This is a genomic window from Stenotrophomonas sp. YJH_SMC_17 (assembly GCF_059371655.1).
The window spans coordinates 115,344-171,756 of the sequence record NZ_JCAFUU010000001.1; the positions used below are offsets into that span (position 1 = coordinate 115,344).

At 63.6% G+C, this 56,413-nt stretch carries 54 protein-coding genes (2 of these 54 only partly in view); 17 read left to right on the top strand and 37 right to left on the bottom strand.

What is annotated here, in order from left to right; translation table 11 throughout:
• The 3 genes from AC5P8Z_RS00480 to AC5P8Z_RS00490 all read right to left on the bottom strand — a co-directional run.
• Positions 1–5, bottom strand: partial view of a DUF3088 family protein gene (locus AC5P8Z_RS00480; protein ID WP_286071749.1) — the beginning only. It extends 358 nt beyond the left edge of the window; 5 of the gene's 363 nt are visible here — the first part of the coding sequence; the start codon lies at positions 3–5; the stop codon falls past the left edge of the window.
• 157 nt (positions 6–162) lie between these two features.
• The gene (gene msuE / locus AC5P8Z_RS00485) at positions 163–744 is read right to left on the bottom strand and encodes an FMN reductase (protein WP_495227748.1); all 582 of its coding nucleotides are present in this window, start codon (positions 742–744) and stop codon (positions 163–165) included.
• 116 nt (positions 745–860) lie between these two features.
• Positions 861–3,437: a TonB-dependent receptor plug domain-containing protein gene (locus AC5P8Z_RS00490; protein WP_495227750.1), complete on the bottom strand. Its 2,577-nt coding sequence runs from the start codon at positions 3,435–3,437 to the stop codon at positions 861–863.
• A 341-nt stretch (positions 3,438–3,778) separates the two neighbouring features.
• On the opposite strand from AC5P8Z_RS00490, the gene ftrA reads away from it, so the two are divergent.
• From ftrA to AC5P8Z_RS00505, 3 genes are all read left to right on the top strand, one after another.
• Positions 3,779–4,780, top strand: coding sequence for a transcriptional regulator FtrA (gene ftrA, locus AC5P8Z_RS00495; RefSeq protein WP_495227751.1), 1,002 nt, complete (start codon positions 3,779–3,781; stop codon positions 4,778–4,780).
• 95 nt (positions 4,781–4,875) lie between these two features.
• Positions 4,876–5,319 (top strand): BLUF domain-containing protein, encoded by a 444-nt coding sequence (locus tag AC5P8Z_RS00500; RefSeq protein ID WP_495227753.1) that lies wholly within the window; start codon positions 4,876–4,878, stop codon positions 5,317–5,319.
• A 97-nt stretch (positions 5,320–5,416) separates the two neighbouring features.
• Positions 5,417–5,884, top strand: a complete 468-nt coding sequence (locus AC5P8Z_RS00505; RefSeq protein WP_495227754.1) for a chemotaxis protein CheW — start codon at positions 5,417–5,419, stop codon at positions 5,882–5,884.
• Between the two features lie 11 nt (positions 5,885–5,895).
• Here the strand turns inward: AC5P8Z_RS00505 and AC5P8Z_RS00510 are convergent, their stop codons facing one another.
• Both AC5P8Z_RS00510 and AC5P8Z_RS00515 read right to left on the bottom strand, forming a co-directional pair.
• Positions 5,896–6,396 (bottom strand): hypothetical protein, encoded by a 501-nt coding sequence (locus AC5P8Z_RS00510; RefSeq protein ID WP_495227755.1) that lies wholly within the window; start codon positions 6,394–6,396, stop codon positions 5,896–5,898.
• Between the two features lie 92 nt (positions 6,397–6,488).
• Positions 6,489–7,076: a TetR/AcrR family transcriptional regulator gene (locus AC5P8Z_RS00515; RefSeq protein ID WP_423179191.1), complete on the bottom strand. Its 588-nt coding sequence runs from the start codon at positions 7,074–7,076 to the stop codon at positions 6,489–6,491.
• A gap of 233 nt (positions 7,077–7,309) precedes the next feature.
• On the opposite strand from AC5P8Z_RS00515, the gene AC5P8Z_RS00520 reads away from it, so the two are divergent.
• The 6 genes from AC5P8Z_RS00520 to AC5P8Z_RS00545 all read left to right on the top strand — a co-directional run bounded on the left by AC5P8Z_RS00520 (position 7,310) and on the right by AC5P8Z_RS00545 (position 10,333).
• Positions 7,310–7,765 carry an SRPBCC family protein gene (locus AC5P8Z_RS00520; protein ID WP_495227756.1) on the top strand — a complete coding sequence of 152 codons (456 nt, stop codon included), beginning with the start codon at positions 7,310–7,312 and terminating at the stop codon, positions 7,763–7,765.
• An 11-nt stretch (positions 7,766–7,776) separates the two neighbouring features.
• Positions 7,777–8,091, top strand: coding sequence for an ArsR/SmtB family transcription factor (locus tag AC5P8Z_RS00525; RefSeq protein ID WP_286071738.1), 315 nt, complete (start codon positions 7,777–7,779; stop codon positions 8,089–8,091).
• A gap of 2 nt (positions 8,092–8,093) precedes the next feature.
• Positions 8,094–8,552, top strand: coding sequence for an SRPBCC family protein (locus AC5P8Z_RS00530; protein ID WP_495227757.1), 459 nt, complete (start codon positions 8,094–8,096; stop codon positions 8,550–8,552).
• 134 nt (positions 8,553–8,686) lie between these two features.
• A complete protein-coding gene (locus tag AC5P8Z_RS00535) occupies positions 8,687–9,106 on the top strand; it encodes a helix-turn-helix domain-containing protein (RefSeq protein ID WP_058982586.1) in 420 nt (139 codons plus the stop codon).
• Positions 9,103–9,969, top strand: coding sequence for an alpha/beta fold hydrolase (locus tag AC5P8Z_RS00540; protein WP_495227759.1), 867 nt, complete (start codon positions 9,103–9,105; stop codon positions 9,967–9,969). The genes AC5P8Z_RS00535 and AC5P8Z_RS00540 overlap by 4 nt, the downstream gene beginning before the upstream one ends.
• A complete protein-coding gene (locus AC5P8Z_RS00545) occupies positions 9,962–10,333 on the top strand; it encodes a DUF4180 domain-containing protein (protein WP_495227761.1) in 372 nt (123 codons plus the stop codon). Before AC5P8Z_RS00540 ends, AC5P8Z_RS00545 begins: the two co-directional genes overlap by 8 nt.
• Here the strand turns inward: AC5P8Z_RS00545 and AC5P8Z_RS00550 are convergent.
• From AC5P8Z_RS00550 to AC5P8Z_RS00570, 5 genes are all read right to left on the bottom strand, one after another.
• Positions 10,330–11,112 carry a 3-hydroxybutyrate dehydrogenase gene (locus AC5P8Z_RS00550; RefSeq protein ID WP_495227763.1) on the bottom strand — a complete coding sequence of 261 codons (783 nt, stop codon included), beginning with the start codon at positions 11,110–11,112 and terminating at the stop codon, positions 10,330–10,332. The two genes, AC5P8Z_RS00545 and AC5P8Z_RS00550, sit on opposite strands and share 4 nt — an antisense overlap.
• A 501-nt stretch (positions 11,113–11,613) precedes the next feature.
• A complete protein-coding gene (locus AC5P8Z_RS00555; RefSeq protein WP_495227764.1) occupies positions 11,614–12,156 on the bottom strand; it encodes a hypothetical protein in 543 nt (180 codons plus the stop codon).
• 221 nt (positions 12,157–12,377) lie between these two features.
• The gene (locus tag AC5P8Z_RS00560) at positions 12,378–12,857 is read right to left on the bottom strand and encodes a hypothetical protein (protein WP_495227766.1); all 480 of its coding nucleotides are present in this window, start codon (positions 12,855–12,857) and stop codon (positions 12,378–12,380) included.
• An 85-nt stretch (positions 12,858–12,942) separates the two neighbouring features.
• The gene (locus AC5P8Z_RS00565) at positions 12,943–13,674 is read right to left on the bottom strand and encodes a hypothetical protein (RefSeq protein WP_295567899.1); all 732 of its coding nucleotides are present in this window, start codon (positions 13,672–13,674) and stop codon (positions 12,943–12,945) included.
• A gap of 98 nt (positions 13,675–13,772) precedes the next feature.
• Entirely contained in the window at positions 13,773–14,612 is an 840-nt protein-coding gene (locus AC5P8Z_RS00570) for a type 1 glutamine amidotransferase domain-containing protein (protein ID WP_495227768.1), read from the bottom strand.
• Between the two features lie 96 nt (positions 14,613–14,708).
• Between AC5P8Z_RS00570 and AC5P8Z_RS00575 the strand changes: the two genes are divergently transcribed.
• Both AC5P8Z_RS00575 and AC5P8Z_RS00580 read left to right on the top strand, forming a co-directional pair.
• Positions 14,709–15,632, top strand: coding sequence for a LysR family transcriptional regulator (locus AC5P8Z_RS00575; protein WP_495227769.1), 924 nt, complete (start codon positions 14,709–14,711; stop codon positions 15,630–15,632).
• Positions 15,633–16,187: 555 nt separating this feature from the next.
• A complete protein-coding gene (locus tag AC5P8Z_RS00580) occupies positions 16,188–16,544 on the top strand; it encodes a hypothetical protein (protein ID WP_495227770.1) in 357 nt (118 codons plus the stop codon).
• Positions 16,545–16,624: 80 nt separating this feature from the next.
• On the opposite strand, the gene AC5P8Z_RS00585 is transcribed toward AC5P8Z_RS00580, so the two are convergent.
• From AC5P8Z_RS00585 to ndk, 19 genes are all read right to left on the bottom strand, one after another.
• Positions 16,625–17,545, bottom strand: a complete 921-nt coding sequence (locus tag AC5P8Z_RS00585) for a restriction endonuclease (RefSeq protein WP_495227771.1) — start codon at positions 17,543–17,545, stop codon at positions 16,625–16,627.
• A 485-nt stretch (positions 17,546–18,030) separates the two neighbouring features.
• Complete coding sequence (locus AC5P8Z_RS00590) at positions 18,031–19,638, bottom strand: type I restriction-modification system subunit M (RefSeq protein WP_495227772.1); 1,608 nt, start codon at positions 19,636–19,638, stop codon at positions 18,031–18,033.
• Positions 19,635–20,765, bottom strand: a complete 1,131-nt coding sequence (locus AC5P8Z_RS00595; protein ID WP_495227774.1) for an AAA family ATPase — start codon at positions 20,763–20,765, stop codon at positions 19,635–19,637. The genes AC5P8Z_RS00590 and AC5P8Z_RS00595 overlap by 4 nt, the downstream gene beginning before the upstream one ends.
• Positions 20,762–22,060, bottom strand: a complete 1,299-nt coding sequence (locus tag AC5P8Z_RS00600) for a restriction endonuclease subunit S (RefSeq protein ID WP_495227775.1) — start codon at positions 22,058–22,060, stop codon at positions 20,762–20,764. Before AC5P8Z_RS00600 ends, AC5P8Z_RS00595 begins: the two co-directional genes overlap by 4 nt.
• Positions 22,050–25,034: a type I restriction endonuclease subunit R gene (locus tag AC5P8Z_RS00605; RefSeq protein ID WP_495227777.1), complete on the bottom strand. Its 2,985-nt coding sequence runs from the start codon at positions 25,032–25,034 to the stop codon at positions 22,050–22,052. The genes AC5P8Z_RS00600 and AC5P8Z_RS00605 overlap by 11 nt, the downstream gene beginning before the upstream one ends.
• 71 nt (positions 25,035–25,105) lie before the next feature.
• Complete coding sequence (locus AC5P8Z_RS00610; protein ID WP_495227778.1) at positions 25,106–26,008, bottom strand: helix-turn-helix transcriptional regulator; 903 nt, start codon at positions 26,006–26,008, stop codon at positions 25,106–25,108.
• Positions 26,009–26,376: 368 nt separating this feature from the next.
• Positions 26,377–27,942: a glutamine-hydrolyzing GMP synthase gene (guaA, locus tag AC5P8Z_RS00615; RefSeq protein WP_012479957.1), complete on the bottom strand. Its 1,566-nt coding sequence runs from the start codon at positions 27,940–27,942 to the stop codon at positions 26,377–26,379.
• The gene (locus AC5P8Z_RS00620) at positions 27,939–28,418 is read right to left on the bottom strand and encodes a hypothetical protein (RefSeq protein ID WP_495227780.1); all 480 of its coding nucleotides are present in this window, start codon (positions 28,416–28,418) and stop codon (positions 27,939–27,941) included. The genes guaA and AC5P8Z_RS00620 overlap by 4 nt, the downstream gene beginning before the upstream one ends.
• 107 nt (positions 28,419–28,525) lie before the next feature.
• The gene (guaB, locus tag AC5P8Z_RS00625) at positions 28,526–29,983 is read right to left on the bottom strand and encodes an IMP dehydrogenase (protein ID WP_005416248.1); all 1,458 of its coding nucleotides are present in this window, start codon (positions 29,981–29,983) and stop codon (positions 28,526–28,528) included.
• Between the two features lie 233 nt (positions 29,984–30,216).
• Positions 30,217–31,095, bottom strand: a complete 879-nt coding sequence (folD, locus tag AC5P8Z_RS00630; protein WP_069117134.1) for a bifunctional methylenetetrahydrofolate dehydrogenase/methenyltetrahydrofolate cyclohydrolase FolD — start codon at positions 31,093–31,095, stop codon at positions 30,217–30,219.
• A 669-nt stretch (positions 31,096–31,764) separates the two neighbouring features.
• Positions 31,765–33,597: a monovalent cation:proton antiporter-2 (CPA2) family protein gene (locus AC5P8Z_RS00635; protein ID WP_495227782.1), complete on the bottom strand. Its 1,833-nt coding sequence runs from the start codon at positions 33,595–33,597 to the stop codon at positions 31,765–31,767.
• A 324-nt stretch (positions 33,598–33,921) separates the two neighbouring features.
• Positions 33,922–35,058 (bottom strand): molybdopterin-synthase adenylyltransferase MoeB, encoded by a 1,137-nt coding sequence (gene moeB, locus AC5P8Z_RS00640; protein ID WP_295567871.1) that lies wholly within the window; start codon positions 35,056–35,058, stop codon positions 33,922–33,924.
• Positions 35,059–35,240: 182 nt separating this feature from the next.
• The gene (gene der / locus AC5P8Z_RS00645; RefSeq protein WP_012479950.1) at positions 35,241–36,638 is read right to left on the bottom strand and encodes a ribosome biogenesis GTPase Der; all 1,398 of its coding nucleotides are present in this window, start codon (positions 36,636–36,638) and stop codon (positions 35,241–35,243) included.
• 17 nt (positions 36,639–36,655) lie between these two features.
• On the bottom strand, positions 36,656–37,864 hold the full coding sequence (bamB, locus tag AC5P8Z_RS00650; protein WP_295567869.1) for an outer membrane protein assembly factor BamB: 1,209 nt from the start codon (positions 37,862–37,864) through the stop codon (positions 36,656–36,658).
• On the bottom strand, positions 37,864–38,502 hold the full coding sequence (locus AC5P8Z_RS00655) for a YfgM family protein (protein ID WP_294994523.1): 639 nt from the start codon (positions 38,500–38,502) through the stop codon (positions 37,864–37,866). The genes bamB and AC5P8Z_RS00655 overlap by 1 nt, the downstream gene beginning before the upstream one ends.
• Before the next feature lie 65 nt (positions 38,503–38,567).
• Positions 38,568–39,443 (bottom strand): RodZ domain-containing protein, encoded by an 876-nt coding sequence (locus tag AC5P8Z_RS00660; RefSeq protein ID WP_286071719.1) that lies wholly within the window; start codon positions 39,441–39,443, stop codon positions 38,568–38,570.
• Between the two features lie 18 nt (positions 39,444–39,461).
• The gene (locus AC5P8Z_RS00665; RefSeq protein ID WP_495227783.1) at positions 39,462–40,247 is read right to left on the bottom strand and encodes a tetratricopeptide repeat protein; all 786 of its coding nucleotides are present in this window, start codon (positions 40,245–40,247) and stop codon (positions 39,462–39,464) included.
• A complete protein-coding gene (rlmN, locus tag AC5P8Z_RS00670) occupies positions 40,234–41,439 on the bottom strand; it encodes a dual-specificity RNA methyltransferase RlmN (protein WP_286071717.1) in 1,206 nt (401 codons plus the stop codon). The genes AC5P8Z_RS00665 and rlmN overlap by 14 nt, the downstream gene beginning before the upstream one ends.
• A 10-nt stretch (positions 41,440–41,449) precedes the next feature.
• Positions 41,450–41,875, bottom strand: a complete 426-nt coding sequence (ndk, locus tag AC5P8Z_RS00675; RefSeq protein WP_008265389.1) for a nucleoside-diphosphate kinase — start codon at positions 41,873–41,875, stop codon at positions 41,450–41,452.
• A gap of 346 nt (positions 41,876–42,221) precedes the next feature.
• Here ndk and AC5P8Z_RS00680 point away from each other — a divergent pair, with 346 nt between their 5' ends.
• The 3 genes from AC5P8Z_RS00680 (at position 42,222) to AC5P8Z_RS00690 (ending at position 46,593) form a co-directional block, all read left to right on the top strand.
• Complete coding sequence (locus tag AC5P8Z_RS00680; protein ID WP_049427155.1) at positions 42,222–42,875, top strand: TetR/AcrR family transcriptional regulator; 654 nt, start codon at positions 42,222–42,224, stop codon at positions 42,873–42,875.
• A 39-nt stretch (positions 42,876–42,914) separates the two neighbouring features.
• Positions 42,915–45,287 carry a 3-hydroxyacyl-CoA dehydrogenase/enoyl-CoA hydratase family protein gene (locus AC5P8Z_RS00685; protein ID WP_286071716.1) on the top strand — a complete coding sequence of 791 codons (2,373 nt, stop codon included), beginning with the start codon at positions 42,915–42,917 and terminating at the stop codon, positions 45,285–45,287.
• 97 nt (positions 45,288–45,384) lie between these two features.
• Positions 45,385–46,593 (top strand): acetyl-CoA C-acyltransferase, encoded by a 1,209-nt coding sequence (locus AC5P8Z_RS00690; RefSeq protein WP_005409292.1) that lies wholly within the window; start codon positions 45,385–45,387, stop codon positions 46,591–46,593.
• A gap of 547 nt (positions 46,594–47,140) precedes the next feature.
• Here AC5P8Z_RS00690 and galU read toward each other — a convergent pair.
• The 8 genes from galU to cmk all read right to left on the bottom strand — a co-directional run bounded on the left by galU (position 47,141) and on the right by cmk (position 55,424).
• Positions 47,141–48,019 (bottom strand): UTP--glucose-1-phosphate uridylyltransferase GalU, encoded by an 879-nt coding sequence (galU, locus tag AC5P8Z_RS00695; RefSeq protein WP_021204148.1) that lies wholly within the window; start codon positions 48,017–48,019, stop codon positions 47,141–47,143.
• On the bottom strand, positions 48,016–49,929 hold the full coding sequence (locus AC5P8Z_RS00700; protein WP_495227786.1) for a polysaccharide biosynthesis protein: 1,914 nt from the start codon (positions 49,927–49,929) through the stop codon (positions 48,016–48,018). Before AC5P8Z_RS00700 ends, galU begins: the two co-directional genes overlap by 4 nt.
• Positions 49,930–49,932: 3 nt before the next feature.
• Positions 49,933–50,922, bottom strand: coding sequence for an MraY family glycosyltransferase (locus AC5P8Z_RS00705; RefSeq protein ID WP_295567852.1), 990 nt, complete (start codon positions 50,920–50,922; stop codon positions 49,933–49,935).
• 3 nt (positions 50,923–50,925) lie between these two features.
• Entirely contained in the window at positions 50,926–52,104 is a 1,179-nt protein-coding gene (gene lapB / locus AC5P8Z_RS00710) for a lipopolysaccharide assembly protein LapB (RefSeq protein WP_049428020.1), read from the bottom strand.
• 6 nt (positions 52,105–52,110) lie between these two features.
• Positions 52,111–52,392, bottom strand: coding sequence for a LapA family protein (locus tag AC5P8Z_RS00715; protein ID WP_180853498.1), 282 nt, complete (start codon positions 52,390–52,392; stop codon positions 52,111–52,113).
• Between the two features lie 76 nt (positions 52,393–52,468).
• Positions 52,469–52,774, bottom strand: a complete 306-nt coding sequence (locus AC5P8Z_RS00720; protein WP_005409286.1) for an integration host factor subunit beta — start codon at positions 52,772–52,774, stop codon at positions 52,469–52,471.
• 88 nt (positions 52,775–52,862) lie between these two features.
• On the bottom strand, positions 52,863–54,548 hold the full coding sequence (gene rpsA / locus AC5P8Z_RS00725; RefSeq protein ID WP_005409285.1) for a 30S ribosomal protein S1: 1,686 nt from the start codon (positions 54,546–54,548) through the stop codon (positions 52,863–52,865).
• A 198-nt stretch (positions 54,549–54,746) separates the two neighbouring features.
• Complete coding sequence (gene cmk / locus AC5P8Z_RS00730; protein WP_049454773.1) at positions 54,747–55,424, bottom strand: (d)CMP kinase; 678 nt, start codon at positions 55,422–55,424, stop codon at positions 54,747–54,749.
• A 197-nt stretch (positions 55,425–55,621) separates the two neighbouring features.
• Here cmk and ykgO point away from each other — a divergent pair, with 197 nt between their 5' ends.
• From ykgO to AC5P8Z_RS00745, 3 genes are all read left to right on the top strand, one after another.
• Positions 55,622–55,747, top strand: a complete 126-nt coding sequence (gene ykgO / locus AC5P8Z_RS00735) for a type B 50S ribosomal protein L36 (protein ID WP_005409283.1) — start codon at positions 55,622–55,624, stop codon at positions 55,745–55,747.
• A gap of 176 nt (positions 55,748–55,923) precedes the next feature.
• The gene (locus AC5P8Z_RS00740; protein WP_226053522.1) at positions 55,924–56,223 is read left to right on the top strand and encodes a hypothetical protein; all 300 of its coding nucleotides are present in this window, start codon (positions 55,924–55,926) and stop codon (positions 56,221–56,223) included.
• 39 nt (positions 56,224–56,262) lie between these two features.
• A protein-coding gene (locus AC5P8Z_RS00745) for an agmatine deiminase family protein (protein ID WP_495227788.1) crosses the window boundary here: on the top strand, positions 56,263–56,413 show its 5' end (the start). It continues 887 nt past the right edge of the window; 151 of the gene's 1,038 nt are visible here — the first part of the coding sequence; it begins with the start codon at positions 56,263–56,265; its stop codon lies off the right edge, out of view.

Here is a 56,413-nt window from a genome sequence, read left to right on the forward strand (position 1 = left end):
CTCACGGGGTCGTCCTCATCGGGGGGCGGCAATGCGATGCCGCTTCGATATCGATGCTAGAGATGACCGCGACCGCGACAGCGATGCCAGGCGACAATCGACGGTCAGATCCGGCCACGCAGATGCGCCTTGGCCATAAGCAAAGCGCCGCCGGTTATGCCGTCAGGCGATGCGGCGCAGCGGCGCCGGTACCGCCAGCGTCCGTGCGGTCAGATGCGCGGCCGCACGCTCGGTCGCCAGCGCGATCCGCGCCTGCAAGGCCACACTGGTGATGTGCTCGCCCTCGAAGTCGGCCGGCGTGGCGTACACCCCGATTGGCAGCGTGTGCGCCTGCAGGAAACTGAACAATGGCCGCAGCTGGTGGTCGATCACCAGCGCGTGGCGCTCGCTGCCGCCGGTTGCCGCCAGCAGTACCGGCGTATCCACCAGCGCTTCAAGCCCGATGAAGTCGACCAGATGCTTGAACAGCCCCGGATACGATCCCCGATAGACGGGCGCAGCCACTACCAGCAGCCCGGCCGCCTCGATCGTCCGCAGCGCCTGCTCCACGGCGGGCTCCGCTTCATCGCGCGACAACGCCTGCCCCAGCGAGCGCGCGATCGGCGCCAGCTCCACCAGGTCCACACTGGCATGCACCCGCTGCTGCAACGACGCCAGCAGGTGCCGTACCAGCAGCAATGTGCGCGACGTCGCCGAACTGGTCGGCGACCCCACCACTGCAACCACCTTCAATGCAGAAGACATGAAATGCTCCTCGATGATGCCGAACTACCGCCGGCCGCCTTTCGCCTTGTGTAGAGCCGAGCCATGCTCGGCTGCTTTCGCCTTTGCAGAGTCGAGCCATGCTCGACTGCTCCAGATCAGAACCGGTAATTGATCCGCCCGTACCAGAACGCTCCGATCCGGCTCAGCACGTCGCCCGAATCCCACGTCGTCTCGATGCTGGCCACATCGGTGGCACTGCGCGCGTAGTCCGGCACCTTGCGCGTGCGCTTGTCGAACACGTTGTGGATACCCAGTGCCGCACTCCAGCCCGCACCCAGTTCCACCCCACCGGACAGGTTGGTCACCAGTACCGGCGGCTGCCTGTACTCCACGCCATTGTTCAGGCGCTTGATCGGGCCGTAATAGGTGAAATCGACGTTCGAGCGCCAGCGTCCGTTCTGCCAGCCCAGTCCGGCCACCTGCGTGTAGCTGGGCGTGCGGAAGCGCAGCGCGTACTCGCTGCTCCTGGTCAGCAGGTTGATGTTCGGCAACCCCTGCAGCGCCGCCGGAATGTCGCTGACCTTCTGGATGGTGGTGCGGCCCACGTTGGCCGCGTAGCTCCAGCGCAGCTTGCCCCACGCGGTTTCCTGGTTGGCCTCCAGGGTCAACTCGACACCGCGCGTACGCGTGTTGCCCACGTTGGTGAAGTAGCTGGCATAGAAGGCATCACCCGGCAGGATGCTGATACCCGCCGATCCCAGCAGTGCATCGATGGTGTTCTTCTGCGCCGCACTCAGCACCGTGCCGCTGTTGTCGGTGATGCGCGCCGGGTCCTGCGCGTTGTAGCCGATCTGGCTGGACTGGCCGAGCTGGCCACGGATATCGATCTGGTACGCATCCACGGCCAGGTGGAAGGCCGGGCTCGGGTCCCAGGTCACGCCGAGGCTGTAATTGGTGGCTTTCTCAGGCTTCAGCGGCGTGGCACCCAGTGCGATCGCCGCCGGCGACGACACCTGTGCCACCAGCGTGGTGCCGCAGGGGCAGCTGCCGGTGGCCTGGTAGAACTGCGCGCCCAGGCTGGGCGCATGGAAGCCGTTGCTGACCGTGGCCCGCACGCCCAGCGCATCGGTGACGTCGAAGCGCGTGGTCAAGCGCCCGGTGGACACGCTGCCAAAGTCGGAATGGTCTTCCCAGCGCGCGGCGGCATCCAGGTACCAGCGCGAGGTGATGTTGGTGGCGGCGCCCACATAGACCGCCTTGCTGTTGCGGGTGGCCTTCACCGCATCGGCGGTGGAGTAGCCCACGAAGGCGGCCGCGCCGAAGCCGGTATACGACTCCCACTGCCCTGCCCCGCGTTCGTACTGTTCGTGCTGATACTCCGCGCCCGCGCTCACTTCCAACGGCGAGGCAAACGCCGCCACCTCGAAACCACGGCGCAGATCCAGGTTGGCGATGCCCTGCTGGTAGTCCAGCTTGCCGTCGTAGAAGTCAGTGGGCGATCCCGGGTAAGGCAGCGAATAGTTCACCGAGTTGCGGGTGTAGGTGCGCACCGTACTGCGGTTGCCGGTCAGGCTGGCGTCGTAGTCCCATCCCGCGACCTGGCCTTTCACGCCCGCGGTGCCGGTGTACTGCTTCTCCTTGGTTTCCAGCACCGGCAGGAACCCATCGGGAAACACACTCAGCACGCCGGGTGCCTTGTAGGTGGTGAAGATGGTCGCCGGCAGACGGAAGTTCTGGATCGCCTGCGCGGTGCGGTCGCTGGCGGTGGCATTGGCGTAGAACTGTGCGCTCTCGCCCAGGCCATGGCCCACGTTCACCGCAAACGCCTTCAACGCGTACGACGGGGAACTGAGGATCGTGTTGGCCTCTGCATTGCGGCTGGCTTCCGCCGGGTTGGGCGAGGCACCGGCCGGCAACCGGTTGTTCGGGCGCAGCGCAACCAGATTGCCGTTGGCATCCACGGCCGGATAGCTCAGGTAGCCATCGATGTAGCGACGGGTACGGATCGCATGGTGCTGCCGCGTGGTCTCGCCCGAGAGGTTGACGAAGCCATCGGCGCCCCACGGCAGGCCCACGTTGGCCCGCACGCTGGTGCGCGAACCGTCACCGTCGATGCTCTGCCCGCTTTCCACGGCGAACTCGCCACCGTGCGCCTGGGACTTCAGGATCACGTTGACCACACCGGTGATCGCGTCCGAACCATAGATGGCCGATGCACCGTCGCGCAGCACTTCCACATGGTCAATGGCCGAGACCGGAATCAGCGCCAGGTCGGCCCAGGCATGGCCCGGAAAGCCGCCACCGTTTGCGCCACTGACGTAGGCGCTGGCATTGCGGCGCTTGCCGTTCACCAGCACCAGCGTGTAGCCCGGCGACAGGTTGCGCAGCTGGTAACCGCGGATCAGGCTCTCCTGGTCGCTCTGGTAGCCACCGATCTGGCTGAGCGACGGCAGCGCGCGTTGCAGTGCTTCGAGCAGGTTGGCCTGGCCGGTGGCGGTGAGGTCTTCGGCGGAGATCACATCGATCGGCGTGGAGCTGTTCTTCACTGTACGCGTGCTGGTACGCGAGCCCGTCACCACCACCGCATCCAGCGTGGATGCCGTCACATTGGCGGTTGCCGCCGTGGTGGCAGGATCCGCATCGGCTTCAGCGGCATGGCTGGGCGACGGGGCCAGGGTGGCCGCGATCAGGACAGCAAGAGAGCTCAGGACAGGAGTATGGGCGGCAGGCATGGGGGCTCGTGGGGGTGGGCCGGAGACACGCTTCCATTCAAGGGCCTGTTCACCCACCGCGACAGGCGCGATCGCGTCACCCAGGCGTAACATCCGGCCACCCACATGACTGCTGGTAATGAGGTTAGGCAGCCCGCGCCGGTGCACTGCTGTCTATAGAGCCGAGCCCACGCTCGGCTGCTCTTCGCGACGGCGTGCATCCACTTCTGCCAGTTTTGAGCAGAGCGTGGGCTCGGCTCTACAGGAAGGGATCCGCCCCCGGGGCCGCACATGCTCCACAGGCATCACCTCATGCCCGCGCACCTCTCCGCACCGCGCATCACCGCCCGTAGCATCACGCCATGCCCAGCCCACCTGCCGATCCCACCGCCCCGCTCGTCGCCATCGTCGCCTGCCACGGCCAGGGGCTGTTCGAGTTCGGCTGTGCGGTCGGCCTGTTCGCGCCCGTGCGCCCGGAACTCGGCGTGGCCTGGTACCGCACCCAACTGTGTGCGGGCGAACCGGGTGCGATACGCATGCTGGGTGGCACGCAGGTACAACTGCCCTGCGCGCTGGATGCCGTCGACGACGCCGACATCATCGTCATTCCCGGCTGGCGCGAACCCAGCGAGCGTCCGCCGCAGGCGCTGCTCGATACGCTTATCCGCGCGCACGGCCGCGGCGCACGCATCGCTTCGATCTGCTCCGGTGCGTTCGTGCTGGCGTGGGCCGGGCTGCTCGATGGGCGCCAGGCCACCACCCACTGGCGCCTCACCGAAGCGCTGGCACGCGACTTCCCGCGTATCCACGTACGCGAAGATGTGCTGTACGTGGACACCGGCAACATCATTACCTCCGCAGGTTCGGCCACCGGCATGGACATGATGCTGCACATGGTGCGCAAGGATTACGGCGCGCGCGTGGCCAACCTCGTCGCCGAACGGCTGGTGCTGGCGCCGTGGCGCGATGCCGGGCGCAGCCAGCGCGTCAGCCGGGCCATTCCCAATGGCGAGCCCACGCGGTTGGCGAAGTTGATGGAGTGGATGCGCCGCAATCTGCGTGAACCGCACTCGCTCGGTAGTCTCGCTGAGCAGGCTGCACTCAGCCAACGCACCCTGCAACGGCAGTTCCTGGAAGCCACCGGCCTGTCACCCATCGACTGGCTGATCCGCGAGCGCGTCGCATTTGCGCGCGAGCTGCTGGAAACCACGGACCGGCCGCTGCAGTGGATCGCCGAACAGGCCGGCTTCGGCTCGCAGGAGTCGTTCCGCCGCCATTTCCGCAGCCAGGCCGACGCCAGCCCGACCGAGTACCGCAACCAGCATCGCGGCGGTGTCGGCGCGGATCGGTTGCTGGGCTGCTGAGCCAACGCACTGCTTGCCAGCACCACGTGAGGAAAGGCTCACGGCGGGCTGCGGCGCCGCACGTATAGTGATGAGCGTCACAAGAAGCCCCTTCCATGCTCCACGCATTTGCTTACGCCAGCCATATGTCGGCTGGGCTTTCCGATGAATTCCTCCAGCAGATCGTTTACCGATCTGCCGCGTTCAACCGCCGGGTGGACGTGACCGGTGCATTGCTCGTCGATGGGCAGCGGTTTTTCCAGTACGTCGAAGGTCCTCCCGACGGGCTGGAGGCGGTCAAGCGACGCATCCATGACAGCCGAGCACATGCTGCCATCGTGCCGGTCCTGGACATGGCGATCAGCACGCGTGCTGTCCCCTATTGGGCCATGACCCGCATCGAGACCGGGCAGATCATGGTGTCCGGCCTGGTCAATGCGCGATGGGACGAATTTGGCCATTCCGTTCCGGGCATGGATCAGCTCGTCGGCCTGCTGCGTCCGCACTTCCCGCGCATCGGCACCGTCGGCGCTCAACGTGCGTGCGCTGGATACAGCTGAACCACCGCCTTGCGCGCGCGCGCCCGCGCACCCGCGTCTTCCCTGCACGCGTCATCATTCAAGCTGCGCAGTCCATCGTCTTTGCCACCTACACCGCATGCCTGTACCTGCTCAGCCTTCAACGGAAACACGCACCTCGCCCGCCGAGCTGTTCGAGGTCGTCGTCATGCGCGCAGGCACGGCCCTGTTCGCGATCGATGTCCAGACCGCCCTGGAAATACGCGGCCCCGAGACCTTCGGCCCCGCAGATCAGCATGGCAGGCGGAACTTGGAGGTACGTGGGCAGCCATTGCCGGTGGCCGACCTGCGCAGGCTCAGCGGGCAACCGGCATTCGATGGCGGCAGCCCGGCCATGCTGTTGATCAACGCCGGTACTGCAACCTTGGCGCTGGCCGTGGACGAAGTGCTGGAGATTGAGACACCGGACGCGACCACACGCGTCCCCGAGCGTGCCGCAGGCCTATCGTTCGGCTTCTGCAGCCGGCACATTCAACTTGACCCGGCGCGCTCGGCTGCACTGATCGAACCGCTGGCACTGCTGGGCGCACTTGCGACGCGGGGGTGACTGGCGGCGTCTCAGGATCGTCCTGCCAGGGCATGGTTTCGCAGCCTCCAGCACTGCGCGGCAAAGCCGATCACGAATACCACCAGGCAGGCCAGCAGCGTGTGCAGCACCACCGGTGCCATCGGCGCCGCGGCAATCGGGTGCGCAGCCGGCAACCGCGTCAGCGTTTCATTCACGCCTGGCACCAGCGACAGCAGGAAGCTGAAAGACAGTGCAAATGGCGACACGTAGCGCGCTGCGCGACCCAGGCAGCGCAGCCGCGCGGCCAGCACGCCGCCGAACGCCACCAGCAGCACGATCACGCCGAACGCGTGGCCTGGATTAAGGCCACCCGTGCTGGAGACGGTGAATGACGTCGCCACCGACAGCACCAGTCCCGTCAGGTACACCTTGCCCGAGCGTGTGGCAGGGTCGATGGCACGATGGCGAATGAAGGCATACAGACCGCTGAGAACCGGGATCAGGCTGACAACGGTATGGAACACACCAAGCGTGGATAGAGGATGCGACATGAAACATCTCCAGGGAGTGTTTGAACCTACTAGTAGGTAGGTGTCGAGTTCAAAAAAAGGGCCTACGTTGCCGCAGGCCCACCACACGCCGCTCAGGCAGTCGCGCTCACCCGCGCGATCGCCAACCGTGCCAGTGCCGCGAAGGTCGCCGCGTCACCAAAACCGCGCGCGGCCAGCATCGCGCCATGCACCGACGACATGAACGCCCTGGCCTCGTCCGCAGGGGAACCCTGCAGGCGCAACTGGCCCAGCGCCGCGCCCTTCTCCAGCGTCACCGTCAGCCACCCGCTCAGATCCTCGAAATGCCCGCGCACTTCTTCGGCAATCTCGGCAGGAATCATCGGCGCCTCGGCTGCCAGCATCGCGCAGATGCAGAACGAAGACGTCCCCCCGGCAATACAGCTGGACCAGTACTCCACATAAGCGTTGAGCTCCCGCAGCGGGTCGTCCAGCTGCCGGTCCAGCAGCGCCAAGCCTTCGCGCGCCTCGGCCCGGTACAGTTCAACCACCGTGCGCACCAGGTCCGCCTTGCTGGGGAAGTGGTGATGGATGCTGGCCTTGCTGATGTTCACCCGCGCGGACACGTCGGCGTAGCTGAAGCCGTTGTAGCCACCGGCCTCCAGCAGCGAGCGGGCATGGGCCAGGATCTCCTGGGCCTTGGGCGAGAGCGACTCTTTCATGTCGCCAACCTACTAGTAGGTTGACCCACTGTCAACTCTCCGCTGCGGGGTCGGCAGCATCTGGTAGTGCCGGCCGCTGGCCGGCAACTGTACGCACCCAACTCCACCGGGATGCCGGCCAGCGGCCGGCACTACCGCATCCGGGCGTTCGTGGCCGGCTTTGACATGCAGGTAGTTACCTGCATATAGTCCACTCAAGGGCGGCACCTGCCGGCCCATGCGAGGAACCTGCAATGGTGGATATCGCACACCGGGTCGGCATCAAGGCCCCCGTAAGCCAGGTGTACCAGGCCCTGGCCACCCCCGAAGGCGTGGCGGCCTGGTGGGCTGAAGACACCCACGGCGACCGCAACGTCGGCAGCACGGTCAGGGTGCGCTTCACGAACAACGGCCAGGAAATCGGCGCCATGGAAATGCTGCTGGAACAGCTCATTCCCGGCGAGCTGGTGCTCTGGAAGTTCCTGGCCGGCCCCGCCGAATGGATCGGCACGCATGCGCGTTTCGTGCTGAAACAGGAAGGCGACTACTGCATCGTGCTGTTCAGCCACGAAGGCTGGAAGGAACGCGTCGAGTTCACCTCCCACTGCAGCACCAAGTGGGCGGTGTTCCTGATGAGCCTCAAAGCCCTGCTGGAAACCGGCAAGGGCCAGCCCAACCCACACGACATCAGGATCGACAACTGGAACTGAAGACGCCCCGCATGAATGCAGACAAGGTGTTCAAGGCACTGGCCGACCCCACGCGCAGAACGCTGCTGGACCTGCTCTGCGAAACCAACGGCCAGACCCTGGGCCAGCTGTGCGAACACCTGGACATGGCCCGGCAATCGGTCACCCAGCACCTGGGCCTGCTGGAAGACGCCAACCTGATCAGCACCGTGCGCCGTGGCCGCGAGAAGCTGCACTTCATCAACCCGGTGCCGCTGCATGAAGTCTATGAGCGGTGGGTACGCAAGTTCGAGCAGCAGCGCCTGAGCCTGCTGCATGACCTGAAACGCGAGCTGGAAGGAGAATGACGATGTCCGTTGAATCGACCCGCTTCATCCACGTGATCTACATCGCCTCCACGCCACAGAAGGTGTTCGAGGCCATCACCCGCCCCGAGATCGCCAGCCGCTACTGGGGCCACGAGAACGTCTCCGACTGGAAACCCGGCTCGCGCTGGCAGCACGTGCGCGCCAACGAAACGCGCTCGGTCGAACTGGTCGGCGAGGTGGTGGAAAGCACCCCGCCCTCGCGGCTGGTCATCACCTGGGCCGCCGCCTCACAGGCCGACAATCCCGCTGCCTACAGCCGGGTCACCTTCGAGATCGTGCCTTACCAGGACATGGTGCGGCTGACCGTTACCCACGACGAGCTTGAACCGGGCAGCGGCATGGATACCGGCATCCGCCAGGGCTGGCCGATCGTGCTGTCGAGCCTGAAGTCGCTGCTGGAGACGGGCAAGGGGCTGGATGTGTTTGCGAAGCCAGCGTAGTCATCGGGATGGTTGGCCCGCGCGGGCGGCACTGGGTAGATGCCCTCCTGTCACCGCCGCCGCGCAATCCCCAATCGCTCCCAACAATTGAATTTCATGGACCAATAGGGAGCACATGGTTCTCGAGTTCCGATATGTCCCCCGCGTTGCTGACCGTCGATCAGGCTGCCCAGCAGCTCAGCCTGCACCCCAAAACTGTCCTGCGGCATATCCGTAGCGGCCAACTGCGCGCGACCCGCATCGGCAAGTCCTATCGCATCACCGCTGAAGACCTCGACGTGTTCACCGGCACCGTGCGTGAGCCCTCCGCTGCGCGCCCACAGCTGACCACGGTGGTGGATATTCCCGGATGCGGTGCGGCACGTGCCGCCGACCTGGTCCGTGCCCTGCATGCGCGCGTCACCGGCCGCGAGGCCGACGATGAGCCGCTGCGCATGGAGACGATCTATTCGCCTGAGCACGATGTGCTCAAGCTGATCGTGATCGGTGGCCTGGCGGGTTCCACGGCGCTGCTGGTCAGCCTGCAGCGTCTGCTGCAGGACCGCAGCGCATGAAGCGGCAGCGCCCCGGCATTCCCACGCAGCACGTACTTGCCGCCTACCGCCAGGTGCTTTCGGACTGGCCGGGACCACACGAATCGCACCATCTCGCCACCCGCGCCGGCTCGACATTCGTGGTCAGCTGCGGCCCGGAACACGGCCCTGCCCTGGTGCTGCTGCATGGCACCCTCAGCAATGCCGCCAGCTGGATGTTCGATGCCGAACGTTGGAGCGAGTACTACCGCGTGCATGCCGTCGACATCATTGGCGAACCGGGCCTCAGCGAAGGCACGCAACCTGCGCTGGACAGCGATGCGCATGCGCAATGGCTGGATGATGTTCTCGACGCACTCGGCATGGAAAGTGCAGCATTCGTGGGCCTGTCGTTCGGCGGCTTCCTGGCACTGGACTACGCGCTGCGAAGGCCTGCCCGGGTCAACGCACTGGTCCTGGTCAGCCCCTCGGGTATCGGGCGCCAGCGTGCATTCCTGCTCAAGGCGCTGCCACTGTTGCTGCTTGGCCGATGGGGACGCGAGCGCCTGCGCCGTGCGGTCATGGGTCCCGCGCCACTGCATGCACCTGCACGCGCGCAGCCGTTGCTCAACCTGCTGGCATTGATCCGTGCCGAGGTTCGGCCACGTCCGCTGCGCATTCCCCGCATCAGCGACGAGCGCCTGGCTGCGTTGCATCCGCCGGTAGCTCTTGTCATGGGCGCGCGTGATGCCCTCATCGACACCCCTGCCGCCGCCGAACGCATGAAGCGGCTCGTCCCGACGGCGGACGTCACCCTGCTCGCAGACGCCTATCACTACATCCCCGGCCTGCGCGAAGACATCCTCGCCCGGCTGCGTCAACTGCAGAACCTCCAGCATGAATGATTCCATTGAACACTTCGGCACCACCCGCCTCCTGCGCATCGCGCCGCAGGGCCCCGCACTCGATGCCAACGGCCTGCGCGATCTGGTCGGCGACGCCCTTGGGCATCAGGCCGAGTGGATTGCCGTGCCGGTGCAGCGCCTTTCGGCAGACTTCTTCGAGCTTCGCTCCGGCATGGCCGGGCAATGGCTGCAGATGCTGGTGAACTACCGCCTGCGTTTCGCCGTGCTGGGCGATGTCAGCGCTTACCGCGCACAAAGCGAATCACTGGACGCGTGGATCACCGAATGCAACCGCGGCCACAACGGCTGCTTCGTGTCCGACTGGGATGCCCTGCTGGCACGTCTTCCCGTGTCGGCCAGCTAGCGCGCCGTCCAGCCCCCATCCATGGGCAGTGCCGTGCCGGTGATCTGCGCTGCGGCGTCCGAGGCCAGGAACACCACCATCTCGCCCAGCTGCTCGGGCGTCACGAACTGCAACGACGGCTGCTTCTCGGCCAGCAGCGCGCGCGCGGCGGACTCCTGATCCGTGCCCTCGCGCTCGGCCAACGCGGTGATCTGCTGCTCGACCAGCGCCGTTCGCACCCAGCCTGGGCAGATCGCGTTTGCGGTGATGCCGGTGCCCGCATTCTCAAGCGCGGTCACCTTGGTGAACCCCACCACGCCATGCTTGGCCGCCACATAGGCCGATTTGTTCACCGAGCCGACCAGCCCGTGCACCGACGCAATGTTGATGATGCGGCCAGCGCCCTGCTGCTTCATGTGCGGCAAGGCCGCCGCAGTGGCATGGAACACCGCCGACAGGTTCAGCGCCAGGATCGCATCCCACTTCTCGACCGGGAATTCCTCGATCGATGCGGTGTGCTGGATGCCCGCGTTGTTCACCAGGATATCGATGCGCCCCATCGTCGCGACGGCGTGGTCGATCATCCCTCGCACCGCCTCGCCCTTGGACAGGTCGGCACCGTCATGCACCACCCGTACGCCGAACTCGGCTTCCAGGCGGGCACGGGTGCGTTCGATCGCCGCCGCATCGCCGAAGCCATTCAACACGATGTCGGCCCCTTGCCCGGCCAGCGCGGTGGCAATGCCAAGACCGATACCACTGGTGGAGCCGGTAACCACCGCAACCTTTCCACTGAACATGGGTGAGCTTCCATTGGGCGTAGGTGGTCAGTGTAGCTTTGCCGGCGCCCCGCTTCAGCGACGCTACATTGGTCAATTAACGGTTAGAACGCGTTGGGTAGCCGCCGAGGGAAGTGTCCAGCGTTCTTTCAAAACGGACGGTACGCCTCAGAGGGGACGCATCCGTGGCCCGCTGGCGATGCTGTCCGACTCCCACAAGGGCAATGCATCCATGCTTTGCCCGGCGGATCGAACACGTCCGAAAATAGCTTCTGCGGCCGTTCTACTCCCCCCACCGCCAACCGGGCGGGGCGCCTTTCATCCAGCAGATAAGGACAAGCGCCAACACCACGGCCCACGTGTAGAGCTGAAACGCGATGGGCTCGCGAAATGGAGAGAACAGAAACGGACCCGCCAGTAGCAGGCCGAATGCGACTGCGTACACAAGCCAGCCTTGCCACGCGCACGGCATCCCCCAGCCCCATCCGTACTTCTTCCTGGTAAACCAGTACTTCCTGCTGATCATTGCAGTGTTCCTCGATGGCCACCGGTCTCACTCACCTGATCCAAGCATGCTTTGAGCTGTTCGTAAAGACGCCGGTCCAGAATCAAGTCAATATCCCCTCTGGCTGTGACGAGAACAGAGCTACGATCCGTGCGCAGCACGAAGACGTTGCGACCGTTCTGCATGCCGAACTTGCCAAGTTCAACGCCCCCGGTGCTGGTCCCACGTTGCCGGTGAGGCAGCGTGATCCTTGAAGCATCGGAAGCGTCCTGCCACGCGACACTGGAAAGCGGGAGCTGCAGTCGGACAAACGCTGCTGACCCAATCAGCTGGCCATCTGTAATGGCGATGTACGCTGTCCGCGCTTGATATACGAGGCCAAAGGCAACTACGACAACAACGGCCAGCGCCGAGCCGAGCGCAATACTCCTGGCTGGCACCCCGCCAGAGCGGGATGCAAGCCATATTGCGATCAGAACCACGGCTGCTGCCACGCATATGCCGAGAGGAAGCGCATAGGCGTGAATCAGGGATACGTCCAGCGTCGATCGGCACATCATCAGGAACTACTCCGCAGAGATTGGCCGCATGCCATAAACGTAAGTCGTCTCGACAATTATCTCAAATGCGTCTTCGTCACAGGTACCAAGGCCCACGCTTTGCGTCGCGCGCAGGAACGAGCGGACAACGCCCATTTCTCATCGATCACATCGGTCAAACAGTGGCTGCGCCCTGTGATGCCATTGCAGTGACACTGTTCATACCGAAGTTCAAACACGCTCTAGAAGAGGATGCCCGCCCGATCAACGGTCGCCAGCGGATTGGCCTTCCGCACCGTCTCCAGGAACAGCAGGAAATCGCGGTTGAACAGCGTCAGGTTGTTGGTGAACGTCACGCACTTTCTGCCCGATGCCTTGCTGAAGCACACCTGCCAGACATAGCGCCCGTAGATCCTGTCGGACGTTCGTGTGACTGAGGTGATCTGCGAAAGAGGAACCGCCGTGGGTACCGGGCCCCGCCGCAGGTAGAAGGATTCTGTATCAAAGAAATAGTGCTCGCGATCCTCTTTGCCATCCACCATCACCAAGGTCATGGATGCACCGGAGATCCGGCGAGGAGGATCCAAACGCAGCCCCGATTTCACGGACGAGCGAGCAGTTGCCGACATTCGCCGAAGGGTAAACCAGAGGATCACCAACGGAAGTGCCGCAAGGACAATGAAACCTACGGTCTTCAAAACAGTTTCCAGCGTGCTGGGCACACAGATCTCCAGGATGAACGTTCAGGCACTTGCAAGGCCCGACTAGATCCACGGCACGCGTGGATGCTCTGGCTTCAACGCCCCATCACTTCCAATGATCCGGCCCCAGGAACGGCAGGCTCAACACAAACACCGGCACCGCCACAGGGATCAACGCCGCGCCGAGCACCTTGCCAGCCGCCGAACCCACACCCGGCTTGTCCTCCCTCTCCGGCAGGATCCGCTGCGCCCGCGCACTGATCGGCTGTGCCAGCTTCCCCTTCTCTACCAGCGCCGCAGCATCCGGCAACTGCACCTGCTCGCCGTCGCCCTCGAACAGCGCGCTGTAATAGCTGCCGCCCTTCCTTGAAAGATTGCAGGCCCGGTCAAACGCCAGCGCGTAGCGGGTCCGGTCCATCGGCAGGTAGTAGCGCGCCCGCTCCTCCGCGGCCTTGGCCTCACGCGGGGCGACCTCAATCCGCTCCAGCTTGAACTGCGCGGCCTGCTCCGCCGTTACCTGCTCCTGCCGCAGCAGCAGCGCATAGCTGCCATGCACCTTGGCCTTGTTGGCCGGGTCGCGCCAGTCCTCGTGGAAGTACATCTGCGCGCAGGCCACCGCTTCGCGCAGCGGGCTGTCCATCAGCGCCCGGTACTCGCGGAACGGCGCGGCATTGAAGCGCATGGGCTCGTCATAGCGCGGCAGCAGGTACAACTGGCCGTCGTCGGCCACGAACGCACTGGTGATCTCGCGGCTTGAGGCATGCTCCTCCGGGCCACTGGCACAGCCGGACAGCAAGCCAAGGCACAAGGCGGAGAGAATGAAAAAAGACGTTCGCATGTCGTGCTCGTGGGCTCCCCTGGAAAACCGGCCCCGCCCCGAAGGACGAAGCCAGCCCACCATGGTGCCACGGCACCGCATGCGATGCAGAACCCGCCCTACTTCAACCGCTCCACCAACCGCTGCCCCACCTCCAGCGCCGAAGCCGGGTTCTGCCCGGTAATCAGCTCGCGGTCCACCACCACATGCCCCGTCCACGGCGTGGTGTTGCTACTGAACGTCGCACCCGCTCGCTGCAACGCCGTCTGCGGGTAGAACTTCATCTCGCCACCACCCAGCAGCGGCTTGGCCTGCTCCTCTTCCTGGTTGCTGATCACCGTCATCTGGTAGCCGCTGTAGATCCACTTCGGCGTGGCCGGCGTCGCCCCCGCGTCCAGCTTCGCCACGAAACCATCGGCGTCCGGCAGCGTGGACAGCAGCGCGATCGGCCCGTGGCAGACCAGCGCGGTGGTCTTGTTGCGCTGGTGGAAGTCGGCCAGCAGCCGGCCCAGCGCCGGGCTATTCAGCAGGTCCTGCATCGGCGCGTGGCCACCGGGAATGTAGACCGCATCGAAACGCGCATAGCCCTGCTGCTCCACGCGCGCCAGGCTGACCACCGGCGACGCCGTCGGCGAGGTCAGTGCCAGCTTGTCCAGCAGGTCCTTGTGCAGCGTCAGCTGCGCGGCATCGTTGCCGAAGTACGCCGGCGTCACCGAGGACGCATCCACCGTCGGCGCCCGGCCCTGCGGCGTGGCGAAGGTCACCTCGTGGCCCGCGTCCAGCAACAGCTTGACCGGCTGCATCAGCTCGTTGAGATAGAAGCCGGTGGACAGCACCTTGCCGTCCTTCAGGTCCAGGTGGTTTTCATCGGACAGCACCACCAGCACGTTGGCGGCATGCGCGCCGGTCGCGCCCAGGGTCAGGGCCAGCGCAGCGGCCAGCCGGGTCATCAGGTTCATGGGGAGCTCCTATCGGGGAATGGCCGCCACTTTATTCATCACCCCAGCGGCGATAAATTGGCCCCATCGCAAAACATCTGTTCCCCGGAGAGCCAAATGAGCCGCAAGTTCGACTACCTGGGCGATGTGGAGGTGTTCCTGGCGGTGGTCGAGCACGGCTCGTTCACGGCCGGCGCGGTGGCGCTGTCCACCACTCCGTCGGTGCTGAGCCGCGCGGTCACCCGCCTGGAAGCGCGGCTGGGCCGGCAGCTGCTGCAGCGGACCACCCGCCGCGTGGGCCTGACCGACGCCGGGCGGCTCTATCTGGAACAGGTGCGCACCGCCTTCGGCCTGCTGGACGACGCCGAGCGCGACGTACTGGCCCAGGACGGTGCGCTGGCCGGCCGCGTGCGCCTGAGCGTGCCCACCACCTATGGCCACTACCGGCTGCCACCCGTGCTGGCGCGCTTTGCGCAGCAGTACCCGCAGGTGCAGGTGGAACTGAACATCACCAACCGCAACGTGGACCTGGTGGCCGAAGGCTTCGACCTGGCCATCCGCCTGGGCCAGCTGCCGGACAGCGGGCTGGTGGGGCGGAAGCTGGAAGACGCGCCACTGTTGCTGGTGGCCGCGCCCGATTATCTGAAACGCCGCGGCACGCCGCAGACGCTGGACGACCTGCAGCAGCACCTGTGCCTGCCCTTCGTGATGCCGCGCACCGGGCGGCTGGCGCCATGGATCTTCCGCGACGGTGGGCGCGACGTGGACTGGTTGCCGCGTTCGTCCATCGAGACCTCCGACGACGTGCTGGGCGTGGTGTCGCTGGCCGAACAGGGTATCGGCATCTGCCAGAGCTATGAGTTCATCGTGCGGGAGCGATTGATGCGTGGGCAGCTGGTGGAGGTGTTGCCGCAGCTGAGGGGACGATCGCGGCCGTTCTCGGTGATCTACGCGCCGCATCGGCGGCAGTCGGCGGCGGCGCGGGCGATGATTGAATTGCTGGTGGGCAATGCAGCTGTGGCTTCGGACGTTGCTGGTTGAGGCTGCGCTGCCTGCTGGGGGTGTCGCGTTTGAACCGCTTTTCAGGGCGTGAGGCTGGTCGGGCACCGTTGCCTGCCGAGCAAGACTAAGAACTGTTGTAAAGAAGGCCGTCGCGCTATTCGCTTGGGGCGCGGGCGATTGCGTCATTCTGAATCGCAATCAACAGAGCAGTTGCGTGAATACGTCTGGCGGTGTCGCGTGCTGCACGAATGGTGCGTGCCACAATAGTTCTTCGCTTTCGAATACCGCGATTCCTTCGCGAATTTCTATTGGCATTCGAAGCGGCCGCGTAACCAGTATGACGTGCCACCGACAACGGGTGGCTCCGGGTCTGCAAACCCGCGACGATTGTTGTGCCTGTTGTTTACGCTTGCCCGTCGGCACCGTCCTTAACCGGTGCCGGCGGGCAATCCGTCGGCCTGTATGGCGGGCGGTGCGTGGGGGTCTTCGGACCCACCGGTCATGGCACTACTTCGTCCCGGTTTGCAGCCACGCATCGTCCGCCACCCCGCTCACGCGGTGGCGCTGTTAAGCACAGCCAAGGAAACCGACGCCATGAACGATTCCGACATCCCCTCCGCCTACTCCGTTGTTGAGCCCATCAACGACGACGCTTCCCTGCCCGACCTGAACTACCTCCTCGGCATACTCAAGCGCATGCGCGGCTGCGAGGGTGCTGATGGGCATCCCTGGCCAGAAACCGATGTGTCACCCGGCCGTCGCGTGAGCCTTGCCAGGAGCGAGCGTGCAATGGTGGGGGCGCTGACGGTGCTGGAGCTGCTGCACGCGGCGGACCGCTGCCGGGTGGCAGCGGACCCGGAACGGCATCTGGATGAGGGGGTTGTGGATGGATTGTTTCTGGCTTGCCGGGGCTTGGCTGAGTGGGCTTGTCATGAGGTACGACCGGAATGAGGCGACATCCGCTCCAAAGGCCCGAAATCAGTCCAACAGAGCTCGCGCCTCTTTCCTCGGAAACGTCCCCTGAATGCGAATCAAGCATCTTCGTCAAAATAATCGCCATCCACGGATGGGACCCGAAGAATACGCGAGCTCACACCTACCTCATTGTCGATCATGAGACCAACCAATCGATTTCCATCGACGATCACAATGCCCTCAACAGAGCCAACGAAGTCAACAGCCTGAGGCGTGAAGCCAGACGTGGTTATGAAAATTCCGCGTTTGGCCTTCTGTCCGGCTAGCGCCCCATAGAAGGCCTGTAGCTCGGGCCTGCCAACCGTGCTCTTCCAACGCTTCGCCTGCACATAGACCTTGTCCAGCCCGAGCTTATCCAGCGAGATCACGCCATCGATTCCACCATCTCCAGCTCCTCCGACGCGTAGCAAGTCAGAGCGGCTCGCGCCGTATCCCAGTCGATGCAGGATATCAAGAACGATGATTTCGAACCGCCCGGGAGAAACGCGCAACAGACAGTCCAGAAGCTCCGCCGCTGTGGCCGATTTCAATTCAGCAAGCGCACTATCAAGTCGATCATCGGGGCTCAAAACGGGAGACCCAAGAGCTAGTTCACTGGAGGCAGGGCCATCTAGCGCCGCAGCATCCACCGAAGATCGAAGCTTAACCGAGAGATAGCCATTTGCGATTCTCCCAACCTCCGCATCGTCCAGCGGTAACGGATGATCGCTAACGTAATTTCTGCCAGCCTCCGTCAACTGCCAGACACCGCGTCTCGGGCTGGACGAAAGGCCAGCGCGCTTCAGCCGATCATGTGCCCAAGCCGCTCGATTCTTATAGACCTGCGCACCGCTATCCAACACCCGGAGCTTCTGCTCCTCAGTCAGCCCCAAGACTCTGGCCGCAGCATCATATGCCGCGGCAGCAGGAACGCCTCCAAGATGTCCCTCGAGGAAGCGCAACACCGGATCAATGAACTTGTCGTAGGTTGGAATCATCAAATTCGCCTTCGCGTCGCGCAGTTTGTGGCAATTATAAACTCATTCCGACACATATAATGGCCCGCCATAATTTTCTCAGGTCATGCATCTAATGAAGTGGCATAGGCCGCACCTGGGATCATCCCCGATGTTTCCCTCGGAAAAAATAACACCTAAGCAGGAAACGAATGGTTCACTACACTCGCGCCTTGGGGGTGCACGGTATCGGACAACGGTCGCGGATATGACAATGAGATCAGTCTAGACGGCTAGACACGACATTGGCTTTTACAGTGTAAAGTCCAAGCTCGCTGGCCTGAAGCTGAAAGCCCGGTCGAAGGCGCTAGAGATGAGCGAATGGCGAACCTGGGACAGCATGGTCCACGGAGCAAATTCGCCCCACGCTTAATTCCTATTCCGGGCGATCTTTCACGCAGGCCGTGAGCACCGTCCCAGATTCAACGCAGTTCAACTTGCTTCCTGCTAATGCAGCGAGGGCTCGTTTAGGGCAGCGTTGGCAATCCAAGTTCCTTAAGGAACTCGTTGTGCCGCTTGGTGGCTGCCTTGATCTTCTCTTCCAGCGAAACCAGCTCCGAATTCACCGCAGTGAGGTCAACCTCCTCCTCGGCCTCCGCCGTGCTCACGTAGCGCGAGATGTTCAGGTTATAGCCTTCCTTCTCGATACGCTCCATCGACACGCGCATCGAGTAGCGGTCCTCTTCGCGGCGGTGCTGGTATGTGTCGAGAATCTTGTCGATGTGCTTGGGCAGCAGTCGGTTCTGCCGCTTGCCAGGTTCAAAGTGTTTGGCCGCGTTGATGAACAGCACGTCATCGGGCTTTTTGCACTTTTTAAGCACGAGAATGCACACTGGGATGCCGGTGGAGAAAAACAAATTGGCGGGCAGGCCGATCACCGTATCGATATGGCCATCCTTCAGCAGTTTGGTACGAATGCGCTCCTCTGCACCACCACGGAAAAGCACGCCGTGAGGCAGGATGATGGCCATCACGCCGTCTTGCTTCAGGTAGTGGAAGCCGTGCAGCAAGAAAGCGAAATCCGCAGCAGACTTTGGAGCCAGACCGTAATTCTTGAAGCGCATATCCTCGCCAAGCGCCTCGGTCTGCTCCCAGCGGTAGCTAAACGGCGGATTCGCCACTACCGCATCAAACCTTGGCTGCTTGGCCGGGTTCATTTCCCGCAACGCATCCCATTCGTTTGTGAGCGTATCCCCGTGATAGATCTCGAACTCAGAATCCTTCACCCCGTGCAGCAGCATGTTCATGCGCGCCAAGTTGTAGGTGGTGATGTTCTTCTCCTGGCCAACGATTTTTCCGATACCATGCGGCCCCATACGGTGGCGCACGTTTAGCAGAAGAGAACCCGAACCACAGGCCAAGTCGAACACGCTTTCCAGATGCTTCCTTTGGCCGGTGGCGGGTTCCTGACTGTCCAACGTGACAATCCCCGAGAGGATGCTGGAGATCTGCTGCGGCGTGTAGAACTCGCCGGCCTTCTTACCACTACCCGCTGCAAACTGACCGATCAGGTATTCATACGCATCGCCCAGCGTGTCCTTGTCGGTCGAAAATTTCTCCAATCCATCGGCAATCGCCTTGATCACCGTGCAAAGCTTAGCGTTCTGCGCGGTATAGCCTCTGCCCAGCTTTTCCGAATTCAGGTCGATCTCGGAAAACAGGCCGCTGAAGGTGCTGGCGAAGGATTCGTTCTCGATGTAATCAAAGCCTTTTTGCAGGGTGCGCAGCAGCTCACCGTCTTGCGTGCGCGCCATCTCGGCAATGCTGCTCCACAGGTAGGCGGGTTGAATTACGTAATGCACCTTGCGGCGCATCTGCTTTTCAAATTCCGCTAAATCCTCCGAGTTTTGCGCATACCACACGGATAACGGTGCACGGCGATCACCCTCGCTCAACTTCGGATAATCCGTTCCAAGTTCCTTCTGCGCCGCCGCCTCATAATTGTCGGACAGATAGCGCAGGAACAGGAAGGAGAGCATGTAATCGCGGAAGTCGTCCGCATTCATTGCCCCACGCAAGGAGTCGGCAATCCCCCACAAGGTGGTGCCCAGTTGCTTTTGGTCTTGTTCGGTCATGGTGTAGCTTCCTGTTCTTGCGTAGCGGGCATCAGTTCCGGGTTGAAGGGATAAAATTCCAGAAAGTCTGCCAGTATTTTTTCGAAGTGCGCCTTATTTTCCGGCAGCATTTCCACGGGATCATAAAACGAGTAATTACCGTGACTGAGAATGTTGACGAGCCTCCCGTACATGGTGTCGTCCGGGTCGTCATCCTGCTGTTTGATGCATACGGTGAATTTCTTGTGACCGTGGAAGATGGATGATTTTTCCAGAAGACTGCGCAGGGCATTAAAGTGGTGCGTATAAATTTCGCCCACTTCATTTGCTCGCCAAATTTCCTGCAACAGCGTCAGGTGATGAAAGAAAGGCGTATCACCGGTGTAAGAAAGGTAATACTGGCCAGTCTTCCGGGTGTGAGACAGAAAATGGGGCGAAAACTTCTTACGGTCAATTTCCCGCAACTCATTCCAAAGCACATTAAAAAAAAGCGTGTGATGCGATGAGATAACCGTTCTTATGGCGTGATCTTTTCGCTTTAGGAACTGAGCCAAGTGATTGCCCACTGCAATTGCGTTATGCTCATCCAGCGAAGTAATTGGATCGTCGATGTAGATATACTTGACCCACTGATAGGCTTCCGCACCATCCATTGCAAGTTGAACGATGGCTAGAAAGAAGCACCAGATAAACAGGCTCTCCTCGCCACGCGACACCTTGATATTGTCAATGGTCCGCGTGACCTCACCCACGTGAATATCGCGCGAGAAGTGGATCGACCAATCGCTGTAGTCGATAGTGAAATCAAAATCGGCATACCGATGAAGGAAGGGGCGAATGCGATTTTCCATCTCCAGGGCATCCAGCCCTGCAAAGAATCGGGAGGACGCGTTCATCTTTAGCGCGCGTGCGCTGTCGCCTTCCAAGTCATTGTCCCAAGTAAATAAATCCTCGGTATAAGCGTTGAAGTAGAGCGTGTCACGCATAGCGTCCTCTCCTTCGCCTTGCTTGCCGATGTCCTTGAATGCCATCGACAGCCGTGTCTTTCCGGTGCCGTTGTAGGCGTAGAGCAGTACAAACTTTTTCTCATCCAACTCAGTACGCAGATGCATGGCCAGATCATTCATGCTGGCTAGGGTGGCGCTCATTCATGCACCTCACTCATCGCTGGAAAAATCTTCTGCATTAGTCCGTTCTTATGGCACTCGAGCGCAGTGATCTTTTGCGCCTGGCTGGCGATCAGATTGTCAAAGGAAACAAGGCAATCAGCGATTTTCCTTTGTTCCTTCAATTCTGGAATTGCAACAGTAAGCAACTTCAACTGGCTCGCGTACAAATGAACAACAGCATCGCCCTGCGCAATTCTTGCAATCTCGTTACTACAGGAACCATTCAGCAAATAACTCAAGAAAATGCCGTCCTCGGTCGATCTAAGAACATTTAAATCCCCACCCAAAGCAACATCGTCAACCAGCACGCAGGATGCCTTTGCGATGTCCTGCTTGGTCTCGCCTGACGACGGAATTAGAACGTCGTTACGGCGACTTAGAAATGACTCAGCGGGTTGAACATTTGTTCTTGAAACAACCTCATCAATAACCTCACCATAGGAGGTATAAAGCTCGCCGTAGCGAATACATTGCCTTGCCCCGTTAGGATCAATATCCGCCTTTGCAATGCCTTTTCCCTTATGGAAGGTGGCAATATCTTCAAGCTGCTTTTCTTTCCACTCACCCGCACCAACAAATTCGGGAAATCTCAGCTCCGGCAGTGTTTTGCCGTAGATGGGAAAAAGTCGCTGCATCAATCCATTCTTATGAGCATTTAGCTCACCAAGCTTTTTCGATTCCAGGGTGAGGCACTCATCGAGCGAGGCGATGCAGTCAGCAATGTTCTGTTGCTCTTCCGGCGTTGATACAGGAAGAGGCATGGCCATGAAATCATCATTTGAAATAGCCATTCTGTCGTGCCGAGCCCCGGTACTGGATGCCTGGCGCATATATTGATGCCAGCCCGTGGTCTTAAAATAATAGGCGTAGAATTCATTATTAACCTCGCCAAACCTAAATACGGAGTACAGGGGGGACATAACGCCGGTTGCGACATTATTCCTTGAAATTGGCCCCACTGGCGCACGCGCAGATATTCTAGGATTGTATACGTAGTCACCCTTCTCTACAACGTAGTAATTTTCCAAGTTTCCTTGCGTGGCGATATCCTTGTCGAAGTAATCGCGTTGATCAACTACGCCGTATTCCGCTGAGTTCGTTAGGACTCGTGTTATGGCGCCTCCCCGATTTCTCTGAGTGCAGCGTTTCGCCAGCTTTTTTAGTGGAACGAGTTTCCACTCTACTGCACCCACAAACTCGGGGAACCGCAGCTTTGGCGCGCAACTTTTTCCCTTTTCTGGCTGCATTTTCATGCCTTCCTCTTTACTGTTCATATGCACCCAACCCTGAAATCTCCCGCCCCTGGGCGAGCTTCTTAAATAGCGGAATTAAGTCTTCCATCAAGGCCAATTCCGCCTTGGTGCGCGTCTTCCAGCCCAGTTCTAGCGGGGTGAACAGTTCGCTCAATTGGTCACCATCGAACACCATGCGGCGCATGGTAGTTTCCACAAACGCTTGCAGATCAGCGGCATTCAACGAGTGCTTGGCAGCAACGTCAGCAAGAACTTTCGCATGCTTTTCGGCCTTGAAGCTGTCAAACCCGGCGCGGACGGCCTTCTCATCCAGCGCCTTACCTACTTCCAGCGTGCTGATGTACTCGGCGATATCGTCACGCTCGTCGATAAACTTGGCATCGGCCTGAATCACGCCAATCAACTGCTCTCGACTCATCTTCTGGTTGCCAGGTGCCTGGCTAGAGTAGCGCGCAATCAACTCCATGATGTAGTCGTAGTCGATGATGCTGCTGGCGAATAGCACAAATTCAAAGTCGAGCTGCTGCACCGTCGGATCGGCCTTGTTGCCGCCGATGTCTTGCTTTTCCTTGAGACGCTGGGCCGTGTCGATGTACATACCCTTGAAGCCCTGCAACTGATCTTTTGGCAGGATCCTCTCAATGCTCGTCTTGTTGTCTGGCGTCAGGTCGGTGTACTGGTCAAGCTGAGTGTTGAGGCGCTGCACCTCTTTGAATAGATTGATAAACTGCGCGCGCGCAGCATCGCCCTTGAGGTTGGCGACCGCTTCGGGCTTGTTTTCCAGCCCTTGGGATTGCATGAACGTGTCTAAGGCTTGCACGGCAGTTTGCAGTTTTTCGATGACCACTGGAGCCTTGTCCACCAGCCAGATTTCCTTGGCGGGCTTGCTGACTTGGCCGGAGAACAGGCCAATAGCGGTATCGACTGCATCCTGCTGTTGACGAAAGTCAAGAATGTTGCCGTAAGGCTTGGTGTCGTTCAGCACACGGTTAGTACGTGAAAACGCCTGAATCAAACCGTGAAACTTGAGGCTTTTGTCGACGTATAGCGTGTTCAGGTATTTAGAGTCGAAACCGGTGAGCAGCATATCCACCACGATGGTGATGTCGATCTTCTGCGCGTGCGGCAGATCAGCATTGGGCCATTGCTGATCCTTGATGCGCTTTTGCACGTCCTGATAATAGAGATCGAACTCACCGAGCTGAAAGTTGCTGCCGTATTGGGCGTTGTAGTCGGCAATAATGGCTTTCAGCGCGGCTTTTTTTTCGTCCGGAGCTTCTTCATTGTCAGCTTTTTCCTGCAGCAGGTCTTCCTGAATCTGCTGTACGTCTTTATTGCCCTCGGCGGGCGGGGAGAATACGCAGGCAATGTTCAGAGACTGGAAGCCTGAGCCATCTGCCAGCTTCTCAGCCTGCAGAGTCTTGAACAACTCATGGTACTCGATGGCGTCGTTGATGCTGGCAGTTGCCAACACAGCGTTGAACTTGCGCCCGTTGGTAGCGGCATCATGCTTAGCGAGAATGGCCTCGACGATGGCGCGCTTGGCCAGCGGCTCGCCGGGCTTGGCCCCCTTCTTGCCGCCGAGCTTTTTGTCCGGTTTGTAGTAGTCCACGTGGAAGCGCAGGACATTGCGATCTTCGATAGCGTGGGTGATGGTGTAGGCGTGCAGTTGCTGTTGAAAGATGTCCGCCGTGGTCTTGAAGGTGGCCTGTTGCCCCTCGATTTGCTGATAGCTGGCGTTGTCTTCAAAGATGGGTGTGCCGGTAAAGCCAAACAGCTGCGCGTCGGGAAAGAACTCCTTGATAGCTTTGTGGTTCTCGCCAAATTGCGAGCGATGGCATTCATCGAAGATAAACACCATGCGCTGGCTGCGTAGCGGCTCCAGTCGCTCTTTGTAGTTTTTCTTGGAGCCACCATCCAGCGCCAAGCCTAACTTCTGAATGGTGGTGACAATCACCTTGTCGGCGTAATCATCAGAAAGCAGACGGCGCACCAGCGTTTCGGTGTTGGTGTTCTCCTCGACGCAATCCTCCTGAAATTTATTGAATTCCTCCCGTGTCTGCCGGTCGAGGTCTTTGCGGTCGACCACGAACAGGCATTTGTCGATGTCCGGGTTGTCTTTCAGCAGCGTGGATGCCTTGAACGAGGTCAGCGTTTTGCCGCTGCCAGTGGTGTGCCAGATATAGCCGTTGCCGCAGCGCTGGTGAATGCACTCGACAATCGCCTTGACCGCATAGATCTGATACGGGCGCATCATCAGCAGCTTATGCTCGCTGGCCACCAGCACCATATAGCGGCTGATCATCTGCCCCAGCGTACATTTGGCAAGGAAGGCGTCTGCAAAGCTGTCCAGGTGTGTGATTTTGCTGTTGTCCTCTGCTGCAAATTGATAAAGCGGCAGGAAGCGCTCATCGGCATTGAAGCTGAAGTGACGACTGTTGTTGTTGGCGAAATACCAAGTGTCCGAACGATTGCTGACGATGAACAATTGCAAGAAGCACAACAAGGTCTTCGTGTAGCCATTACCAGGGTCGTTCTTGTAGTCGACGATCTGCTGCATTGCCCGGCGAGGGCTGATGGCCAGCGTTTTCAGTTCGATCTGTACTACGGGCACACCATTGATCAACAAGATCACGTCATAACGATGGTGGCTGTAGTCGGTACTGATGCGCAGCTGGTTGACCACCTCGAAGTTGTTCTTACACCAGTCCTTGATGTTGACGAGTGTGTAGTAGAGCGGCGTGCCGTCGTCGCGCATGAAGGTGTTGTGCTCGCGCAGGTGCTTAGCAGCAGCAAAGACATCCGGATTGACGATGGATTCCAGCAGACGGGTGAATTCACCATCGGTTAGACGAACGCGGTTGAGCGCCTCGAAGTGCTGGCGAAAATTCTGTTCCAGGGCAGCGCGGTCGCGGATGTCAGGGCGTGACGTGTATTTGAGATCTTCCAGCTTGGAGATCAGATTCTGCTCGATCTGGTTTTCTATCGTTGTCATGAGCCAAGCCTCCAAATTGTGAGATCAGCAGAGATCTGTCTTTTACTCGAATCGGTCTGTGTCATCGCGTTCTATCCTTTGCCATCCTCGCCGCTGGATTGATAACCCGGCGCGAGCTTTGCGTTCTCAACGCCGTACAGCGCCAGCGGATCTCTGAGCCACAAGCGGTACTGTTCTTCCTTGAGACGATGGTCGGGCGAGCAGTCCACGCTCCAGCGCAGCAGCATGTAGCCCGCGACGGCGGCGCGCACACGCATCCGGATCGAGCCGCCGGTCATCCCGTAGTCCATCTTGATAATTTTGGGTCGCTCAAGTCGGGGGTGCGGCACGAAGTCCAGCTCGACGACGCGTGTCCACTGGATATCGTTGTCCGGACGTTCGTTGGCCTGCGGCTCCTCATCAAGCAAGGTCGGAGCTTCGATCCGCGTGATGACAAAGTCCCGGAACTCCCTGTTCTTTCTATCAAAAGCCCGGACGTGCCAGCGCAGTCCGGTGTCCACGAGCGCAAAGGGAACGATGACCCGCTCGGACTTACCTCTGCTCAACGAGTGATAGCGAATGGCGATTGGCCGCCTGGCGTGGATCGCCCGGCAGACCGGTGCCAGCACCTCCATCCTCGGGCTACTCAGCGCCGAGGGCGACACGCACGGCAGCAGTGGCTGCGCTGCGCCGTTCACACCATCGCCGAAGCCCAGAGCCAGCGCTGACAGAACACGCTGAGATGCGTGGTCGAACAGCGGGGCGAACACCTGCCCGATGCGATAGATCTTGTTGCTGCCATCGAAGATGATGTTCTGCGACGCGATTTCCCGGTACAGAGCTAAGTCGCGCGTGGCCCCGGCCGGAGCCACGCTGAAGCGCTCAATCAGGTCTGGACGTCCAATCTCCCCGAAGAAATAGAGCCGGAAGTCGATGTAGGCCAGCCGTTCACGCTGGGCGTGGCTCAAGCTCTCGACGCGCCGGAGTTGATTCACCGGTGGCCTCATCTTAGAAGAGCAATCGAAAGACTGTTGCTAGCTTGAGGGCTATCCATTTTTAGACAACTAACATCATCAAGATGATGACATTATGCAGTAGAACTCCCTTCAAGCGACTCATTCCCAGCATGCTTGGTGGGCTTGATCTTTGCCATGATGACTCCTTGGCGAGCCTTTCCCAAGGGCCACATCGGAGCCACGCAAGGGGAAGCCGGATCAAGTTTCGGAAGGCACGAGCCTGTATCGCGCCGGCCCTACCAATTGACAGACCAGCCGCACCTGGAGTTAACGTAGCCAAGCGGAATGCACTACTGGAGTCATAGCAGAACAACAAGGGCGCCTCTCGGCGCCCTCGTTCTTTCAACTCATTCCCACTCAATAGTCGCCGGCGGCTTCCCCGAGATGTCATAGACAACCCGCGACACCCCCCGCAGCTCATTGATGATCCGGTTGCTCACCGTCCCCAGGAACTCATACGGCAGATGCGCCCAATGCGCCGTCATGAAGTCGATCGTCTCTACGGCCCGCAGCGCAATCACCCACTCATAAGCGCGCGCATCACCCACCACGCCCACCGACTTCACCGGCAGGAACACGGCAAACGCCTGGCTGGTCTTGTCGTACAGGTCCGCCTTGCGCAGCTCATCAATGAAGATGGCATCGGCCTTGGCCAGCAGTTCGGCGTATTCGCGCTTCACTTCACCCAGGATACGTACGCCCAGGCCCGGGCCCGGGAACGGATGGCGGTAGACCATGGTGCGCGGCAGGCCCAGCTCCACGCCCAGGCGGCGCACTTCGTCCTTGAACAGCTCGCGCAGCGGCTCCACCAGGCCCAGCTTCATGTGCTCCGGCAGGCCGCCCACGTTGTGGTGGCTCTTGATCACGTGTGCCTTACCGGTCTTGCTGCCGGCCGACTCGATCACGTCCGGGTAGATGGTGCCCTGCGCCAGCCACTTGGCGTTCTTCAGCTTGTTCGACTCTTCGTCGAAGATCTCAACGAACAGGTTGCCGATGATCTTGCGCTTGGCTTCCGGGTCGCTCACGCCTTCCAGCGCGGCGAAGTAACGGTCGGCGGCATTCACACGCACGACCTTCACGCCCATGTGCTCGGCAAACATCGCCATCACCTGGTCGCCTTCCTGCCAGCGCAGCAGGCCGGTATCCACGAACACGCAGGTCAGCTTCTCGCCGATGGCCTTGTGCAGCAGCGCGGCCACCACGGACGAATCCACGCCGCCGGACAGGCCCAGGATCACTTCGTCATCGCCCACCTGCTCGCGCACGCGGGCGATCTGGTCGTCGATGATGTTGGCGGCGGTCCACAGGGTCTGGCAGCCGCACACATCCACCACGAAGCGGCGCAGCAGCGCCTGGCCCTGCAGGGTGTGGGTCACTTCCGGGTGGAACTGCACGCCGTACCAGCGCTTTTCTTCGTTGGCCATGGCGGCCACCGGAATGCGGTCGGTGGTGGCGGTGATGGTGAAGCCCGGCGGTGCAACGGAGACGTGGTCGCCGTGGCTCATCCAGACATTCAGCTTCGGCTCGCCGCCGTGGTCGCTCAGGCCCTTGAACAGCGCATCCGGGTTGATCACGTTCACTTCGGCGTGGCCGAACTCGCGCTGATCCGCCGCTTCGGTGGCACCGCCCAGCTGGGCGGCCAGGGTCTGCATGCCGTAGCAGATGCCGAAGATCGGCAGGCCGCTGTCGAACACTTCCTGCGGCGCGGCCGGCGCGCCCGGCAGCGTGGTCGATTCCGGGCCACCGGACAGGATGATGCCCTTGGCGCCGAAGCCGGCGATCTCGGCCGGGTTGTGGTCCCACGCCCAGATTTCGCAGTAGACGCCCAGCTCGCGGATGCGGCGGGCGATCAGCTGCGTGTACTGCGCGCCGAAATCGAGGATGAGGATCTTGTCGTTATGGATGTTGGTCATGGTGCCGTTCCAGTGGTGTTTTTCGCAGTGCCCGGCGCTTCAAGGCTCTGCGTCAGCGTGGCGATGAACGCCTCGCGTTGTTGAATATGTGAGGGGTCTTCCTCGTCCCAGCGCAACATCAGCAGGCCGTGCGGTGCGTTGGGGTTGGCGCGGTCGGCGCGCGGCAGCTCGGCGATTTCCTGCACTTCGGTGCCAGGCACGATGCGCCGTTGCAGCGTGTGCATCGGGTAACCGGAATCCACGGCGTTGCCCCAGAACGCGGACTGCACGCTCATCCGCTTCGGCTCCAGCGGCCCCAGCTCGGCGGTGACCACAGGATCTTCAAGCCTGTCACCCAGATCGGTAACGCACCGCAGGATCACCTGCAGCGGGCGCTCGCCGGTACCTTTCAGCCGCCAGCGCTGCTCGCCAGCGGCCTGCACCTGCCAGCCCTTCGGCAGCGAGAACGCGTTCTGGCACGCCTGCACGTCCTTCACTTGCGAAACCGCCGCGCCCGGAGACCCGGAGCGCGGCGGCGGTTCGGACAACGAACAGCCTGCCATCAGCAGGCTGCCCGTAATCGCAAGAGCAGTTCGCAAGCGCATCAGGCGCGGTAGTTCGGCGGCTCTTTGGTGATCGTCACGTCGTGGACGTGGCTCTCACGCTGGCCGGCGCCGCTGATCTTCACGAACTTGGGCTTGCTGCGCATGTCTTCGATGGTGGCGCAGCCCACGTAGCCCATGGTGGCGCGCAGGCCGCCCATCAGCTGGTGGATGATGCCGCCCACCGGGCCGCGGTACGGCACGCGGCCTTCGATGCCTTCCGGCACCAGCTTGTCGGCGGTGGCGGCGTCCTGGAAGTAGCGGTCCTTCGACCCCTTCTCCATCGCAGCCAGCGAACCCATGCCGCGGTAGCTCTTGTACGAACGGCCCTGGTACAGCTCGGTCTCGCCCGGCGATTCTTCGGTACCGGCCAGCAGGCCACCGACCATGATGGTCGAGGCACCGGCGGCCAGCGCCTTGCCGATGTCGCCCGAGTAGCGGATGCCACCGTCGGCGATCAGCGGGATGCGGTCCTGCAGCGCTTCGGCCACCAGGTCGATGGCGGTGACCTGCGGCACGCCGACGCCGGCGACGACGCGGGTGGTGCAGATCGAGCCCGGGCCGATGCCGACCTTCACTGCGTCCGCGCCGCTGTCCAGCAGCGCCAGTGCGGCTTCGCCGGTGCAGATGTTGCCACCGATGACCTGCACGTTCGGGAAGTTCTTCTTGACCCAGCTGACGCGGTCCAGCACGCCCTGCGAGTGGCCATGCGCGGTATCGACCACGATCACATCCACGCCGGCAGCGACCAGCGCTTCCACGCGACGATCGGTATCGCCACCCACGCCGACGGCAGCGCCGACCAGCAGGCGGGTCGACAGATCCTTGGCAGCGTTCGGGAAGTCGGTGTTCTTCTGGATGTCCTTGACGGTGATCAGGCCACGCAGTTCGAACGAATCATTGACCACCAGCACCTTTTCGATGCGGTTGCGGTGCAGCAGCTGCAGCACTTCATCAGACGCGGCGCCTTCCTTGACCGTGATCAGGCGATCCTTCTTGGTCATGATGTGGCGGACCGGATCGTCCAGCTCGGTCTCGAAGCGCATGTCGCGGTGGGTCACGATGCCGGCCAGCTGGCCGTCGCTGCCCACCACCGGCACGCCGGAGATGTTGTGCGCCTGGGTCAGGGCCAGCACGTCGCGGATGGTGGTTTCCGGGCCGACGGTGATCGGGTCGCGGATGACGCCGGCCTCGAACTTCTTGACCTTGGCCACTTCCGCGGCCTGCTGTTCCAGGCTGAGATTCTTGTGGATGATGCCCATGCCGCCGAGCTGGGCCATGGCGATGGCCAGGCGGGCTTCGGTGACGGTATCCATGGCTGCGGACAGGATCGGAAGCTTCAGCTTCAGGTCGCGAGTCAACCGCGTTTCGAGGTTGACGTCCTTGGGCAGGATGGTCGAGTGGGCGGGGACGAGCGAGACGTCGTCGTAAGTGAGTGCTTCAGCCTGGATGCGCAGCATCGGCATACCCGAGATGTGGGGAAGCGCGACATTTTACCCCTTTTCAGAGGCCAAGAACAGCATTTTTGGTAGCCAGAACTGGGACTTCGCGCGACACAGTGTCGCACCCGCTCACCTGTAGGGCCGAGCCCATGCTCGGCTGCTTTCCGCCAGACCGCGATGAGCCGAGCATAGGCTCGGCTCTACAGGAGGCCCGAGGCGCGGTGCCGCCCTTGGTAGGTGCCAACAGCAGGTCAGCTCAGCGCTTCCGCCGCCTCCAGGGTGTTCTGCATCAGCGTGGCCACGGTCATCGGGCCCACGCCGCCCGGCACCGGGGTGATCCAGCTCGCCCGCTGGGCGGCCGCCTCAAACCCAACATCACCCACCAGCCGGCCGTCGTCCAAGCGGTTGATGCCGACGTCGATCACCACCGCGCCCGGCTTCACCCACTCGCCCGGCACGATGCCCGGGCGGCCCACCGCCACCACCAGGATGTCGGCGTTGCGCACGGCCTGTTCCAGCACGTCCTTGGGGGTGAACTTGTGACAGCTGGTCACGGTGCAGCCGGCGATCAGCAGCTCCAGGCCCATCGGGCGGCCGACATGGTTGCTCACGCCCACGATGGTGGCGTTGCGGCCGCGTACCGGCTGGTCGGTGTGGCCCAGCAGCGTGGTGATGCCGCGCGGGGTGCACGGGCGCAGGCCGAACTCGCGCAGGGCCAGGTGGCCGACGTTTTCCGGGTGGAAACCGTCCACGTCCTTGCGCGGGTCGATGCGCTGGATCAGCCGGCGCGCGTCGGGGATGCCCGGCAGCGGCAGCTGGATCAGGATGCCGTTGATCTTCGGGTCGGCGTTGAGCTGGTCGATCAGCTCGAGCAGCTCGGCCTCGGTGGTACCGGCCGGCAGATCGTAGTCGTGTGCCTCGATGCCGACCTTCTCGGCGGCACGGCGCTTGTTGCGCACGTATACGGTCGAGGCCGGGTCGCCACCGACCAGCACCACGGCCAGGCCCGGGCGGCTGCCACCGGCCGCCACGCGGGCGTCGACGCGCACCTTCAGGCTGTCGAGCAGGTCCTCGGCGATACGGCGGCCATCAAGGATGCGGGCAGGATGCTGGGGGGCGGAATCGGTCATCGGGGGCAGGCGTGGGGCGGCGGGGACGCTATTGTCCCCGATTCAGGCCCCCTCGCCCACCGCCACGGCACCGATCCGCCCGCCCTTGTAGAGCCGAGCCTACGCTCGGCTCACGCGCGCAGCGCGGCTTTATCGCAACCTGACCGAAGAGCAAGCCGAGCATGGGCTAGGCTCTACAGCCGACCGGCCTGCACTTGTAGAGCCGAGCCTACGCTCGGCACACGCGCGCAGCGCGGCTTTATCGCAACCTGACCGAAGAGCAAGCCGAGCCCACGCTCGGCACACGCGCGCAGCGCGGCTTTATCGCAACCTGACCGAAGAGCAAGCCGAGCATGGGCTCGGCTCTACAGCCAACCGGCCCGCCCTTGTAGAGCCGAGCCTACGCTCGGCTCACGCGCGCAGCGCGGCTCTATCGCAACCTGACCGAAGAGCAGCCGAGCATGGGCTCGGCTCTACAGCCAACCGGCCTGCCCTTGTAGAGCCGAGCCTACGCTCGGCTCACGCGCGCAGCGCGGCTTTATCGCAACCTGACCGAAGAGCAGCCGAGCATGGGCTCGGCTCTACAGCCGACCGGCCCGCCCTTGTAGAGCCGAGCCTACGCTCGGCTCACGCGCGCAGCGCGGCTTTATCGCAACCTGACTGAAGAGCAAGCCGAGCGTGGGCTTGGCTCTACTCTTCTTCTTCCGGCACCTGGTCCGCATTCAACGTGCGGGCCTTGCGCTTGGGCGCGGTGAACGGGGTCGGCGTCGGCACGCCCGGCAGCGCGCTGCCGAACACCATGTGCGCGCCGGCACGCAGACTGCCGCCGGCCATTTCCAGTTCGAACCGCTCGGCATCGCGCTCGCGGATCTGTTCGGCGATCTCCTGCGCGTCGTCCTCGTCCGCACCCAGCTCCATCAGTGCGGCCTGGCCGAACATCAGCGCCGATTCAAACGTTTCGCGGATCTGGAAATCGACGCCGGCATGGATCAACCGCAGCGAGTGCTCGCGGTCGAACGAGCGCACCAGCAGCTTGGCCTGCGGGAACTCATGCGCCACCAGTTCAACGATGCGGTCGGCATCCTCGGCGTTGTTCACGCACACCGCGATGGCCCGCGCGGTAGCGGCGCCGGAAGCATGCAGCACGTCCAGGCGGGTGCCATCGCCGTAATAGATCTTGAAACCAAAACGCTCGGCGTTGTGGATCATCTCCACATCGTTGTCGATGATGGTCACGTCCACGTCGCGCGCCAGCAGCGACTGGCTGGCGACCTGGCCGAAGCGGCCGAAACCGATCATCAGCACGCTGCCGGAAAGGCCATCGGCCTCGTCCACGCCGTCCATGTTCACCGTCGGCTTCGGCGCGATGCGCTTGTAGACCAGCACCACCAGCGGGGTCAGCGCCATCGACAGCACCACCACGGCGGTGAAGTTGGCATTGATGTCCACGTCGATGACGCCGGCACTGGCCGCAGCAGAGAACAGTACGAAGGCGAACTCGCCGCCCTGCGCCATCAGGACACCGCGATCCAGCGCCTGTGCGTGATCACTGCCCATGATGCGCGCGACCACGTAGATGCACAGCGCCTTGGCCGCCATCAGCGCCAGCACCAGGCCCAGGATCAGCGGCCAGTTTCCCGCCACCACGCCCAGGTCCAGCGCCATGCCCACGCTGAGGAAGAACAGGCCGAGCAGGATGCCGCGGAACGGCTCGATGTCCGCTTCGATCTGGTGGCGGAAGGTCGACTCGCTCAGCAGCACGCCGGCCAGGAACGCGCCCATCGCCATCGACAGGCCGGACAGCTGCATCAGCAGCGCCGCGCCCAGCACCACCAGCAACGCGGCAGCAGTCATCACCTCGCGCGCCTTCGATTCGGCAAGCAGGCGGAACAGCGGATTGAGCAGGAAGCGGCCGACCAGCACCAGGCCGACGATGGCGCCGACGCCAATCGCCACCGACAACCAGCGCGAGCCCTCGCCATCGGCACTGCCCGCGCCCGGCGCCATCCAGGCCACCAGCGCCAGCAACGGCACGATCAGCAGGTCTTCGAACAGCAGAATCGAAACGATCTTCTGCCCCGACGGCAGCGCGATGTCACCGCGCTCGGCCAATAGTTGCATCACCACTGCGGTGGAGGTGAGCACGAAGCCGGTGGCGCCGATGAAGGCCACCTGCCACGGCAGGCCGAACAGCTTGGCGATGCTGGTCAGCACCAGCGCACAGGTGGCGATCTGCAGCGTGCCCAGCCCGAAGATTTCCTTGCGCAGGCTCCACAGGTGCGAAGGCCGCATTTCCAGGCCGATCACGAACAGGAACATCACCACGCCGAGCTCGGCGGTATGCAGGATCGCCTGCGGGTCGGAGAACCAGCCCAGCCCGAACGGTCCGATCGCCAGGCCAGCGGCGAAGTAGCCCAGCACCGAGCCCAGGCCGGCCCGGCGGAACAGGGGCACCATCACCACCGCCGCGCCCAACAGGGCGACGACCTTGACCAGCTCGCTGGTCGCTGCTTCTACCGCCATGCGGTGTGTTCCCCAAGATCCAGAATCGGGGTCAACAATAGAGCAATGCCGATGACGGCAATAGCACGCATGTTGCGTCGGATTGTCTTGGCGATGGAACGATGCAGCGGGTGAGCCCCGGCATCATCCCGAAACCATGCACATGCTTCGGTGGGCGCCATTACCTGTAGAGCCGAGCCCATGCTCGGCTGCTTCTGGCCTCGGCACGAAGAGCAGCCGAGCGTGGGCTCGGCTCTACAGTAGATCCACGCCATGCGTGGATGGACGCCCAGCCGTCATGCCCCGGTAGATCCACGCCATGCGTGGATGAATCCCCGGTCGGATTCACCCGCCCCGGCAGAAGGCGGCGTAATCGATATACCCCGGGAACGGCACGCCCGGCGCGCACACCGGGCACTGCGGGTCGGGCCGGATGCCGGTCTCGCGGAAGCGCATGCCCAGCGCATCGAAGCGCAGCAGGCGGCCGACCAGCGGCTCGCCGATGCCGAGCAGCAGCTTCAGCACCTCGGTGGCCTGCAGCACCCCAGCCAGGCCGGGCAACACGCCGAGCACACCGGCCTCGGAACAGTTCGGCGCAAACTCCGGCGGCGGCGGTTCGGGGAACAGGCAGCGGTAGCACGGCGCCACGCCACGCTGGCGGCCAGCGTCAAACACGCTTACCTGGCCGTCAAAGCGCTCGATGGCGGCATACACCAGCGGCTTGGCGTGCTTGATGCAGGCATCGTTGAGCAGGTAGCGCAGCGGGAAGTTGTCCGAGCCGTCCAGCACCACGTCCACGCCGTCCAGCAGCACATCCACGTTCTCGGATGTGACCCGCTCAGGCACGGCCTCGACCTCGATCGACGGGTTGAGTGCCAGCAACCGCTCGCGCGCCGAATCGACCTTGAGCTGGCCGACGCTGGCCTCGGTATGCACGATCTGCCGGTGCAGGTTGCTGCGCTCCACGCGGTCATGGTCGGCAAAACGCAGATGCCCTACCCCGGCTGCGGCCAGATAGAAGCCGGCCGGCGCACCCAGGCCGCCCGCGCCCAGCACCAGCACGCGTGATTGCTGCAACCGGCGCTGCCCGGCTTCGCCGACCTGCGGCAGCAGCAGGTGGCGTGAATAACGATCAAAGAAATCACGGTCGGCGGCGCTGGACAGCGGCTGCACCAACGGCAGCGACTGTTCGCGCCAGGCCACGGTGCCGCCGGTCACGGAAGCGACATTTGTGTAGCCTGCCTCCAGCAGGAACTGCGCGGCATCGGCCGAGCGCTTGCCGCTCTGGCAGATCAACAGGATGTGCTGGTCCTGCCGTGGCAGATGCGCGGCCGGGTCGGCCTGCAGCTCGGCCTTGGCCACGCCACGCGCGCCTTCGGCCATGCCGCCGGCCCGTTCGTGCGCCTCGCGCACATCGATCAGCACGGCGCCGTGGGCGAGGCGTTCATGCGCCTGCTGCGGGGAAAGCTCGGGAATGCTCATGCGCCCATTGTAGAGCCCGAGCCCCTGCTGAGCCGAGCGTAGGCTCGGCTCTACCCGGGTAGCGTCCGGCCCGATTGTAGAGCCGAGCCCACGGTCGGCTGCCTTTCTGCCGACCTCCGAGGAACCGAGCATGGGCTCGGCGCTACACGAAAAAGGCGGCCCTGCGGCCGCCTTCTCGTGAATCACTTGCCCTTGACGTGCTTCATCAAGCGCCGCTTGGCCTTGACCTGCCGCTCGGTGAGGACGTTCTTCTTGCCCTCGTACGGGTTGGTACCCTCGCGGAAGATGAAGCTCACCGGCGTGCCGATCAGCTTGAAACGCTTGCGGAAGAAGTTCTCCAGGTAGCGCTTGTACGACTCCTGCAGTTCCTTCAGGCGCGTGCCGTGCACGATGAAGGTCGGCGGGTTGGCGCCGGCCGGGTGCACGTAGCGCAGCTTGGAGACGTGGCCGCGGATGGTCGGCGGCGGGTTGGTCTCGTAGGCCACTTCCAGCGCCTTGTTCACTTCGCTGGTGGTGAAGGTCTTGTTCGCCGATTCGTGCGCGCGGTGCACCGCGCGGAACAGCTCGCGCAGGCCCGAGCCGTGCTTGGCCGAGATGCGCACCGATTCAGCCCACGGCACGAAGCCCAGCTTCAGCGACAGCATGGTCTCGGCCTGCTCGCGCTGGTACTCGGTCAGGCCATCCCACTTGTTGATGGCGATCACCAGCGCACGGCCGGCGTCGAGCACCGCACCGAGCACAGTGGCGTCCTGGTCGGTCACGCCTTCGGTGGCATCCAGCATCAGCACGGCCACCTGGCACTGCTCGATGGACTGCATGGTCTTGACCACCGAGAACTTCTCGACGACCTCGTCCACGCGCGAACGGCGGCGCAGGCCGGCGGTGTCGATCAGGCGGTATTCGCGACCGTCGCGCTCGAGGTCCACTGCAATCGAGTCGCGGGTGGTGCCCGGCACGTCGGAGGCGATCATGCGCTCCTCGCCGAGGATGCGGTTGACCAGAGTCGACTTGCCCACGTTCGGGCGGCCGACGAAGGCAATGCGGATCCGGTTCGGATCGTTGTCCAGTTCTTCGCCGCTGCCTTCTTCCGGCAGGCGCTGGATCACTTCGTCCAGCAGATCGTCCAGGCCCTGGCGATGCGCGGCCGAGACGGTCAGCATTTCGCCGAAGCCGTAACGGGCGAACTCGGACCGCACGCTGTCCTCGTCGGTGCCGTCGATCTTGTTGATCAGCAGCAGCGTCGGGCGCGACAGCTTGCGCAGCCAGGCCAGGATCTCGTCGTCCAGCGCCGAGGTGCCCTCGCGGGCGTCGACGACGAACAGGATCAGATCGGCTTCGGCCGCGGCAGCACGCGCCTGGCGCGTGGTGGCGCCCGCCAGGCCTTCGTCCTCGCCGGCGATACCGCCGGTATCCACGACGAGGAAATGGTTGTCCTCGTCGAGGCGGCAGACGCCGTAGTTGCGGTCACGGGTAACGCCGGGCTGGTCATGGACCAGCGCGTCGCGGGTGCGCGTAAGCGCATTGAAAATAGTCGACTTGCCGACATTCGGCCGTCCAACCAGGGCGACCAAAGGCAGCATCGCGATTACTCCAATTTTTAATTTGCCAACCGGAAGGCGGTCAGCTTGCCATCCACGTTCTGCACCAGCAGCACCCCGTCGACGACGACCGGCTGGGCCAGCAGGGCGTCGCCGCCGCTCTTCGCCCGTGCCGCCATCGCACCATCGGAGGTCTTCAACCAGTGCACGTATCCCTTGTAGTCGCCAACGACCACGTAATCACCGTGCAGCGCCGGACCGGTCAGCGAACGACGCGCCAGCTCGGTCTGCGACCACATGGCAGCGCCGGTCGCCTTGTCCAGGCCGAACACGCCACCCTTGTTGTCGGTGACGAACACATTGCCCGACGACACCGCCACGCCACCTGCACCGCCATGGTCACGCGCCCACAGCGGGCGACCGGTCGGGCCCTCGATGGCCATGGTCTGGTTCTTGAAGCTGCTCACGAAGAGGGTGTTGCCGTCCAGCACGGGGGCGCCGTCCACGTCGGCCATGCGCTCCAGCTCGGTACGGCCTTCGCCGTTGCCGATGTTCTGCTCCCACAGGGTGCGGCCATCCTGCATGGCGAGCGCGGCAACCGCGCCTTCGTCCTTGCCGATGAACAGCACGCCCGGGCCGGTCACCACCGGCGCGTTGCCGCGCACGGTCAGCGCCGGCAGCTCGCTCGGGTTGAACCACTTCTGGGTGCCGTTGCCGGCATCGAAGGCGGTCACGCGGCCGTCGTTGCTGCGCACGAACACCAGGCCCTGGGCCACGGCCGGCGCGGCAATCACTTCACCCGGAACACGGGCGCGCCACTTTTCGCTGCCGTCGTTGATGTCCAGGGCAATGACCTGGCCATCGAGCGTGCCGATCACGACCAGGTTCTCACCGACACCCGGGCCGCCGGACAGGCGCAGCTTCGGCTTCTTCTTTTCCTTGGTCGGTTCCCAGGTCCAGACCTTCTTGCCGGTCTGCAGGTCGATGGCGTGCACGCCACCGGTGATCGCCGCAGCGAACACATGGCCATTGGCAACGGCCGGGCCCTGGCGCACGCCGATGCGGCGCTCGCCCTTGCCGAGGTTGACCGACCAGGCCTTGTTGACCTTGACGCTCGGCTCGAACTTGACCAGCTCAGCCGGCTCCTGCGCCTTCTTCGCTGCTGCGTCCTTGCCGGCGAACCAGCCCTTCATGGTGCTGCAGCCGGTCAGGGCCATGCCCATCAGGAGCACGGTGCCGACGCGGGTGATCATGACCTTCTGACTCATCAAACCGACTCCGCAGGGGCGGCGACCGTGCCGCCGGCATCCATAACCTTGGTTTCCAGCAGGCGCCGCTGCGGCGCTGCCACGTCCAGCGACTTCAGCGCCTTCTCGTACTGTTCACGGGCACCATCGCGCTTGCCCTGCGCCATCAGCGCGTCGCCATGGATTTCCAGGCTGCTGCTGTCGGTGGCGCTGCCCAGCAGCTTGATGGCTTCGTCGCTCTTGCCGGTGGCCACCAGCAGGCGGGCCACACGCTGGTCGACCACGCGCTGCAGGTCGCCTTCGACCTTCACGCCGCGCAGGGTGGCCAGCGCTTCTTCATTCTTGCCGGCGTCGACCTGGGCCTTGGCCAGCTGCAGCGCCGCGAGGTCGCCGTAGATGCTGGACGGACCGGCTTCGAGCGCCTTCACTGCCTTGGCAGCGTCGTCGAGCTTGTTCTGCTGCAGGCCGACCAGGGCCTTCTGGTACTCGACGTTGGCCGAGGCCAGCTTGCCGCCCTGATCCTTCTGGTACCACTGCCAGCCGGCAATGGCACCGATGGCGATGACCACGCCACCGAGGATGCTGGCGCCATTCTTCCGCAGCCAGCTGCGGACGCGTTCACTTTGTTCGTGCTCGTCGAGCAGATCGTCGATCGCCATGCGTACTCTCGCCCCGCCCATCGGGAGGGACCATTGGGTTTAATCGAAGGTGGTGAAACCGCGCCTCAGTGCGAAACCGGGACTACGGAGCCTTCAGAGGATACCTGAAAGCGTGCCACGTTGGCTCGCTGGTAGGGGGTCAGATCGACGATAGCGCCGTTCTGCTGAACCTGGACCGCCGAAGCGTTGCCCAGGGTCACCCGGGTCACCTGGCCCGGGGTGAAGCTGCGGCTCTCGCCGGACTTGATCAGCGCCTTTTCGACGGTGGCGCCGTCCGGACCACCGATATCGACCCAGCTGTCGCCGCTGAACTGCATCTCCAGCGTATTGCCGACAGCGGCCGGGGCGGCCGGGGCCGAACGCGGCACCGGGGCCAGCGAGGCCACGTACGGGGTCGCTGCCGGCTTGCTGGCCGGGGCACTCGCGACTTCAGCCGGTGCCGAGGGCTCGACACCCGCAGCCGACGGGGTTACCGGCACGGCAGCCGGGATGGCGTCCAGTGAGGCGGTATTCGGCGACGGGGTGGCGCTGCCATCGAAATGGCCGCGGGTGGCGAACCACACCGGCACGGCCAGCACCGCGGTGATGCCGACATACAGCATGCGACGGCCGAGGTTCTCGGCAATGCGGCGTGCACGCGGGGTATGGGTATGGCTGACCAGCGTGGGCGGCACTACGGGCCCGACCTGGGCCTGTTCCAGCAGCTGGCTGATATCCACGCCCAGCAGGCGCGCGTAGCTGCGCAGCTGGCCGCGCACGAATACCGGCGCCCCCAGCTTCTGCCACTGTTCCTCTTCCAGCGACTTGACCACCTGGACCGGCATGCGCAGGCGCGAGCCGACATCCTCAAGGGTCAGTCCGGCCGCTTCACGGGCCTGGCGCAGGCGGGTGCCGCAGCCGGCCGCAGTCTCGAGAGCGCTCACAGTCTGGTCATCAATCACAATGCATCAACCCTGGAGTTAGGAGCCCGCTTCCTGCGGAAATTCCTGTCGAATCCGCTGGAGATAGCGGTCAGATGCCGCCCTATCCCCAAGCCGCGCTTCGATTTGAGACGCAAGTTGTAACACGGAACGCGTTGCGGGTGCAGCCGCAATCCTACGTTCGGCGAAGGCCCGGGCCTCCATGTAGCGGCCTTGGCGGAAGCTGAGCTGGGCCATGGCCTCCAATGCGACCGGGTTGCCTGGCAAGGTCGCCAGCGCCGCGCGCAGGTCGCGCTCGGCACGCTCGAACTGCCCTGCATCCAGCGCACAGCCGCCGGCGTTGGCCTGTGCTTCGGCCGCAGCGGCGTTGCCCGGCGCCTTCTGGGCACGATCAAACCAGATCAGCGATTCGGCCGCCTGGCCCTGCTGGCAAAGCCAGGCACCATAGTTGTTGAGCACGTCGCCGCGTTGCGGCGCCAGTTCCGCGGCCTTGCGGAAGTTCTCGCCAGCCTGCTGGCTGCGACCGCGACGCTCGTCGATGCCGGCAAGCAGCACCAGAGCGTCGGGGGACGTGGGCATCAGCTTCTGGGCTTCGCGCGCCTTGCGCTCGGCAGCATCGAGATTACCGGCCTGGATGTCGCGGCCAGCCAGGGACAGCAACTCCTGCCAGCGCACCTGCTGCCGTACCCCGTCCGGGTCACGGACGGAGTAGACCGGCGCCTCACTGGGGCCCAGCTGGGCTTTTGGATGGGATTTGCAGCCGCCGACCGCGAGAGCCAGCGTGCCTGCGAGCAGAACCAGCCAGAGGCGGTCAGGCCGCGGCATCGCTCCCCTTCCCCGCCTGCAGCGTCTTGTTGAATTCGGCCTGGCGGCGGGTACGGTCCATCACCTGGCCCTTGAGCTGGCCACAGGCGGCGTCGATGTCGTCGCCACGGGTGCGGCGGACCATGGTCAGCACGTTGCTGTCGAGCAGGATCTTCTGGAAAGCGCGGATTTGCGCCTCGTCGGAGCGCTCGTAGCGGGTGCCCGGGAACGGGTTGAAGGGGATCAGGTTGACCTTGCCCGAGTCCCTGGCCTGCACCGCGTTGTCGAACTGGTGCATCAGGCGGGCCAGTTCGCGGGCATGCTCGGGCTTGTCGTTGATGCCCTTCATAAGGGTGTACTCGAAGGTGACCGATTCGCGGCGCTTGTTGGCGCGCAGGTAACGGGCACACGAGGCCATCAGCTCGGCGATCGGGTACTTCTTGTTCAACGGCACCAGCGTTTCGCGCAGTGCGTCATTCGGCGCATGCAGGGAAACGGCCAGCGACACGTCGCTTTCGGCGGACAGGCGGTCGATCTGCGGCACCAGGCCGGAGGTCGACAGGGTCACGCGCTTGTTGGCCAGGCCGTAGCCCAGATCGTCACGCATCACGCTCATGGCGCGCACGACGTTGTCGAAATTCATCAGCGGCTCGCCCATGCCCATCATCACCACGTTGGTGAGACGGCGCATCTGGTGCGGCACGTTACCCAGGTGGCGCGCGGCAACCCACACCTGGCCGATGATCTCGGCGGTGGTCAGGTTGCGGTTGAAGCCCTGGGTGGCGGTGGAGCAGAACGTGCAGTTCAGGCCGCAACCGACCTGCGAGGACACGCACAGCGTGCCGCGGGTCTTGTCCGGGATGTACACGGTCTCGATGGCGTTCTTGCCATCCACGCCCATCGCCAGCAGCCACTTGTGGGTGCCGTCGGCGGAGGGCTTGTCGAACACGATGTTGGGGACAACGACCTCGGCATGGGCCTGCAGCTTGGCGCGCAGGACCTTGCCGAGATCGGTCATTTCATCGAAGTCGGTGACGTAGCGATGGTGGATCCACTTCATCACCTGATGGGCACGGAACTTCTTCTCGCCGAGCTTTTCGACGAAAAACTGTTCCAGGCCCGCGCGATCGAGGTCGAGCAGGTTCTGCTTGCCAGCCGTGGGTGCCGACTTCGGCAGCGGCTGGATGGCGGGGGACTGTACGACCTCGTTCACGGCATTACTCTCAGCGCGAAACGACTTCGGTGGCGGCGAAGAAGTAGGCGATTTCAATCGCGGCATTCTCGACCGAGTCCGAGCCGTGGGCGGCGTTGGCATCGATGGATTCGGCGAAGTCGGCGCGGATGGTACCGGCGGCGGCTTCCTTCGGGTTGGTGGCGCCCAGCAGGTCGCGGTGGGCCAGGACGGCGTTCTCGCCTTCCAGGGCCTGGATCATCACCGGGCCGGAGATCATGAACTCGACCAGCGCGTTGAAGAACGGACGCTCGCGGTGGACGGCGTAGAAGCCTTCGGCTTCACGGCGCGACAGCTGCTTGTACTTGGCGGCCACGACCTTCAGGCCGGCCTTCTCGAAGCGGGCGTAGATTTCGCCGATGACGTTCTTGGCAACGGCGTCCGGCTTGATGATCGAAAGGGTGCGCTCCAGCGCCATGGGATGTCTCCAATGGAATCGGGCCGCTGATGGCCCGAAGGGTAACATGAAAAAAACCCGCGTCGGGACGCGGGCTTAGCCTGATAAACGTAGGCGAATTGTAAAAGATAACGTGGCCGGGTGGTAGAGGGCCGTGCGGCCCCGTTGTAGAGCCGAGCCCATGCTCGGCTGGCCTTTGCGCCGAAGAGCAGCCGAGCGCGGGCTCGGCTCTACAGTTTCACGCCCACCCATTCACCCACCTGAGCGGATTCTGACCACCCTGCACAGTTTTGCTGCACTGCAAAATGCCATACGGTACCGTCTGGTTCTAGTATCAAACAATCGTTTGATTAAGGTCCGCCCACCGATGGCCAAGCCCGCCCACTTCTCGACCAAGGACCGGATCCTCGGTGCCGCCGAGGAGCTGTTCGCCCAGCACGGCTTCGCCGGCACCTCGCTGCGTCAGGTCACCAGCCAGGCCGACGTCAACATCGCGGCGGTCAACTACCACTTCGGCTCCAAGGAAAACCTGGTCAACGAGGTCTTCCGCCGCCGCATGGACGAGATGACCGGCGCCCGCCTGTCACAGCTCGAGCGCGCCCGCGCGGAGCATCCGGGCGAACTGCGCCCGGTGCTGGCCGCCTTCGTCGAGCCCGCTCTGGCGCTGGCCCAGGACCGCCAGAACGGCGGCGCCTTCGTGCGCGTGATCGCCCGCGCCTACGCCGAGAAGAACGACAACCTGCGCAAGTTCCTGTCCGACCACTACGGCCACGTGCTGCGTGCGTTCGGCAAGGCCATCGGCGAGTGCGTGCCCGGCCTGAGCAAGGAAGAGCTGTACTGGCGCCTGGACTTCCTGGCCGGCTCGCTCACCTATGCCATGGCCGACTTCGGGCTGATCAAGCGTCCCGCCGGTGTCACCGAAGCGGCGCATCGTGCCCATGCCGCCCACGAACTGATCCATTTCGCCGAAGCCGGGTTCCGCGCCGCCGCACGCGCCAGCGCCCTGCCCGCTTCCCTTTGATTCCACCCAGTAACTGCTGACCAACAAAGGCCCTACACCATGTCCAATTCCCTGCTAGTCCGCCGCGCCGCCGTGCTGGGTGCCGGCGTCATGGGTGCCCAGATCGCCGCTCACCTCACCAACGCGGGCGTAGACACCGTGCTGTTCGACCTGCCTGCCAAGGAAGGCCCGGCCGACGGCATCGTGCTGAAGGCGATCGCCAACCTGGGCAAGCTGAGCCCGGCACCGCTGGCCAGCAAGTCGCTGGCCGAAGCCATCACCCCGGCCAACTACGAGTCCGGCCTGGAGCAGCTGAAGGACTGCGACCTGATCATCGAGGCCATCGCCGAGCGCATGGACTGGAAGCAGGACCTGTACAAGAAGATCGCCCCGTTCGTGGCCGACCACGCGGTGCTGGCCTCCAACACCTCGGGCCTGGGCATCAACAAGCTCGCCGACGTGCTGCCGGAGCAGCTGCGCCACCGCTTCTGCGGCGTGCACTTCTTCAACCCGCCGCGCTACATGCACCTGGCCGAGCTGATCCCGGCCACCACCACCGATGCCGCTGTGCTGGAAGGCCTGGAAGCCTTCCTGGTCACTACCCTGGGCAAGGGCGTGGTGTACGCCAAGGACACCCCGAACTTCATCGGCAACCGCATCGGTGTGTTCTCGATCCTGTCCACCATCCACCACACCCAGGAATTCGGCCTGGGCTTCGATGAAGTGGACGGCCTGACCGGCCCGCTGGTCGGCCGCCCGAAGTCGGCCACCTACCGCACCTCCGACGTGGTCGGCCTGGACACCATGGCCCACGTCATCAAGACCATGGGCGACACCCTGCCGAATGATCCGTGGCATGAATTCTTCAAGTCGCCGAAGTGGCTGGACGCCCTGATTTCCAAGGGCGCGCTGGGCCAGAAGACCGGCGCCGGCATCTTCCGCAAGGTCGGCAAGGACATCGTTGTTCTCGACCTGGAAAAGCAGGACTACCGCCCGGCCGACCGCACCGCCGCACCGGAAGTGGTCGAAATCCTCAAGATCAAGAACCCGGCCGAGAAGTTCGCCAAGCTGCGCGAGAGCCAGCACCCGCAGGCGCAGTTCCTGTGGGCGACCTTCCGCGACCTGTTCCACTACAGCGCCTACCACCTGGCTGATATCGCCGAAACCGCACGCGACGTCGATCTGGCCATCCGCTGGGGCTACGGCTGGTCGCTGGGCCCGTTCGAAACCTGGCAGGCGGCCGGCTGGAAGCAGGTTGCGCAGTGGATTGCCGATGACATCGTCGCCGGCAAGAGCATGAGCAACGCCCCGCTGCCGGACTGGGTGTTCGATGGCCGCGACGGCGTGCACGCCGCCGAGGGCAGCTACAGCCCGTCGCGCAACGCCAAGCTGCCGCGCTCGTCGCTGCCGGTGTACCAGCGCCAGCGTTTCCCGGATCCGCTGCTGGGCGAGAAGTTCGCGCCGGGCGAGACCGTGTTCGAGAACGACGGCCTGCGCATGTGGCACGACGGCGACGGCATCGCCGTGGTCAGCTTCAAGACCAAGATGAACACCGTGTCCGACCAGGTGCTCGATGGCCTGCAGGAATGCGTCAGCCGCGCCGAGAAGGACTTCCAGGGCCTGGTGATCTGGCAGCAGAAGGAACCCTTCTCTGCCGGTGCCGACCTGGCCGGTGCCCTTGGCCTGCTGCAGGCCGGCAAGGTCGACCAGTTCGAGGAAATGGTCGCCAACTTCCAGCGCACCAGCCAGCGCATCAAGTACTCGCTGGTGCCGGTGGTTGCGGCCGTGCGCGGCCTGGCCCTGGGTGGCGGCTGCGAATTCCAGATGCACAGCGCCAAGACCGTGGCCTTCCTGGAAAGCTACATCGGCCTGGTCGAGGCCGGCGTCGGCCTGCTGCCGGCCGGTGGTGGCCTGAAGGAACTGGCCGTGCGCGCCTCGCAGGCCGCGGGTCCGGGCGGCGATGTGTTCGCCGAACTGAAGAAGACCTTCGAGACCGTGGCGATGGCCAAGGTGTCCAACTCGGCGGTCAACGCCAAGGAACTGGGCCTGCTGCGCAGCACCGACAAGGTGGTGTTCAACAGCTACGAAGCGCTTTACATCGCCAAGGCCGAAGCACGCGCGCTGGCCGAAGCGGGCTATCGTCCGCCGCTGCCGGCACGCCGCATCCAGGTGGCCGGCGACGTGGGCATCGCCACCTTCAAGATGATGCTGGTCAACATGCTGGAAGGCCGTTTCATCAGCCCGTACGACTACGAGATCGCCGAGCGCATCGCCACCGTGCTGTGCGGCGGCAAGGTCGATCGCGGCACCCTGGTGGACGAAGAGTGGCTGCTGACGCTGGAGCGCAAGCACTTCGTCGAACTGGCCCAGCAGGAAAAGACCCAGGCCCGCATCGCGCACATGCTGAAGACCGGCAAGCCGCTGCGTAACTGATTGATGGCGGGTGCCGGCCGTTGGCCGGCACTCCTCCGCCTCTGGTAGGTGCCCACCCTGGTGGGCACACCGGCAAAAACTTCGAGAGATCACTGCAATGACCAAGCAAATCCAGGACGCCTACATCGTCGCCGCCACCCGTACCCCGGTCGGCAAGGCGCCCAAGGGCATGTTCCGCAACACCCGCCCCGACGACATGCTTGCGCACGTGCTGCGCAGCGTCGTCGCGCAGGCCCCGGGCGTGGACGTCAACCGCATCGATGACGCGATCATCGGCTGCGCCATGCCGGAAGCCGAGCAGGGCATGAACGTGGCGCGCATCGGCGTGCTGCTGGCTGGCCTGCCCAACACCATCGCCGCGCAGACCGTGAACCGCTTCTGCTCCTCCGGCCTGCAGGCCGTGGCGCAGGCCGCCGATGCGATCCGCCTGGGCAACGCCGACCTGATGCTGGCCGGCGGCACCGAATCGATGTCGATGGTGCCGATGATGGGCAACAAGATCGCGATGGCCCCCAGCGTGTTCGACAACGACCACGTGGCCATCGCCTACGGCATGGGCATCACCGCCGAGAAGGTGGCCGAAGAGTGGAAGGTCTCGCGCGAAGACCAGGACGCCTTCGCCCTGGCCTCGCACCAGAAGGCCATGGCCGCGATCCAGAACGGCGAGTTCAAGGACGAGATCAGCCCGTACGAGATCGTCTCGCACCTGCCGGACCTGGCCGATGGCCAGCGCATCATCACCCGCAACAAGATTGCCGACACCGACGAAGGCCCGCGCCCGGATTCCTCGGCTGAAGGCCTGGCCAAGCTGCGCCCGGTGTTCCGTAACGGCCAGTTCGGCGGCACCGTGACCGCCGGCAACTCCTCGCAGATGAGCGATGGCGCCGGTGCCGTGCTGCTGGCGTCGGAGCAGGCGATCAAGGATTACGGCCTGACCCCGCTGGCCCGTTTCGTCAGCTTCTCGGTGGCCGGCGTGCGTCCGGAAGTGATGGGCATCGGCCCGATCGCCGCGATCCCGAAGGCCCTGAAGCAGGCCGGCCTGACCCAGGACCAGCTGGACTGGATCGAGCTCAACGAAGCCTTCGCCGCGCAGTCGCTGGCGGTGATCCGCGATTGCGGCCTGGACCCGAGCAAGGTCAACCCGCTGGGCGGCGCGATCGCCCTGGGCCACCCGCTGGGTGCGACCGGCGCGATCCGTACCGCCACCCTGCTGCACGGCCTGCGTCGTCGCCAGCAGAAGTACGGCATGGTGACGATGTGCATCGGCACCGGCATGGGCGCAGCGGGTATTTTCGAGGCGCTGTAAGTTTCAAAGCGTTGCCGGCGGACGTTTCGGTTTGCTGGGGTGCCCGGGTGGGTGAGGCTGCCCGGGACACGCCGTAAACCCGTCCCTGGGGGCTTGGCAGCGGCATCCATGCCGCTGACAGTCCCGGTCAGCCTCACCCACCCGCGCCATCCAGCATTCCGCGCGGCGGAGGGTGAGCAAAGGCAAGAGCAGTAGATCCACGCCGTGCGTGGATGCTTTTGATCCTGCTCTGGAAACGAAAAAGGCAGCCATCGGCTGCCTTTTTTGTTTCTGCCCTTGATTCCGCCCTTCGCGTCCGCGCCGCACGGAAACGGTCGAGAGGGGGCGGATGGCCCTCTCCAAAACCGTTGGCGCCATGGGCCCGAGGCATGCCTCCGGCGGGTTGGGCAGGACGCCCAACCCCGGTCTTGCCGTGTGCGCAGGACAGCGCACACGAGCAAGGCGCCATCGAGCACCATGGAAGGGCTTTGGCGTGTTTTGGAGAGGGCCATCCGCCCCCTCCCCCACGTATCAATCAAGGCGCCGCGAACGGAGCGCTCGATAAACCTTATTCCGCCAACATCGCCGCCAGCTTCTCCCGCGCCGGCCCTGCCAGCTTCGGGTTGTCCAGCGCGAAACGGATCGTCGCTTCGACCAGCCCCAGGTGCGTGCCGCAGTCGAAGCGCGTGCCCTCGAAACGATAGGCATCGACTTCTTCGGTCTTCAGCAGCTGCGCGATCGCATCGGTCAGCTGGATCTCACCGCCGGCGCCGCTGCCGGTATTTTCCAGCAGCTCGAAGATCTTCGGGCTCAGCACGTAGCGGCCGACCACGGCCAGGTCGCTCGGCGCGTCCTCCGGCTTCGGCTTCTCCACGATCTGCGAAATGCGCCCCTTGCGGCCATCGAAGGCCTCGGTTGCGACGATGCCATAGCTGGCGGTCTTGTCGTGCGGCACATCTTCAACGGCGATGACGCTGGCGCCACTGGCTTCGTTCAGATCGGCCATCTGCTTCAGCGCGCCGTCGCCCCGGTTCCAGATCAGGTCGTCCGGCAGCAGCACTGCAAACGGCTCGTCACCGATCACGGCCTTCGCACACAGCACCGCATGGCCCAGGCCCAGGGCCTCGGCCTGGGTCACGAAGATCGCACGCACGCCGTTGGGCAGCACGTGGCGGATCATCTCCAGCTGTTCCTGCTTGCCGGCGCGCTCGAGCTTCTGCTCCAGCTCGTAGGCCTTGTCGAAGTAGTCGGCGACCGCGTGCTTGTAGCGGTTGGTGATGAACACCAGCGTGTCACAGCCCGCTTCGATCGCCTCATCGACCGCGTACTGGATCAGCGGCCGATCAATGATCGGCAGCATCTCCTTCGGTACGGTCTTGGTTGCTGGCAAAAAACGCGTCCCGAGTCCTGCCACCGGGAAAACCGCTTTGCGAATTCGCTTGCTCATTGGTGCCTGTTGGCCTCACGTGCCGGAAAAGGCACGACTTTAGCGGATGAGATGTAAGCATCCTGTTCGATCGGAGAGAACTCCGGCATCGTCGCAAACAGGAGTTCCTTGATGGTGTCGGTGTCATAGCTGCACACCGCGTCGCGCAGGCGCGGGACGTTGCCCAGCACCAGATCGCGCGAGAACGTGCGCACGCCGGCTTCGAGGATCTTCGGATGCGCGGTGGCGCGGTAGTCCTCGTCCGAGTAGAACAGCGTCTCGTGCAGCTTCTCGCCCGGGCGCAGGCCGGTATAGATGATCTGCACATCCTTGTACGGCTGCTTGCCCGCCAGGCGGATCATCTGCTCGGCCAGGAGGCGGATCGGCACCGGCTCACCCATGTCGAGCGTGTAGATCGCACCATGCGATGCCGACGCCGCTGCCTGCAGGATCAGCTGGCAGGCCTCGGGGATGGTCATGAAGTAGCGGCTGACTTCCGGGTCGGTGACCGTGACCGGGCCGCCGCGCAGGATCTGTTCGCGGAACAGCGGCACCACACTGCCGGCCGAGGCCAGCACGTTGCCGAAACGTACCGTGACGAAACGGGTGTGCGTGGACTTCTGGTCCAGGCTCTGGCAGATCATCTCGGCGTAGCGCTTGCTCGCACCCAGCGCGTTGACTGGATCGACCGCCTTGTCGGTGGAGATGAACACGAAATGCTCGACGCGTGCTTCAAGGCAGGCACGGGCCACGTTCTCGGTCGCCAGAATGTTGTTGCGCACTGCTTCGCGCAGCTGCCGTTCCAGCACCGGCACATGCTTGTAGGCAGCGGCATGGAATGCGGTGTCGACCGGATGCAGCGAGAGTGCATGGCGGATCACCGCGGGGTCGCCACAGTCGCCCAGCACCGCTTCGATCTCGATATCGGGGAAGCTGCGGCGCAGCTCACCTTCGATGGTCAGCAGCAGCAGCTCGCTGATCTCCAGCAGGACGATGCGGCCGGCACCGTGGCGTGCGCACTGGCGGCACAGCTCCGAGCCGATCGAACCACCGGCACCGGTGACCATCACGGTGCGCCCGCCCAACCAGCCACGGATCAGGTTCCAGTCCGGGGTGATCGGCTTGCGGCCAAGCAGGTCCTCGATCGCCACTTCCTTCAGCTGGCCTGGCAGCGACTGGCCCTGCAGGATGTCGCTGAGCTTGGGCACCGTGCGGAACGGCACGCCGGTGCTTTCACAGATGGCGACCACACGCTGCATGCCCGCGGCATCCAGCGAAGGCATGGCGATCACCAGCAGCTTGGCCGCCGTCTCGCGGACCACCGTCGGGGCATCATCCAGACTGCCGAGGATCGGCAGGCCCTGCAGATTGGCGCCACGCAGGTGGGGTGCATCATCCAGCAGGCCGACCGGCTCGAAGTTGCCGGAACGGCGCAGATCGCGGACCAGGGTCTCGGCTGCCTGCCCGGCACCGAGGATCAGCACGCGGCGCGCGCTCGAATCGGACTGCAGTGCCTGGTAGTCCTTCCAGGCCCGGTACAGCAGGCGCGGCGCGCCCAGCAGCGCCGACAGCGCGAACGGATAGATCACCAGCACCGACATCGGCACGCCGTCGAAGCGCTTCCACATCAGCACCAGCACGATGCCGACCAGGCCGATGAAGCTGGCCTTGAAGATGTTCAGCAGGTCGCTGACGCTGGCGAAACGCCACAGCCCGCGATACAGGCCCACGCGCCAGAACACCAAGCCCTGCAGCAGCAGCACCAGGGTGGTATCGACGTTCCAGAGGGGCAGCGCGGGCGCGTTGGGCAGAATCGAGTAGCGCCCCGCGTGAAGCAGCTGCCAGCATGCCCAGACCATGAACAGGTCATGGCAGACAATGGCCGAGCGCGGCATCAGGCCCAGAATTCTGTCCCGCAGGGGTGAAGCCATAAGTCAGGTAGATCCTTGTCGGTGACGCAATCCATTGCGCAGGAGGAGCCAAACGACGCTCAGCGCGGCAAACCACGCGACCGCCAGGACAGCCTCCCACCTCGGCTGCAAATTGGAGCAGACATTAAGCACTGTAATGCTGAACAGGCCCAAAGCAAAGTACATCCCTGTCACCTGGGCATGACTGGCTCCTGCCTGTACCGCCCGCTGGTAGACATGCTGGGTATGGGGTTCCATCCAGCGTTGTCCTGAAATGATGCGCGCCGCCAGTGTGAAGCCAGCGTCCACAAGGAACGCCGAGGCCGGCACCAGCAGCAGGATCCAGTGGATATCGGTACGCACCGCGGCGATGGCCAGAACGACGGCAACGGCATAGCCCAGCGCGCCACTTCCGACATCGCCCATGAAGATCCGCGCCCGTGGAAAATTGAACGGCAGAAAGCCCAGGCAGGCCAGGCCGAGCGCGACGGCGGCCAGCGAATAGGGCCAGGGCAGCACCGGCGCCAGGCCCAGCGCGACCACGATGGCCTGGCTGGCAGCAATACCGTTGATGCCATCCATGAAGTTCCAGATGTTGATCAGCGACGCGGTGAACACCAACACCAGCCCGGCCAGCAGCCAGCTGCCACCGTGCACCTTCACCAGCGCAGCCAGCAGTGCGGCGGCAATGAAATGCACCAGCAGGCGGCGCATGGCCGGCAACGGCCGGTGGTCGTCCCACCAGCCGATGCCCGCGACCAGCACCAGGCCGATGCTGGCGACCAGCAGGCTTGGCGCCGATTCGGGCCAGACCCACATCGCCACGCCAGCAGTGACAAGCAGGCTGATGACGATCGCGATTCCGCCGCCGCGCGGCGTTGCCACGCTATGGCTGCGACGCTCGCCGGGCTGATCCATCAGTTGCTGGCGCAGGGCATAGCCACGTGCCGCCCAGGTCAATCCGGCACTCAGCAGGGCAAGCCCCAGCAGCGCGCCCATCACGAGCCACGGCATGGATCAGAGCACCGCGTAGTTCAGCAGTGGCTTGACCGTGCCCCATTCCTTGCAGCTCGGGCACTGCCAGTGGTGGGTGCGTGCGCCGAAGCCGCAGCGGGTGCAGCGGTAGGCAGGGTTGCGCACCAGCAACTGGTCGGTGATGTGCTTGAGGTCGTGCAGGGTCGCGGTGGAATCGGCGCCCTCGGCCAGGGTCAGGTCGATCAGCGCCGATTCGCCACGCACCGACGGACGATCCTTGAGCTGGCGGCCAAGGTAGGCACGGGCCGGAGCCACACCCTCCTGCTCTTCCATCAGCCGGGTCAGGGCCAGCACCGGGGCAATGCCACGGTAGTGTTCGGTCATTTCCGACAGGAACGCACGCGCGCCCCCCAGGTCGCCGACCTTGCGGTAGTTTTCCATCAGCGCCGGCAGCAGCTCGGGCAGGTACTCCGGATCGTTGCGCGCGGCGCGTTCGAATGCACGCACGGCGGCTTCGGCATTACCCGCATCCGTCTCAAGTCGACCTTCGATGATGCCGGCGCGCACCGACATGGCGTCGGCCTGGTAGGCGCGGGCGATCGCCGCCCTCGCCTCTTCCAGCTTGCCGGCGCCACGGAAGCGTTCGGCCAGCTCGCATTCGAACTGACCGATCAGCTTGCCCATCGGCTCGCCGGTGACGTCTTCGAAGCGGGTGGCGTTGTCGATCGCCTTTTCCCAGTCACGCTCGGCCTGGTAGATGCCGATCAGGTGCTTGAGCGCCTGCGGAGCGCGCTGGTCCAGCTGCGCCAACTCGGTGAACACAGTCTCTGCACGGTCCAGCAGGCCGGACTTCATGTAGTCCTCGCCCAGCGCCAGCAGGGCCTGCACGCGCTGCGCGTCGCTCAGGTCATGGCGGTTGACCAGCCCCTGGTGCAGGCGGATGGCGCGGTCCACTTCACCGCGGCGGCGGAACAGGTGGCCCAGCGCAACCTGGGTCTCGAAGGTTTCCTTGTCCAGCTCGGCGATGTGCAGGAACAGTTCGATGGCCTTGTCCGGCTGCTCGTTGAGCAGGTAGTTCAGGCCACGGAAGTAGGTGCTGGACAGTCGGCTGACCTGGTTGTCACCGTGGCGCTGGCCGCCACGCCGGCCAATCACCCACCCGGCCAGTGCGGCCAGCGGAACGAACAGGAAAAACCACAGCCACTCGGTGACGAAATCCATCTTCGATCAGCGTCCATCAAAAGATTGGGGGGAAACACCCGCGGCCGGCGTGGCGGCGGACTTGTTGGCACGGCGCAGCTGGCCGTAGAGCGGAATGACCACGCTCACCAGCACCAGGCCGGCACCGACGATGACACCGATCAGCAGGGCCGCAATCAGCGCCACGCCCACGGAGGTATTCAACTGGGTAAACAGCAGGTTGATCGACATCGCGGTCATGTTGACCGCACCAATGATCAGCCCAAGGATCAGGACCGCCAGCAGGACCAGCAGACGAAAGACCTTCATGCGACAGCTCCAGTGGCAGGAGTCCGTAGCTTATCCGACCCGCGGCTGGATTCGCACGCGGTGGCGCGACGGAGGCTCAGGCCGGATCGGCGTCCAGCGGCAGCACACTGCTGACCCGCTCGCGCAGTTCCTTGCCCGGCTTGAAATGGGGGACGTGCTTGCCCGGCAGGGCAACCGATTCGCCGGTCTTCGGGTTGCGACCCAGGCGCGGCGGACGATAGTGCAGCGAGAAGCTGCCAAAACCACGGATTTCGATGCGATCCCCGGCGGACAGCGATCCACCCATCATTTCCAGCAATGACTTCACCGCCAGATCGACATCATCGGCCTTCAGGTGCGCCTGGCGGCGCGCAAGGATTTCGATCAGTTCGGATTTGGTCATTACCGGCTCACATCAGGGGCATCTCAGCCTGAAACGGCCCGGGCAGAAGCCCGGGCCGTCCAGGAAACAACAAACAGCGTAAGGCCGATTACTCGGACTTGTTGCCGTTCAGCTGTGCACGCAGCAGCGCGCCCAGCTGGGTGGTGCCGCTGGAAGCCGAAGAGGACTGGTATTCCTCCAGCACTTCGCGCATTTCCGCGTCGTCCTTGGCCTTGATCGACAGCTGCAGGGTACGGCCCTTGCGGTCCATGCCCACGAACTTGGCTTCGATCTTGTCGCCGACCTTCAGGTGCTGGGTGGCGTCGTCAACGCGCTCGTTGGCGATGTCGCGCGCCGAGACGTAACCTTCGATGCCGTCAGCCAGCTCGATGATCGCGCCCTTGGCGTCGACTTCCTTCACCACGCCTTCGACCTTGGAGCCCTTCGGATTGGCAGCCATGTACTGGCCGAACGGATCCTGCTCCAGCTGCTTCACGCCCAGGGAGATGCGCTCGCGCTCCGGATCGACAGCCAGGACGACGGCGTCCAGGGTATCGCCCTTCTTGAAGTTGCGAACGACGTCTTCGCCGGTGGTGTTCCAGCTGATGTCGGACAGGTGGACCAGGCCGTCGATGCCGCCGTCCAGGCCGATGAAGATGCCGAAGTCGGTGATCGACTTGATCTGGCCCGACACCTTGTCACCCTTCTTGTGGGTGGCAGCGAAGGTTTCCCACGGATTGGCGGCAACCTGCTTCATGCCCAGCGAGATGCGGCGACGCTCTTCATCGACGTCCAGCACCATCACTTCGACTTCATCACCAACCTGGACAACCTTGGACGGGTTGACGTTCTTGTTGGTCCAATCCATCTCGGAGACGTGCACCAGGCCTTCGACGCCCGGCTCGATCTCAACGAACGCACCGTAATCGGTGACGTTGGAGACCTTGCCGAAGACGCGGCTGTTGGCCGGGTAACGACGGCCGATGTTGTCCCACGGATCCTCGCCCAGCTGCTTCAGGCCCAGCGAAACGCGGTTGCGCTCGCGGTCGAACTTCAGCACGCGGACGTCCAGCTCGTCGCCGACGTTCACGACTTCCGACGGGTGACGCACGCGCTTCCACGCCATGTCGGTGATGTGCAGCAGGCCGTCGATACCGCCCAGGTCCACGAACGCGCCGTAGTCGGTCAGGTTCTTGACCACACCCTTCAGGATCGCGCCTTCCTGCAGCTTGTCCATCAGCTGCTCGCGCTCTTCCGAGTGCTCGCTTTCGACGACAGCGCGGCGCGAGACCACGACGTTGTTACGCTTGCGGTCCAGCTTGATGAGCTTGAACTCGAGTTCCTTGCCTTCCAGGTAGGCCGGATCGCGCACCGGGCGCACATCGACCAGGGAACCCGGCAGGAAGGCGCGGACATCCTTGATGTCCACGGTGAAACCACCCTTGACCTTGCCGCTGATGCGGCCGGTGATGGTTTCGTTCTTTTCCAACGCTTCTTCCAGCTCGTCCCACACCATCGCGCGCTTGGCCTTCTCGCGCGACAGGACGGTTTCGCCGAAGCCGTTCTCGATCGAGTCGAGGGCGACCTTGACGATGTCGCCTTCGGCGACGTCGATTTCGCCAGCGTCGTTACGGAACTGTTCGATCGGCACGATGCCTTCGGACTTCAGGCCAGCGTTGATCACCACGACGTCGCCGCGGACTTCAACAACGGTACCGCTGACGATGGCGCCCGGCTTCAGCTTGGCCAGGTTGGCCTGGCTGGCTTCAAACAGTTCGGCAAATGATTCGGTCATTAGATTTACTCTGTTGGACACATGGGTCGGTGGCGTCCCCTTCAGGGGAATGGCGACCGCCCGCCTGTTGGTCGACCCCGGAAACGCAGGTCGTGTGTAGTAGGAAAACCGCCACGCATCATTGCGCGGCGGAGCTGGTACAGCACTGCTTTGCGCAACCACCACCGATGCAGCTGGCAGTGCTCCCGCACGAACGGATCAGGCAGCCGGAACCGGAAGCAGATCCATCACTCGGGCAACGACATCATCGATGCCGATGCCTGTGGTGTCGATGAGGACAGCATCGTCTGCCGGCTTCAGCGGCGCCACGGTACGCTGAGCATCACGGGCGTCGCGGGCCATGATCTCGCGCAGGAGGTCATCAAAGTTAACAGAAACCCCCTTGTCTTTCAACTGCTTATGCCGGCGCTCGGCGCGCTCCTCGGCACTGGCGGTCAGGAAGACCTTGTAGGGGGCGTCCTTGAAGATCACCGTGCCCATGTCGCGGCCGTCGGCGACCAGGCCGGGCAGCTCCCTGAATGCGCGCTGGCGCTCCTTCAGGGCCGCGCGGACCTCGGGAATGGCGGCAATGGCCGAGGCCAGGGCGCCGGTGGTCTCCAGGCGCAGCTCGTCGGTGGCATCGGTGCCGTTGACCATGACCCGCATTGACTCGCCCCGTTCAACAAACTGAACATGGGTGTCGAAGGTGCAGCGCACCAGCGCCGAGGCGTCGGAGGTGTCGATGTCGGCCCAGCTCGCGGCCACGCCCACTGCGCGGTAAAGCGCACCCGAATCCAGGTAATGCCAGCCCATCCGGCGCGCGATGATGCGGCTGATGGTACCCTTGCCAGCCCCGGAAGGGCCGTCGATGGTCAGGACGGGAGCGAGTGGATTCATGGGGTTCCCAGAGCGTGTGAAGGGGTCATTCTAGCCCCTGCCCGAGGCCCCGCGCGGCGACTTTCGTGCAACCACTTGAAACATCGACAAAAAGCCCGGTAGAATGGCGGGCTTGAACGAGCGTCAACTGCCGATTGTCTTTCGCATATCGCGGCCACGCTCCACCCGAACAACTACTGTTTACGCCGAGGTATGCCATGAAAGTCCTGTCCTCCCTGAAGTCGGCGAAGGCCCGTCACCGCGACTGCAAGGTCGTCCGTCGTCGCGGCAAGATCTTCGTCATCTGCAAGTCGAACCCGCGTTTCAAGGCGCGTCAGCGCTAAGCCCAACAGCCCTCGCGGCTGCGGCTGGCCCTACGCGGGGCCGACCCGATGCAAGAAACCGCCTTCGGGCGGTTTTTTGTTTATGCGGCTTTTTCCTGCCGTTTTTGCTGTAATCGCCTTTCTTGACCACTGGGGAGTAGATCGAGATGAAGCGTTACCTGTCCGCCCTGGCCGTGATGGCCACCCTGGCCGCCGCTACGCCGGCGATGGCCGATACCCTGCTTGTCGACCGCGCCCGCGAGAAGCCGGCCGGTGCCCTGCCCGTGCGCGGCCAGAGCATGCAGCAGGTGCAGGCGCAGTTCGGCGCGCCGAGCGAACAGCTGCAGCCGCGCGGCGGGCAGAAGCGGCAATGGCCGACCATCAACCGCTGGGTGTACCCGCAGTTCACCGTCTACTTCGAGAAGCAGAAGGTGATCGACGTGGTGGCCAACCAGGCGGACCCGAACGAAATCGGCCCGAAACCGCCGATCCGTTGATCCCTTTACCCGCCGTGGGCGGGCCTGTGTAGCGAGACCATGAACCAGACCCTTCGTTTTCCTGCCGAGTGGGAAGCCCAGAGCGGCGTCCTGATTGCCTGGCCCACCGCCGACACCGACTGGGCCGACCGCCTGGGCCAGGTGGAAGAGACCTACATCGCCCTGGTCGCGGCCATCACCCGCTTCCAGC

Excerpts from the sequence above, each read along its gene's own strand:
- msuE (WP_495227748.1), bottom strand. The coding sequence starts at position 744 with ATGTCTTCTGCATTGAAGGTGGTTGCAGTGGTGGGGTCGCCGACCAGT.
- AC5P8Z_RS00490 (WP_495227750.1), bottom strand. The coding sequence starts at position 3,437 with ATGCCTGCCGCCCATACTCCTGTCCTGAGCTCTCTTGCTGTCCTGATC.
- ftrA (WP_495227751.1), top strand. The coding sequence starts at position 3,779 with ATGCCCAGCCCACCTGCCGATCCCACCGCCCCGCTCGTCGCCATCGTC.
- AC5P8Z_RS00500 (WP_495227753.1), top strand. The coding sequence starts at position 4,876 with ATGCTCCACGCATTTGCTTACGCCAGCCATATGTCGGCTGGGCTTTCC.
- AC5P8Z_RS00505 (WP_495227754.1), top strand. The coding sequence starts at position 5,417 with ATGCCTGTACCTGCTCAGCCTTCAACGGAAACACGCACCTCGCCCGCC.
- AC5P8Z_RS00510 (WP_495227755.1), bottom strand. The coding sequence starts at position 6,396 with ATGTCGCATCCTCTATCCACGCTTGGTGTGTTCCATACCGTTGTCAGC.
- AC5P8Z_RS00515 (WP_423179191.1), bottom strand. The coding sequence starts at position 7,076 with ATGAAAGAGTCGCTCTCGCCCAAGGCCCAGGAGATCCTGGCCCATGCC.
- AC5P8Z_RS00520 (WP_495227756.1), top strand. The coding sequence starts at position 7,310 with ATGGTGGATATCGCACACCGGGTCGGCATCAAGGCCCCCGTAAGCCAG.
- AC5P8Z_RS00525 (WP_286071738.1), top strand. The coding sequence starts at position 7,777 with ATGAATGCAGACAAGGTGTTCAAGGCACTGGCCGACCCCACGCGCAGA.
- AC5P8Z_RS00530 (WP_495227757.1), top strand. The coding sequence starts at position 8,094 with ATGTCCGTTGAATCGACCCGCTTCATCCACGTGATCTACATCGCCTCC.
- AC5P8Z_RS00535 (WP_058982586.1), top strand. The coding sequence starts at position 8,687 with ATGTCCCCCGCGTTGCTGACCGTCGATCAGGCTGCCCAGCAGCTCAGC.
- AC5P8Z_RS00540 (WP_495227759.1), top strand. The coding sequence starts at position 9,103 with ATGAAGCGGCAGCGCCCCGGCATTCCCACGCAGCACGTACTTGCCGCC.
- AC5P8Z_RS00545 (WP_495227761.1), top strand. The coding sequence starts at position 9,962 with ATGAATGATTCCATTGAACACTTCGGCACCACCCGCCTCCTGCGCATC.
- AC5P8Z_RS00550 (WP_495227763.1), bottom strand. The coding sequence starts at position 11,112 with ATGTTCAGTGGAAAGGTTGCGGTGGTTACCGGCTCCACCAGTGGTATC.
- AC5P8Z_RS00555 (WP_495227764.1), bottom strand. The coding sequence starts at position 12,156 with ATGATGTGCCGATCGACGCTGGACGTATCCCTGATTCACGCCTATGCG.
- AC5P8Z_RS00565 (WP_295567899.1), bottom strand. The coding sequence starts at position 13,674 with ATGCGAACGTCTTTTTTCATTCTCTCCGCCTTGTGCCTTGGCTTGCTG.
- AC5P8Z_RS00570 (WP_495227768.1), bottom strand. The coding sequence starts at position 14,612 with ATGAACCTGATGACCCGGCTGGCCGCTGCGCTGGCCCTGACCCTGGGC.
- AC5P8Z_RS00575 (WP_495227769.1), top strand. The coding sequence starts at position 14,709 with ATGAGCCGCAAGTTCGACTACCTGGGCGATGTGGAGGTGTTCCTGGCG.
- AC5P8Z_RS00580 (WP_495227770.1), top strand. The coding sequence starts at position 16,188 with ATGAACGATTCCGACATCCCCTCCGCCTACTCCGTTGTTGAGCCCATC.
- AC5P8Z_RS00585 (WP_495227771.1), bottom strand. The coding sequence starts at position 17,545 with ATGATTCCAACCTACGACAAGTTCATTGATCCGGTGTTGCGCTTCCTC.
- AC5P8Z_RS00590 (WP_495227772.1), bottom strand. The coding sequence starts at position 19,638 with ATGACCGAACAAGACCAAAAGCAACTGGGCACCACCTTGTGGGGGATT.
- AC5P8Z_RS00595 (WP_495227774.1), bottom strand. The coding sequence starts at position 20,765 with ATGAGCGCCACCCTAGCCAGCATGAATGATCTGGCCATGCATCTGCGT.
- AC5P8Z_RS00600 (WP_495227775.1), bottom strand. The coding sequence starts at position 22,060 with ATGAACAGTAAAGAGGAAGGCATGAAAATGCAGCCAGAAAAGGGAAAA.
- AC5P8Z_RS00605 (WP_495227777.1), bottom strand. The coding sequence starts at position 25,034 with ATGACAACGATAGAAAACCAGATCGAGCAGAATCTGATCTCCAAGCTG.
- guaA (WP_012479957.1), bottom strand. The coding sequence starts at position 27,942 with ATGACCAACATCCATAACGACAAGATCCTCATCCTCGATTTCGGCGCG.
- guaB (WP_005416248.1), bottom strand. The coding sequence starts at position 29,983 with ATGCTGCGCATCCAGGCTGAAGCACTCACTTACGACGACGTCTCGCTC.
- folD (WP_069117134.1), bottom strand. The coding sequence starts at position 31,095 with ATGACCGATTCCGCCCCCCAGCATCCTGCCCGCATCCTTGATGGCCGC.
- AC5P8Z_RS00635 (WP_495227782.1), bottom strand. The coding sequence starts at position 33,597 with ATGGCGGTAGAAGCAGCGACCAGCGAGCTGGTCAAGGTCGTCGCCCTG.
- moeB (WP_295567871.1), bottom strand. The coding sequence starts at position 35,058 with ATGAGCATTCCCGAGCTTTCCCCGCAGCAGGCGCATGAACGCCTCGCC.
- der (WP_012479950.1), bottom strand. The coding sequence starts at position 36,638 with ATGCTGCCTTTGGTCGCCCTGGTTGGACGGCCGAATGTCGGCAAGTCG.
- bamB (WP_295567869.1), bottom strand. The coding sequence starts at position 37,864 with ATGAGTCAGAAGGTCATGATCACCCGCGTCGGCACCGTGCTCCTGATG.
- AC5P8Z_RS00655 (WP_294994523.1), bottom strand. The coding sequence starts at position 38,502 with ATGGCGATCGACGATCTGCTCGACGAGCACGAACAAAGTGAACGCGTC.
- AC5P8Z_RS00665 (WP_495227783.1), bottom strand. The coding sequence starts at position 40,247 with ATGCCGCGGCCTGACCGCCTCTGGCTGGTTCTGCTCGCAGGCACGCTG.
- ndk (WP_008265389.1), bottom strand. The coding sequence starts at position 41,875 with ATGGCGCTGGAGCGCACCCTTTCGATCATCAAGCCGGACGCCGTTGCC.
- AC5P8Z_RS00680 (WP_049427155.1), top strand. The coding sequence starts at position 42,222 with ATGGCCAAGCCCGCCCACTTCTCGACCAAGGACCGGATCCTCGGTGCC.
- AC5P8Z_RS00685 (WP_286071716.1), top strand. The coding sequence starts at position 42,915 with ATGTCCAATTCCCTGCTAGTCCGCCGCGCCGCCGTGCTGGGTGCCGGC.
- AC5P8Z_RS00690 (WP_005409292.1), top strand. The coding sequence starts at position 45,385 with ATGACCAAGCAAATCCAGGACGCCTACATCGTCGCCGCCACCCGTACC.
- galU (WP_021204148.1), bottom strand. The coding sequence starts at position 48,019 with ATGAGCAAGCGAATTCGCAAAGCGGTTTTCCCGGTGGCAGGACTCGGG.
- AC5P8Z_RS00700 (WP_495227786.1), bottom strand. The coding sequence starts at position 49,929 with ATGGCTTCACCCCTGCGGGACAGAATTCTGGGCCTGATGCCGCGCTCG.
- AC5P8Z_RS00705 (WP_295567852.1), bottom strand. The coding sequence starts at position 50,922 with ATGCCGTGGCTCGTGATGGGCGCGCTGCTGGGGCTTGCCCTGCTGAGT.
- lapB (WP_049428020.1), bottom strand. The coding sequence starts at position 52,104 with ATGGATTTCGTCACCGAGTGGCTGTGGTTTTTCCTGTTCGTTCCGCTG.
- AC5P8Z_RS00715 (WP_180853498.1), bottom strand. The coding sequence starts at position 52,392 with ATGAAGGTCTTTCGTCTGCTGGTCCTGCTGGCGGTCCTGATCCTTGGG.
- AC5P8Z_RS00720 (WP_005409286.1), bottom strand. The coding sequence starts at position 52,774 with ATGACCAAATCCGAACTGATCGAAATCCTTGCGCGCCGCCAGGCGCAC.
- rpsA (WP_005409285.1), bottom strand. The coding sequence starts at position 54,548 with ATGACCGAATCATTTGCCGAACTGTTTGAAGCCAGCCAGGCCAACCTG.
- cmk (WP_049454773.1), bottom strand. The coding sequence starts at position 55,424 with ATGAATCCACTCGCTCCCGTCCTGACCATCGACGGCCCTTCCGGGGCT.
- ykgO (WP_005409283.1), top strand. The coding sequence starts at position 55,622 with ATGAAAGTCCTGTCCTCCCTGAAGTCGGCGAAGGCCCGTCACCGCGAC.
- AC5P8Z_RS00740 (WP_226053522.1), top strand. The coding sequence starts at position 55,924 with ATGGCCACCCTGGCCGCCGCTACGCCGGCGATGGCCGATACCCTGCTT.